Origin of the sequence: Paraburkholderia sp. BR13444, from assembly GCF_040948755.1 — a bacterium.
Classification (GTDB): domain Bacteria; phylum Pseudomonadota; class Gammaproteobacteria; order Burkholderiales; family Burkholderiaceae; genus Paraburkholderia; species Paraburkholderia youngii.
On the sequence record NZ_JBFPKM010000005.1, the window covers coordinates 339119 to 394674 of the forward strand.

Genomic DNA, 55556 nt, shown 5'->3' on the forward strand with positions numbered 1-55556 from the left:
CGAGCGCGGCCGCGATCGGCACCGTCATCGCCAGCACGGAATTCTGCAGACCGGGCGTGAACAGAAAGCTTTGCAGCAGCAGCCACTCCGCCACGAAGCCGCTCATCGGAGGCAAGCCAGCGCTGGCCGCGACGCCCGTGAGCACGGCCCAGGCGGTCCACGGCATAACACGGATCAGGCCGCCGAGCTTGCCGAGATTGCGCTCCCCGGTGGCATGCAGGACGGCCCCGGTGCCGAGGAACAGCAGGCTCTTGAAGGCTGCATGCGCGACGATCTGGTAGAGCATCGCGGTCAGCGCAAGCGCGGACAGCTCCGTCATCCCGTACGCGCGAAACAGCACCGCGAGCCCGAGCGCGACGATCATCAGGCCGACGTTGTCGATCGACGAATACGCGAGCAGACGCTTCATGTCGACCTGGATCGTACTGAACACCACGCCGAGCAGCGCGGTGCCGATGCCCAGCACGAGCAGCAGCGCGCCCCACCAGGCGATCTGCACGTGCAGCAGGTCGAACACGGTGCGGATCAGGCCATACAGACCGACCTTCAGCACGAACCCGCTGAGCAGCGCCGATACAGGGGATGGCGCCGCGGGATGGGCGTCCGGCAGCCACACGTGCAACGGGAACACGCCCGCCTTGGCACCGAATCCGACCAGCGCGAACAGGAAGGCGAGCGAGGCCCAGAACGCGTCGGGCGACTGCGCGCGCAGGTTGGCAAACGTGTAGTCGCCGGTGCGCGCCTGCAGGATGCCGAAGCAAAGCAGCAGCGCGAGCGCGCCGACGTGGGAGATCAGGAAATACAGGTAGCCTGCGCGGCGGATTTCGCCGAGCCGATGATTGGTCATCACGAGGAACGTCGCGGACAGCGTCAGCGTTTCCCAGGCGACCATGAACACATAGGCGTCGTCGGCGATCAGCACGAGCGCGATGCTCGCGATAGAAACGTGGTACTCGAAGCAGATGAGTCCTGGCGCCGACCCTTCGCCCTTGCGGAAATAACCGGCGGAAAACGCGCCGATCCCCGCGCTGACGACACCCAGCACGAACAGGAAATAGCCCGATAGCGCATCGACGCGCAGATGGAACGGCAACCCGGGCAGGCCGATAGGCAGCACCGCGGTGGTCGGTTCGGTGAAGATGGCGGCGAATCCCGCCGCACCCAGCAGCAGCCCTCCCAGCGCGCCGAGCGGAAACAGTCCGTGAGCGACGAATCGCGTGCGATGCAGAACTCCGAGACCCAGCGTGCCGATCGCGAGCCAGGCGGCTGCGACCAGCAGGACGAAATGGACGACCGGGAAAGGTGCCATCCGGAATGTCTCCAGTACGCTCGGTTTGGACGAGGAGCATGGAATGAGCTCCGGCTTGCCGGCCTCACTCGAATCGCATTATGACATCAGAAACCAATCTGGATAACAGGATATGATAATGCCATTATCATGTGAACCACATGTTCGCCACGTCTTTGCCACGTCTTTGCCGTTGCTCCAAGCGATTGAGTGATCCTATGCCTGCGCAGTACTTTCGAAGCCTGACGGGAAAACACCGCAGCACGAGCGCGAACCGTCAGCTCGGGTTTTCTCTTGCCTTCGTCGCCGGCGCCACCAATGCGGGCGGCTTTCTCGCGGTCAGGCAATACACGTCGCACATGAGCGGCATCGTGTCGGCGATCGCGGATCAGGCGGCGCTCGGCGACCTCCGGCTCGTGCTGGCTGGCATTGGTTCGCTGGCGTCGTTTCTGGTCGGAGCGGGGTGCTCGGCGGTGCTCGTCAACTGGGGACGCCGCCGCAGCCTGCAAAGCCAGTACGTGCTGCCGTTGGTGGTCGAGGCCGCGCTGCTGTTGCTGTTCGGTCTGCTCGGCAGCCACCTCGCGCTACGCGAAGCGTTCTTCGTCCCCCTGACCGTGATCCTGCTGTGCTTCATCATGGGGCTGCAGAATGCGATGATCACCAAGCTGTCGGGTGCGGAGATCCGGACCACACACATGACCGGCATCGTCACGGACCTCGGTATCGAGTTGGGTAAGCTTTTTTACTGGAATCGGTCGGCGCTCGTCGACGACGAGCACGCGGTCATCGCAAATCGCGCGAAGCTGAGGATCCACGGCACGATGCTCGCGTCGTTTTTCGTGGGCGGCCTGATCGGCGCAATCGGTTTCAAGCATGTGGGCTACGTGTCGACCGTGCCGCTCGCTGGCGCACTGGTCACGCTGGCGATCGTGCCCGTCGTCGATGATCTGTTGACCTGTCTCTGCCGGTTGCAGCGCAGGCACTGAGCTCACGCGAGGACGGGAGAATGCTGGCGTGAAATGCCGGTTCTGGTCGTGCCGCCGAAAGCAAATGCATTATAATTTGGTTAGCATATTTGCCGACTCGTCCTCGCAATGGAAACGAAAACCGCACGCCTGACCGTCCTGATCGACCCCGCCAAGAAAGAGGCATTCGAAATGCTCTGCTCGGCGCAGGATCTGACGCCGTCACAAGTCGTCCGCCAACTGATCCGCGAGTATCTCGAGCGTCACGGCGTGACCTACAAGACCAAGAGCCCGCTTGCCAAGCGCGGAAAGTAACGCCCCGGGTTGACGCCTCGCGCCGGTCAACCGCCGATTTCCCAGTGCCCCTGTCCTTGCTCACGCCAGATCAACCGCTTGGGATCGAGGCGCTCTCCCTCTTTCAGGCGGCGCGCAGTGACGGATAGTTTGAGTTCGTCTGCAAACGCGAACGAGAGGGCACGCTCGAATAGCACTTGTCTGGGCGGCAAACGATGCCCGCTTTTCCAGGCGAACGCGACGAAGTTGCTGTCGTCGCCGCACCGAACGAGCGCATAGCAAACGCCAAATGCGGATCTCAGCCACTCGAGGTGCTGCGGTATGGCCGGATCATCGTCCGTGAAGTTGATGACGAGGACGCCCGTCTCGGTCAGTCGTTCGCGACACGCGGCGAAGAATGCGAGGTTTGCACAGCGGCTCGCGATCCCTTCTGCGACGAACGCATCGAGCAGGATCACGTCCGTGCGGATGTCATCCTGCATCAGGTAGTCCGCGCCATCGGCGCAAACCACCTTGAACCGCGCGTCGTCCGCCGGAATCCTGAACACGTCGCGCAGCGCGATCACCTCGGGGCTGATCTCGACCGCTTCGATCGCGACCTCGGGCAGATGCCGATAGCAATATTTCGCCAGCGAACCCCCACCTAGTCCGATCATGCAGATGTGCGTGGGGGCGGGCTGCAGCAACAGAAATCCCATCATCGCGCGGGTATAGCCGAGCGTGAGCTTCTCCGGGTTGCTGAGCGACATGAAGCTCTGAGTGGAGAAGTGATCGAAGTGTAGCGACACCGCGTGCTGCGTCTCCAGCACGAACGGTTGCCCATCACTGATTGGCGTGGACAGGAATTTGACGAACGCGTCGTACGAGGTTCGATCCTCAGCCATTCTCGGTATGCTCGGGTAGCCAACCAGTCGATTGAATCATGCAGTGCGAACCGCGCTCGAGCGGGGCCGCCAACGGCGAACGGCCCGTCAGACCTTCTTCAGAAAGCAGGCCTTGAGCATGAAGCTGCCGGCGTCGGTCTTGCAGTCGATTTCGTGATCGCCGCCGACGATCCGGATGCTCTTCACCTTGGTGCCCATCTTCAGCGTGATCGACGAACCCTTGACGCGCAAATCCTTGATCAGCACGACCGAATCCCCGTCGGCCAGTACGTTGCCGTTCGCATCCTTGACGACGCTACCGGCGGGTTCATCGTTCGCATCGGCGCCAGCGTTTGCCGACCATTCGTGACCGCAGTCCGCGCACACGTACAGCGTGCCGTCAGGGTAGGTGTTTTCCATCGCGCATTGCGGGCAGGCGGGGGCAGCGTTCATTGCAGCTTCCATTGAAACGACTTGAAGACAGTCAGTAAAAAACAGGCGGGCAACCCGCCTCGCCAGAGTCGGCATCGTGCCGGCGGATCATGGGCGCACAAAATTATAATGCAATACACATCCTCTTACCTTCCAATTAGCATATGCTTTCGGCGCCATTCATCAGACTTGCGGGTAGCTTCGCTGCGGATGTCGACAGCTTCGAGCTGGATGGAAAGTTGCGGGTGATAAATTTGGAACGGGCCAACCGGGCCAAAATGGGGTCGGTGCTCGCGGTGCCACAGGCGACGGAGGGACGATCATGGCGAAGCTGCGCATTGCGACGTTCAACATCAATGGAATCCGCTCGCGCCAGGCGGCGCTTTTTCAATGGCTCGAGCGCGAGGCGCCGGACGTCGTGTGTCTGCAGGAACTGAAGGCGGTGGATAGCGCGTTTCCCGTCGACGCCTTGCGCGAAGCCGGTTATGGCGCCGTCTGGCAAGGCCAGAGCGCATGGAATGGGGTGGCGATTCTGGCCAAAGGCGAAGCGCCGCTCGAACGGCGGCGCGGTCTGCCCGGTTTCGAAGACGACACGCATAGCCGCTACATCGAGGCCGCGGTCGGCGGCGTGCTGATCGTGTGTCTGTACCTGCCGAACGGCAATCCGCAGCCGGGCCCCAAGTTCGACTACAAGCTCGCGTGGTTCGATCATCTGATCGCGCATGCGGCGCAGCTCTACAAGAGCGGCCACCCGGTCGTGATCGCCGGCGACTTCAACGTCGTGCCGACCGACGAAGACATCTACAACCCCCGCTCGTGGCTAAAGGATGCGCTGTTGCAGCCGGAGAGCCGCGAGCGCTATCGAAAGCTGCTCGCGCAAGGCTGGACCGATGCGCTGCGCACGCATTTCGGCGACGAACGTGTGTACACGTTCTGGGATTATTTCCGCCGTCATTGGGACACGAATTCGGGGTTGCGCATCGATCATCTGCTGCTGAGCGCCGATCTCGCGCCGCGTCTGCGAGACGCGGGCGTCGACCGCTGGGTGCGCGGCGAACCGCATGCGAGCGATCATGCGCCCGCATGGATCGAACTGGAGATGGGCGCCGGCCGCAAGAAGAAGAGCGGCTAGTAAAGCAGAGCGGCTAGTAAAGCAGCGGGCGAACCGCTTGCCGCGGATCGCCCGCTTTGGTGCGACTGCTTCGCACTGTCGTTCGGCGCCGACGATTCGGCGCCGCGCCTGCATCAGTCGTAGTCGCGACCGCCGCGCGACCACAGCGCGCCCATCACGAACCCGGCGAGTGCGACGACGGCCAGCGTCGTGAACGGGTTTTCGGCCGTCGTGTCGCGCAAGAGGCTCGTCGTGTTCGCGCATAACTGCTGCGCCTTGCCGCTCAATTCGCGCGCCTTGCCCGCCACCTGCGCGCTGGTGTCGCCGACTGCGTCGCCGACTGCGCTCTGCACCTTGCCGGCGACTTCCTTTACCGCGCCTGCCGCTGAATTCGTGTCCATATGCATCGCTCCTGTTGTCATATTTACGTGCGGGCGCGCTGCAATTGCAACGCGCCCGCACAAGGGCGCCGCGCAAGCCGCGCCGGTGCGGCGTCAGCCTGCGTCAGTGACGAAACGGGTGCAAGAAGTGCGCCCGGCAACGCGGCGCAATGCATCCGGCCAGATGGAATGTGCTGGAACATCATCGTCGGCGCCTGGAATTGATGCCGACGAGCACGGCCAGCAGCATCAGAAAACCGCCGAACAGCAGCGCGGAATTGACCAGCACCTGGCGCAGCCCGAGCGATTCGACGTCGATGAACGGATACGGATAAAAATCCGACAGGCTGCCGCGCCAGAACGTGATGGCGAGATAGGCGAGCGGATAGACGAGCCATAGCAGGCAGTGACGCAAGCGCAGATGAAAGCGCGGCACGAACAGCACCCAGTAGAGCGCGGCGAGCAATGGCAGCGCGCTGTGCAGCGACTCATTGAGCATGCGCCGGTAGGGCGACAGCGGCCAAAGTCCGCGCAACAGCACGTTGTACGCGATGCCGACAAACACCATGTACGCGACCACCGCGGTCACGACGGTCGGCTGCCGGAAAAAGCGCACGAGTGGCGAGCGGTGCTTCCACAGCGCGACGCAGGTGAAGCAGAAGGCGCTGGCGAGCACCGTCAGATTGGTGAGGTAGCTGCTCATGCGCGCGAGCGCGTCGAACACGGTGAGACCGCGAGCGAGCGTGCGATCGATCGTCAGGTCGGCTTGCGCGAGGATCGCCATCCACGCGATCAGCGCAATCACCGCCGCCAACGTCAGCGACGACACACTGGGCGTATGCAGCGGCAACTCGGACTCGCGCTGCGGAACGAGGGTAGGGCGCATGCGCTCGATTCTACGCGCGGTGCGCGCTCGCTCGCATGTGCTTTCGCGCCCATGCGAGCCGGCGGTTGCGAAAATGCTACGGGGTACTACGGAGGTCGGATTGCTGACGACGAACGCGCTTAACCGTGTTGTGTTCCGACCCGTTATGATCGCGACTGCAGCCCTCGCTATTAACGGCGCCACGCGCGGCAAGCAGTCTCAATCGTCGCCGGTTGAAGAATCGCAAAGAAGCGGAGAGAAAGCATGAGAGCCAGCACCATTGCCGAACGGGAAGCGCGCGGCCGCGCCGCACGCGAGCATTCGAAACGCTCGAGCCATCGGGCGGTCGGCGAGTTGCGCCGCGATCCGATCGAGCTGCTGAAACGAAGCAGCGCGGAGCGCGTCGAGAATCTGGTGCCGCTGCGCTATGGGCGCATGGCAGCCTCGCCGCTTGCGTTTCATCGCGGCAGTGCGATTCTGCAAGCGCACGATCTGAGCAAGGTGCACGACAGCGGTCTTAGCCTGCCGATCTGCGGCGACGGCCATCTGATGAATTTCGGCGGCTTCGCGACACCCGAGCGGCAACTGGTCTTCGACCTGAACGATTTCGATGAAGTGTCGATCGGCCCGTTCGAATGGGACCTGAAACGCCTGTGCGCGAGCCTCGTCGTGGCCGCGCGGCAGATGCGCCTGAGCCGCGGCACCGCCGAGAGTCTCGTGATGACCGCGGTCGGCTCGTATCGCGATCGCGTCGCGCAATACGCGCAGTTCGGCGCGCTCGATCTGTGGTACGACCGCATCACGTTCGACCGCATGGCCGAGATCGCACTGACGCCCGAGCGCCGGCGCGCGGTGCGGCGTGCCATGGAAAAGGCCGCGAGCCGCACGCATGAAAGCCTGCTGCAAAAAATGGCGTCGTTCGACGGCACTCGTTGGACCCTCCACGACGCGCCGCCCGCGCTGTTTCATGTGCTCGGTGCGAACACGCTGTTTACGGCCGAGGAAACCGAAACCTACCGGACCGGCAACATCGAAAAGATGATCGAGCTGGTGTGGGAGGAGTACCGCAAGTCGATGTCGCACGATAGGCGCGATCTGCTCGACCAGTTCACGAGGCACGACGTCGTGTTCAAGGTGGCTGGCGTCGGCAGCGTCGGCACGCGTTGTCTGGTCGTGCTGCTCGTCGATCACATGGGCGAGCCGTTGTTCCTCCAGCTGAAGGAGGCGCGGCCATCGGTGATCGCGCAGTTCTACAAGTCGCCGACGGTCAAGCATCAGGGCGAGCGCGTCGTGCAAGGTCAGCGGCTGCTGCAAACCGCGAGCGACGTGTTCCTCGGCTGGGGGACGGGGCCGCACGGGCGGCAGTTCTATTTCCGCCAACTGCGCGACATGAAGCTGTCCGCGAATATCGAGCTGTTCGACAGCGATCTGCTCGACGGCTACGCGAGGCTATGCGGCTGGATCATGGCGCGCGCGCATGCGAAGGCGAGCGGGCAGGCGATCGAAATCAGCGCGTACATCGGCCGCGGCGATCAGTTCGCCGAAGCGCTGAGCGGCTACGCGAGTGCCTACGCGGATCAGGTCGAGCGCGACTACGAGGTGTTCATCAAAGCGTGTCGCGCCGGCAAGCTCGAAGCGCGTACCGATGAGGAGATGGCGGCGGATTTTCGCGTGTAGCGCTGTTCGCACCGAGTGTCACTTCACGCGTGTCGTCACGCATCGACGCGCGCTTCGCGCAGCGTGACGAACCGCAGATGCCGCTCGCGCGCTGCTTCGATCACGCTCGGCAGCACCGCGAGAATCAGCGGCTGGCCTTCGATGGTCAGCGCGGCGTTGCCATCGTGCAGCAACAGGATGTCGCGCGCGGCGAGGCCATCGAGCAGCCGCCGCGCGACCACGTGCGGGTTGCGCTCGCGCGTATCGTAGCCGCGCCGTGTCCACGCGGCGAGACGCAGATCGAGCTTGCGCAGCACCGGCTCCAGAAAGAGATTGCGCAGTCCGGCGGGCGCGCGGAAGAACATCGGCCGCGCGCCGCTGACGGATTCGAGCGTGCGTTGCGCCGCGGCGATCTCGCGCGTCAACCCGTGCGGAAACGTGACCGAAAACGTATGCACGTGCACCTGCGAATGATTTTCGAGCGCATGTCCACGCGCGACGATCTCACGCGCGAGTTGCGGATAGCGCTCGACCTTCGAGCCGATGCAGAAGAACGTCGCCCGCACGTCGAACGCGTCGAGCAGATCGAGCACTTTCGGCGTGACGACGGGATCGGGGCCGTCGTCGATGGTCAGCGCGATCGCATCCGCGTTGCGCGGGCTAGCGGGCAGTCGGGTCCAGTTCGGTCCGAGCAGCTTCGTGCGCGGCAACAGTCCGGTGATCGTAAACAGCGCGTGATTCGCGATGATCGAGGCGAGCCACCATGGCCACGCGGCTGGTGCAACAGCCACGCCGATCAGCACGATCACGTGCCAGCCGATCGTGCCGTTCAGCAGTGCGGAGTTGCGGCTACGCGGCCAGCGGCGCGGCGGGTTCGGGCATTCATTCATCGAAACGTGCTTCCAGTACGCCTTCGTCCGTCCAGGGAAGGCTGTGAATCTTGCGCGCGATGCGCAACCGCGAACGATACCACTGTTGCACGCGTCGACGTGCCGCGCTCGGTGGTCACGTACCAGGTGAAAGCGCGCTGAAAGACTCCCGCGGTTTGCGATCGCCGATTCGCTGTTGTATGGTTCGGAGCGAAAAGCGGCGCGCGTGTCGATGGCGATCGGACCGGTTGCCGGAAAAAGCGCGCGTCGCGACCCAATACGACAGGAGATGCGCGATGTGGCAAACAGGAAACGGCAAAGTGGCGCTGGTGACAGGCGCGGGCAGCGGCATCGGCCGCGCGTGCGCGCTGACGCTTGCGAAGCACGGCTATAGCGTGGTGCTCGCCGGACGCCGCCAGGCCCGGCTCGATGCGGTCGCGCAGGAAGCGCAAGCGCAGCACGGCGAAGCGCTCGCGGTGTCGTGCGACGTGACCGACGCCGACAGCGTCGCCGCGCTATTCGACACGATCCGCGCGCGCTTCGGCCGGCTCGACGTGCTGTTCAACAACGCGGGACGCAACGGCTCGCCCGTCGATCTCGACGAAGTGAGCATCGACGAATGGCGCTCGATCGTCGACACCAACCTGAATGGCGTATTCCTGTGCACGCGCGCGGCGTTCGGGCTGATGAAGACGCAAAACCCGCGCGGTGGCCGCATCATCAACAACGGCTCGATTTCCGCGCACGCGCCGCGTCCGAACAGCGCCGCCTACACGGCGACCAAACACGCGATCACCGGGCTCACGAAAGCGGTGTCGCTCGACGGCCGCAAATACGACATCGTGTGCGGGCAGATCGACATCGGCAACGCGGGAACCGAGATGGCCGCGCGGATGGCGCGCGGCGTGCCGCAAGCGAACGGCGAGATCGCGGTCGAGCCGCTGATGGACGTGCAGCATGTCGCCGACGCGGTGCTGCATATGGCGAGCCTGCCGCTGTCGGCGAACGTGCAGTTCATGACGATCATGGCGAGCAAAATGCCGTTCGTCGGGCGCGGCTGAGCGGCGCGCAGCACCGTCTCGCAAGCGGGAGCGGGGCGCGCGGGTTCAACTTATACTGGGCGCTCCGCTGTCTCTCTAAGCAAACCAAGCGCCGTGCCACGCGCCAAACCCAGCGACGACCCGCCGCCGCAGCCGCCCGTGCGGCCCGATCTCGACGACTGCTGTCACAGCGGCTGCACGCAGTGCGTGTTCGATCTCTACGACGAAGCACTGGAGCGCTACGAGATCGCGCTGGCTGCGTGGCAGAAGCGGCAGGCGCAGAAAGCGCGGCCAGCGCGGCGGCTGGACACGCAAGGCGCGAAGTCGAAGCCGCAGGCGGACGCGCGCCGCTCGACAGCCCGGCGCGGCAAACCGAACCCACACCGCTGATGCGCGCAAGCAACTCCACGTCCCCGTCATGACCGACCTTCAGCTCACGCCGACCGAATCCCTCGCCGACCCGCACACGCTCGACGATCTGCATCGCTTCGTGCAGCGTCATCCGCGCCTGTTCGTGCTGACCGGCGCGGGCATCAGCACCGACTCCGGCATTCCCGGCTATCGCGACGACAACGGCGCATGGAAGCGCTCGCCGCCGATCACGCTGCAGGAGTTCCTCGGCACGCTGGCGATGCGTCAGCGCTACTGGGCGCGCAGCATGGTCGGCTGGCCGCTGGTCGCGCGCGCGCAACCGAATGCCGCGCATGTCGCGCTCGCGCGGCTCGAAGCGGCCGGTCACGTGCCGACGCTGGTCACGCAGAACGTCGACGGCTTGCATCAGCGCGCGGGCAGCCGCGACGTGATCGAGCTGCATGGCGGCATCGACGGCGTCAGTTGTCTCGACTGCGGCATGCAGCATTCGCGCGCGGCGATCCAGCAGACGCTCGAAGCCGATAACCCCGCACTGCTCGACGTCACGGCCGAAGCCGCCGCCGATGGCGACGCGCATCTCGAGTGGCACGATCTCGGCGGTTTTCGCGTGCCGGCATGCTCGAACTGCGGCGGGCTGCTGAAGCCGTCGGTGGTGTTCTTCGGCGAGAACGTGCCGAAGGCGCGGGTCGTTGCGGCGTCGCATGCGCTGGATGCGGCCGACGCGGTGCTGGTGGCGGGCTCGTCGCTGATGGTGTATTCCGGCTACCGCTTCTGCGTGTGGGCGCAGCGCCAGGGCAAGCCGATCGCGGCGATCAATCTGGGCCGCACGCGCGCCGATCCGCTGTTGTCGCTGAAGATGGCCGCGCCGTGCGGCGATACCTTGAGCGCGCTCGCCGGGTTGCTGGCGGGCGCTTGAAAACGAGTACCTTCCGCGAATCACAATTAAAACCCGAGGAAACCGCATGCTGACGACGATCGAACAACTCGAAGCCCTCTACGCACAGCCAGCCGAGCGCTCGCTGCGCAAAGAGATCCCCTGTGTCAACGACGACTATCGCGCGTTCATCGGGGCCGCGCCGTTCGCGGTACTCGCGACGAGCGGCCCCGCCGGTCTCGACTGCTCGCCGCGCGGCGATGCGCCGGGCTTCGTGCGCGTCGTCGACGCACGCACGCTCGCGCTGCCGGACCGTCCCGGCAACAACCGGCTCGACAGCTTGCGCAACGTCATCGCCGATCCGCGCGTCGCGCTGCTGTTCGTGATCCCCGGTGTCGGCGAGACCTTGCGCGTGAACGGCCGCGGCCGAATCTCGAACGACGCGGCGCTGCTGGACAGTTTCGCCGTCGACGGTAAACTGCCGCGCACCGTGTTGCTGATCGACGTCGAGGCCGTGTACTTTCATTGCTCGAAGGCGATCGTGCGCTCGCGGCTGTGGGACCCGGCGCGGCATATCGAGCGCTCGCAACTGCCGAGCACGGGCGAGATCCTGCAACACATCTTCGCCGCGAACGATGGCGAAAAATTCGACGCGGCCGCCTACGATCGCGAGCTTCCCGAACGCGTGCGCGCCACGCTGTACTAACGCAAATCGCAAAACCGAAACGCAAGGCCGACCATGACCGATGCCCGGCAACATTCGCCATCCGCCGAACGCAATCGCGAACCGATCCTCGCCGTGCTGCGCGATGCGCTGCCGGCGCGCGGCCGCGTGCTAGAAATCGCGAGCGGCACCGGTGAGCACGCGATCTGGTTCGCCGGCGCGCTGCCCGGTCTCGACTGGCAGCCGAGCGACGCAGACGAAGAAGCACGCGAGTCGATTGCCGCGTGGACCGCGCACGCGGGGCTCGCGAACGTGCGCGCGCCGCTCGCGCTCGACGTGCATCAGCCGGACTGGGGCGTCGATGCGCTCGACGCGGTGGTCTGCATCAACATGATCCACATCTCGCCGTGGAGCGCGGCGCAGGCACTCATCGACGGCGCGGGGCGGCGGCTCGTCGACGGCGGCGTGCTCTATCTATATGGTCCTTACCGGCGCGGCGGCGCGCATACGGCACCGAGCAACGAAGCGTTCGAGCAGTGGCTGAAGAGTCGCAATCCCGATTGGGGCGTGCGCGATATGGAAGCGGTCGTTGCGCTCGGCGACGCGGCGGGGCTCACGTGCGAACGGGTGGTCGCGATGCCCGCGAACAACTTCAGTCTGGTGTTCAGGAAGCGGGCAGGGTAGCGGGAAGATCGACCGGTCGTGCATTCGTTCGTGTCGTCCGCCAATCCTCAGTCCGATCCCAAGCCGAACCCTCCGCGCAAGCGCCGACGCGCGCACAATACCTGTCTACCCGGCGTTACGCGCAAGTTGGAGCACGGCAGGAGCACCGCAGCAGCACGAGCAACCGGCGTGCTTGCCCGCCATCAAGCGGCAGGCGCGCATTTCTTTTATCCTTTCACCCTCGACGCCGCGCCGGTGTTTTTGCAGCGCGGCGCCACGACATTTATTGGACTCTGGAGAATTCAAATGAGCAAACAGGCAATCGGCGTGGTGGGGCTGGCGGTGATGGGCCGCAATCTGGCGCTCAACATCGAGAGCCGCGGCCACGCGGTGTCGGTCTACAACCGTAGCCGCGCGAAAACCGACGAACTCATCGCCGAATTTCCGGACCGCAAACTGGTGCCGGCTTTCACGCTGGAAGAGTTCGTCGACTCGCTCGAAAAGCCGCGCCGCATTCTGATGATGGTCAAGGCCGGCGAGCCGACCGACGCAACCATTGCCTCGCTCAAGCCGCTGCTCGAAAAAGGCGACATCCTGATCGATGGCGGCAACACGCCTTTCACCGACACGATCCGCCGCAACCAGGAACTCGCGAAGGCCGGTCTGCATTTCATCGGCACCGGCGTGTCGGGCGGCGAGGAAGGCGCGCTGAAAGGCCCATCGATCATGCCGGGCGGCCAGCGCGACGCGTACGACCTCGTCGCGCCGATCCTCACCGAGATCGCCGCGAAGGCGCCGGACGGCGAGCCCTGCGTCGCGTACATGGGACCGGACGGCGCGGGCCACTTCGTGAAGATGGTGCACAACGGCATCGAGTACGGCGACATGCAGCTGATCGCCGAGAGTTATGCGGTGTTGAAGCAGGTCGTCGGCTTGTCGAACGAGGAACTCGGCAAGGTCTATACCGAGTGGAACCAGGGCGAGCTCGACAGCTATCTGATCGAAATCACCTCGAAGATCTTCAGCAAGAAGGACGACGAAACCGGCAAGGACCTCGTCGACGTGATCCTCGACCGTGCCGCGCAGAAGGGTACTGGCAAGTGGACCAGCCAGAACGCGCTCGACCTCGGCGCACCGCTGCCGCTGATCACCGAGGCGGTGTTCGCGCGCGTGCTGTCGTCGCTGAAGACGCAGCGCGTGGCCGCGAGCAAGGTGCTCGAAGGGCCGCGGGCCAAGCCGCTCGAAGGCGCGAAAGAGGCGTTCATCGAATCGGTGCGCCGCGCGCTGTACTTCAGCAAGGTGATCTCGTACGCGCAGGGCTTCGCGCAGTTGCGCGCAGCGTCGGAAGAGTACAAGTGGGATCTCGACTACGGCACGATCGCGAAGATCTTTCGCGCGGGCTGCATCATCCGCGCGCGCTTCCTGCAGAAAATCACCGACGCCTACACGAAGGACAAGGCGCTCGCGAACCTGCTGCTCGATCCGTACTTCCGCGACATCGCGAAGAACTACCAGGCGGCGCTGCGCGAAGTCGTGGTGGCCGCGGTCAATGCGGGCGTGCCGGTACCGGCGTTCGCGTCGGCGATCGCGTATTTCGACGCTTACCGCTCGGAGCGTCTGCCCGCGAACCTCGTGCAGGCGCAGCGCGACTTCTTCGGCGCGCATACGTTCGAACGCATCGATAAGCCAGGCAGCTTCCACGCACAGTGGAGCTAAGCGGTTGAAAAAACGGCCCGGCGCGCGATGGTGACAGCGCGCCGGGCCATTGTTCCGTTTGGATCGGCAAGCAGGCGCCGCATTATTGCCAAATATATCGAGGGTTAGCTGTAAGCCTAGGCAAATGCGAAATGATTATTGCGCTGGTAGGAATAGAGTTTCGCCGATTTAAGGGTTTACCCTAGATCGTGACGCCTCTAAACTTGTTTTCAATCGCTGAGGGAAAAGCAGAAACCCCGAAGCGCACCACAACAAGTCCTTTGGAGGTTAATCATGAAGACCCTGATTTCCGCAGTTGCAATCGCCGCCGCCCTCGTTGTTCCGGTCGCTTCGTTCGCTCAAGCCAGCCAGCCGGTGACGCGCGCTCAGGTTCGCGCTCAACTGATCCAACTCGAACAGGCCGGCTACAACCCGTCCGCCAACGACGTCAACTACCCGGCCGACATCCAGGCAGCGCAAGCACGCGTCGATGCGCAGCGCGGCACGGCCGTCGCAGCCAACCGCGCGGACACCAGCGGCTACGGCGCTCCGGCTGCCGGCACGTCGCAAGCAGGCCACGCCGTCGTTCCGGCGAAGGCCAACCGTAACTCGGTGTACTTCGGCAGCTGATCGCAGTAGAAGTGTGCAGGTGTAGTGGGTAGTCGTAGTCCGTTGTAGACGCCGCTTCGTGGAATAGCGCGAGCGCGGCGGGCAAGAAAAAACGCCATCCAGTTCGATCGGATGGCGTTTTGTCGTTTACGGCGCCGTGCTGCGGCGGTTTCGCGTCAATGCAGGGTTCGCTGCCGCCGGCCGATGTCATCGAACAGCGCGCGGCTCGGCTCCAGCGCGAGAAGCCACGATTCGTCGTAGCCGCTCAAATTGTCGAGCGCCTCGCGCAGACGCTCGATCGCCACCGCGGGCAGCTCGACGCTCGCCTCGACCCCGCTCGACAGCCTCGCGACGCTCGCCAGTTGCACGAGCGCATCGGCGGCCTCGGCGACGTCGGCGGCGAAAATCAGGTGGGTGTTCAGCAGCTCGACGAGGCCGGCAGACGCCGCCACATCGTCGACGTTGAGTTGCACGGCCAGAAAGGTGGCTTTGTTCATCCTCGATTCCTCCCAGAATCCCAACGTTGTCGTGAACTGCTCCGCGCGGCTTGACTGAGTATAGGCGATGACCGATCGCCCGCAACAGTCGGACGAATCGGCCGTCGCGGTTTGCTCGCCGAGACGCGCGGGCCATGCGACCTATAATAGGGCCAGCCGCGCAAGCGCCGTCGCCGTGGGCGGACGGCGCCGCCCGCGGGGTTTGCGCGCTTGCCAATTGCTCATCGACCATGAAGATCATCCGCAGCAAAAGCTTTACCGCGCCGCGTGCCTGGGGTGCGCTCGACATCGCGAACATGAACGGCATCACCACGCGTCTGCTTTGGACCGACCAGCCGTACAAGTGGCACGTGAACGACGGCGAGGAAGTGTTCGCCGTGCTCGACGGGCGCGTCGAGATGCGCTATCGCGAAGACGGCGTCGAACGTTCGACGGTGCTCGAAACCGGCGACGTGTTCTACGCGACGGTCGGCACCGAGCATGTTGCGCATCCGCTCGGCGCGGCACGGGTGCTGGTCGTCGAAACGCAAGGAAGCGTCTGAAGAACACGGCAGTTTGACGGCGCGCGCCAGCGCGGCGCGCGTGTGGGGCTCGCGCATAATATCCAGGCGGCAACAGACAGCCGCGACCTTACGCAAGCGTGGCGGCACGGCAATTGCAGCGGCGTCGATTGAATCGGAACGAGACACACGTCGAGGAAAATCAGATGACACAACAATGGCAACCGACGGCCATCCGCCTGCTGATCGTGGCGGCGCTCGGCGTGGCGATCGCCGGCTGCACGACGATGCCGTGGGAAAGCACGCCGTTCTACAACAACGCGCCGTCGAGCGCGACCAGTCTCGCGACCGTCCCGGTGCCCGCCGGCTTCTACCGCGTCAATCCGGGCGACACGCTGGCCGGCATCGCCTCGGCATATGGACGCAAGCCGCAGGAAATCGCGGCCTGGAACGGCTTGCCGGTCAACGCGGCGGTCGCGCCCGGTCAGGTGCTGCGCGTTTCTCCGCCGATGGCCTCGGGCAGCGTGGTCACGCCGCCCGTTGCAGTGACGCCGGGTGCGCCGGCCGCGCCGGCCGCGCCGGCTGCGCCGGGCGCGACGGCGAACGTGCCGCCGGGCGCCGTCCCCGGTACGGCGGCCCCCGCGGCCGGGCCCCAGCAGGGCGTGCTGCAATGGCCGTTGCGCGGGCCGATCCTGCGCGCGTTCGCGCCGGGCAAATACAACGGCATCGTGATCGGCGGGCAACCCGGCGATCCGGTCAAGGCCGCGGCGACCGGCCGCGTGGTCTATGCGGGCACCGGCATCGAAGCCTACGGCCCGCTCATCATCATCAAGCACAACGACTCGCTGATCACCGCGTACGGCCAGAACAGCCAATTGCTCGTCAAGGAAGGCGACGCGGTCGCGCAAGGGCAGACGATCGGCGAGGTCGGGGTCGATAGCCGCGGTGCCGCGTCGATCCAGTTCGAAGTGCGCCAGAACGGCCAGCCGGTCGATCCGCTGCAGTGGCTGCCCAAGCCAGGCGGCTGAGCGGCCGCGTCGCGTCTTTTGAATCAGTGTCTATCGACTCCTCGCAGTCGGATCGGCGCGCGTTGCGGGGACGCGCCGATTTTCAGCGTCGCCTGAATTGAATACACTGTATGGCTCGTTTGCCGGCGCGTACGCGTTCCTCCCGGAGTGCACGCGCGGCCGGCTGCCGTAGGTTGTCATCCATGGACGCACAGGGACACACAATGATCGATTTGCGCAGCGATACCGTTACCCGCCCGACTCCGCCGATGCTCGCGGCGATGTCGGCGGCCGAAGTCGGCGACGACGTCTGGGGCGACGACCCCACCGTACTGCGTCTGCAGGCCACGCTGGCCGAGCGCACCGGCAAGGAAGCGGGGCTGTTCTTCCCGAGCGGCACGCAAAGCAACCTCGCCGCGTTGATGGCGCACTGCGCGCGCGGTGACGAATACATCGTCGGCCAGCTTGCGCACACCTACAAATACGAGGGCGGTGGCGCGGCCGTGCTCGGCAGCATCCAGCCCCAGCCGCTCGAAAACGCCGCCGACGGCTCGATCCCGCTCGACAAGATCGCCGCCGCGATCAAGCCGATCGACGATCACTTCGCGCGCACGCGGCTCGTCGCGCTGGAAAACACGATCGGCGGCAAGGTGCTGCCGGCTCAGTACGTCGCCGACGCGACGCAGCTCGCGCGCGAGCGCGGCCTCGCGACCCACCTCGACGGCGCGCGCGTGTTCAACGCGGCGGTCGCGTCGGGCAAGCCGGTCGCGGCGCTCGCCGAGCCGTTCGATTCGGTGTCGATCTGCTTTTCGAAGGGACTGGGCGCGCCGGTCGGCTCGGTGCTGGTCGGCAGCCGCGCGCTGATCGACGTCGCGCATCGCTGGCGCAAGGTGCTCGGCGGCGGCATGCGCCAGGTTGGGGTGCTCGCGGCCGCCTGCCTGTATGCGCTCGATCACAACGTCGAGCGTCTTGCCGACGATCACGCGAACGCCGCGCATCTGGCGGCGGGGCTTGAGACCATCGAGCAGGTGAAGGTGCAGTCGGTCGCAACGAACATGGTGTTCGCGCAGTTTCCGCAGCAGCATTGCGCGCCGCTCGAGGCATGGCTCAAGGAGCGCGGCATCCTCACGCAGATGCTGTATGCATCGCGCTTCGTCACGCACATGGATGTGTCGCGCGACGATATCGACACGTTCATTGACGCGGTGAAGGGGTATTTCGCGGCACGTTGATCGCGCTGCATTGGTCGGAAGCGAGGCGGCTCGCGTGGTTGCCGCCTCGTCATCCCGCACCGGCTTCAACTCATGCGCGGTTCGTTCGAGCCGCGCTTGATGCAAGCTTTATCCTCGTCTCACGCGCAGTCCGGCGCACATCTCACTTGGCCGCCGCCTTAGCCTGCACGCCCGCGCGATGCGATGGCGCGAAGAGCCGCAAGCCGCTCGCGAGGCTCGCCGCGCCGGCAAAGAATGCGCCGAGGCCGAGCGCGAGCGTCGGCCCATGCTGGCGTCCGGCGATGCCGAAGCACAGCGCGACCAGCGCGGCACCGGTCGCCTGGCCGATTAGCCGCGCGGTCGCGACGATGCCGCTGGCGCCGCCGCTGCGCTCCGGCGGCGCGCTCGCCATCAGCGCCTTCAGGTTCGGCGACTGGAAAAAGCCGAAGCCCGCGCCGCAGATCGCCATGCGGATGCCGATGTCGAGCACGTGCGGATGGGCGGGCAGCATCGCCAGCGAGGCCATCCCCGCCGACAGCACCGCGAGCCCGACCGCGCCGAGCAGCCCCGGCGGATAGCGGTCCGACAGGCCGCCCGCGAGCGGCGCGGCAAGCGCGACCACGACGGGCCACGGCGTCATCAGGAAGCCGGTTTCGACCTGGCTGCGCAGCAGCACGTCCTCGAAATAGAACGGCAGCGACACGAATGCGAGGCTCTGCGCGGCGAACGAGCAGACGGCCGTCACCGCCGACAGCGCGAACACCGGCCGCTTGAACAGATCGACGGGCAGCATCGGCGCGGAGTGACCCGCCTCGCGGCGAATCAGCAGCAGCCCGAACACGACGGCGACCGCCGCGGCGCTGAGCACGATCTGCATCGACGCGCGTTGCGCCGCCTCGCCGAGCGCGAAGATCAGCGCGGCGAACGTGACCACGTTGAGCAGCGCCGCCAGCGGATCGAACTGATGCCGGCCCTGCGCGGTATGCGGCAGCGCCGGCATCGCAAAGCTCAGCGCGAGGACGCCGAGCGGCACGTTGACCGCGAATAGCCACGGCCACGTTGCGACCGACAGAATCAGCGACGCCACCGTCGGCCCGACCGCGAACGACACGCCGACGATCAGCGCATTGGTGCCGAGCCCGCGACCGAGCCGATGCGGCGGGTACAGATAACGGATCAGCGCGGTGTTGACGCTCATGATCGCGCTGGCGCCCAGGCCCTGCACGATGCGCGCGGCGGCGAGCAGCGGCAGCGTCGGCGCCAGAGCGCAGCCGAGCGAACTCAGCGTGAAAAGCGCAATGCCGCCGATATAGATACGCCGATGCCCGACGATATCGCCGAGCGCGGCGAGCGGCAGCAGCGTCGCGACCATCGCGAGCTGATACGCGTTGATGATCCAGACCGACGCGGCCGGCGCCGCGTGCAGGTCGCCGGCGATCGCGGGCAGCGCGGTGTTGGCGATCGCGGTATCGAGCGTGGCGAGCGCGACGGCGAGCATGATCGCGGCCATCGCGCGGCGATTGGCGGCCGACATCGGGCCGTCGGCGGGGAGAGCCGGCGTGGAGACGCCGACGGTAGGGCTGAGCTTATCGGACAAGGCGTGGCTCGTCGGGTTGGGCATGCCGCTGTCGGCCGCTTCCGGAGAGGCGACGCGCGCACGGCGGTTTTGTTGTGGGCGAGGTGGCGCGCTGTCCGGACCACGGCGGATGAGCGTGGCGGCTGGGGCGGCGCAACGTCGCGATTGTTGCAGAGACGGCACGATCGTGCAGGGAGGCGGGCAGGCGGGCGAAGAAGAGGCGCTTGGATCTGACGGCAACGCAACTAACCGTCAACCCCGCCCGACATCTCCAAATCGGCCAAGGCCCCACATCGAATCCCCCACGCGTACGCTCGAACCGTCTGGCAGAACGGGGGGCCCGATGCGATCACACAGTTAGGGAATTCGCGGCTTCATTCGCCCGTCATGCATCGAAAAAATAATCGATGTGCGGTTTTGCACTGCATCCGTGCATCGGCCGCGTGCGATTGCGCGACAACTGGCGGGTTCAGCGGGCACGGCATATGCGTCATCGTCCGCTCGCGCAGCGATGTGCGAGATCCCCAAAATGTCCTACTCTGTTTTTTTAACCGTTCCGACAGGCACGCGCTTCCCGTCCGTCTTCCGTGCGGTTCGCGTCTGCCGTGTCGAACTTCCCGGAGGCTTCGATGACGACCGTCGATCTGGAATTCGACCAGCTCCACAGTACCGTCGACGCGCTACGGCGCTCAATTTCGAATCGCATGATGTATGGCGTCGGCAAGGACGCCATCACCGCTCACCCGCACGATTGGCTGCATGCGGCCGCGCTGGCCGTGCGCGACCGGCTCGTCGCGCGCTGGATGAAGACCACGCGCCTGCAATACGAGCAGGACGTGAAGCGGGTCTACTACCTGTCGATGGAGTTTCTGATCGGCAGGACCTTTACCAACGCGCTGCTCGCGCTCGGCATTCACGATCAGATGAAGGAGGCGCTCGCGAGCCTCGGCGTCGACATGGACGCGCTGATCGATATCGAACCCGACGCCGCGCTCGGCAACGGCGGCCTCGGCCGGCTCGCCGCGTGCTTTCTCGACTCGATGGCGACGCTCGGCATTCCGGGCTTCGGCTACGGCATCCGTTACCAGTACGGCATGTTCCGTCAGGAAATCGTCAACGGCGAGCAGGTCGAGGCGCCCGACTACTGGCTGCGCGCCGGTAACCCCTGGGAATTTCCGCGGCCCGAAATCAAGTACATGGTGCACTTCGGCGGCCGTACCGTGCAGCGCGGCGAGAAGACCGAATGGATCGACACCGAGCACGTGAACGCGACCGCGTACGACACCGTGATCCCCGGCTACGCGACCGACGCGACCAACACGCTGCGCCTGTGGTCCGCGCGCGCGACCGAGGAGCTCGACCTCGGCGCATTCAATCGCGGCGACTACCGCAACGCGGTCGACACCAAGAACATGTCGGAGAACGTCTCGCGGCTGCTCTATCCGGACGACTCGACGCCTGCCGGCCGCGAGTTGCGGCTGCGCCAGGAGTACTTCTTCGTCTCGGCGACGATGCAGGATCTGATCCGCCGCTATCAGCGCACGCACAGCACGTTCGGACGCTTCTCGGAGAAGGTCGCGGTGCATCTGAACGACACGCACCCGGTGCTCGCGATTCCCGAGCTGATGCGCCTGCTCGTCGACGTGCATAACCTGCCGTGGGACAAGGCGTGGAAACACGTGACGCAGATCTTCTCGTACACGAATCACACGCTGATGCCCGAGGCGCTCGAAACATGGGATGTCGAAATGCTGTCGCGCCTGCTGCCGCGCCATCTCGAGATCATCTTCGAAATCAATGCGCAGTTTCTGAAGCATGTCAGCGAACAGTCGGGTCACGACGTCGATATGATCCGCCGCATTTCGCTCGTCGACGAATACGGGCAGCGGCGCGTGCGCATGGCGTATCTGGCGATCGTCGCGAGCCACAAGGTCAACGGCGTGTCGAAGCTGCATTCGCAGCTGATGACGCGCGACATCTTCTCCGACTTCGCGCGCCTCTATCCCGACCGCTTCACCAATGTGACCAACGGCATCACGCCGCGCCGCTGGCTCGCGCAGGCGAGTCCGTCGCTGTCGTCGCTGATCGACGCGCGCATCGGTACGCATTGGCGCAGCAATCTGTTCGAGCTCGAGCAGCTGCGCAATCTGCGCAAGGACGACGAGTTCGTCGACGCGTTCCGTGAGGCCAAACGACAGGCCAAGCTGCGGCTCGTGCACCGGCTCGCGCAGCACACCAAGCTGCACTTCGATCCGAACGCGCTGTTCGATCTGCAGGTCAAGCGCATTCACGAATACAAGCGCCAGTTGCTCAACGTGCTGCACGTGATCGTGCGCTACAACGAGATTCGCGCGAATCCGGAGCGCGACTGGGTGCCGCGCGTCGTGCTCTTCGCGGGCAAGGCCGCGTCCGCGTACCGGATGGCCAAGACGATCATCAAGCTGATCGGCGACGTCAGCGAGAAGGTCAATCACGATCCGCTGATCGGCAACAGGCTGAAGGTCGTGTTCGTGCCGAACTACGGCGTGAGCGTGGCCGAGCTGATCATTCCGGCGGCCGATCTGTCGGAGCAGATTTCGATGGCCGGCACCGAGGCGTCGGGCACCGGCAATATGAAGCTGGCGCTCAATGGCGCATTGACGATCGGCACGATGGACGGCGCGAACATCGAAATCTGCGACGCGGTGGGGCGCGAGAACATCTTCATCTTTGGCCACAGCGCCGACGAGGTGGACGATCTGCGCGCAAGCGGCTATCGGCCGCGGCGGATTTACGAGGAAAACGAAGCATTACGCACCGCGCTCGATCAGATTCGCACGGGCTTCTTCTCGCCGGACGATCCGCTGCGCTTCTCGGATATCTTTCACACGCTGGTCGATTGGGGCGATCACTATATGGTGCTCGCCGATTTCGATGCGTTCGCGAAGGCGCAGAACGCAGTGGATGCGCGTTTCGTCAACAAGCACGCGTGGGCCGAAAGCGCGATCGAGAACGTCGCGGGGATGGGGCTGTTCTCGTCGGATCGCACGATCGGCGAGTATGCGCGCAATATCTGGCGCGTGAATCCGCTCAGTCTGGACTGAGCCGGAGAAGTCGTGCGGGGCTGGCGTCGATCAGTCGCGCACGGCTCTCTCATGTTCGATCGACGCGCCGCGTCATGTCTTCGGCGCGGCGGCCGCGGCCTTCGCCCGATGCACGGCCTCGCCGACGCGTTCGACGAACTCGCGATCCGTGCTCATCAGCGCCTCGCGCTCACCGTCGGCCGTCTTGACCATCAACCGATGCGTGACGTCCTGAGTCACCCAGGTCAGCCAGCCGACCACGACCAGCATCGCCCCGGATACGAGTCCCGAAGCCGAATGCAGCACACCGCCGACGATCGCGCCGATCAGCCCCGCCGCCGAGATCACGAGCGGCACGACCTTGTTCTTCTGCACGGTCACGACCCGCACGTCGACGATATCGCGCAGCGGGAAGACCTGACCCGCGGCCGAGAGGGCGTTGCGCGTGACCGACACGCCGCGATCGTTGAATGGGATTTCCATCGTTTCAATGCAAGGGTGGTGAAGCGCGCAGCGTAACAGACTTCGTTCAAATTCCTAAAGTTAGGGAGTTTTTCGTTCTCTCTCAGAATTCCATCTGAGCGTCTTGATTTGAGGGGCTCCGGCCTGAAGGCGTTAGTCGGGAATCGCGAGCGGGAATGCTCCACGCTAGCGATTAGCAATCCGGAGTCGCGAGTACTGCAGGAGAGGAAGGTCAAATGATTGCGGTCATGTCGTTCATCGCTGGGTTGCTCGCCGTCTTTATTGTCTGCTATGTGCATTATGAGAACCCCCCGGATTTACAAAGGCGCGTCAACCGTGTCCTAGCCAATCTTGCGGTGTTTGGCGTGGGCTGCAGTTTCGGCTTCATTTGCGCGCGGTTTTTTAGCAGCCCGGCGCGCCACGTTCGAGTTCGTCACGTCTTGCGATCATTTCGTTGAGCAACAGGATCTTTGCCGAGCTCTCAAGTCTCGTACTTGAACGACACGGATACCCGGGTCCGATATTCAACCACCTTGCCGTTGTCGATCTTCATGTCGAGCTTACAGACTTCGGCGATTCGCAAATCACGAAGCGAGTTAGCAGCAGTTTCTACAGCATTTTTCGCAGCCTCCTCCCAGGAAGTCGGACTCGTGCCGACAATCTCTGTAACCTTGTAGACGCTGGACTGTGTGCTTGCGGCCATGATCTCTCTCCAGGATGGAATGGGCGATTTTTACGTGGCGCATCCCGCGTGCCTGTCTCGCTAATCAGCGCTAGCTGCTTCGCAGCATGTAAGCTAAACGACGCGTACAAACCTGCTGCGGCCCGCGAAGTGGGGTCGGCCACGCCAGGCGTCGAGGCGGTTTCGCGGAGTCGAACGACGCTCAATTGACAGACAGCTCTTGAGGCCCTTGCTCTCTGTTTTCAGTGTCAGTGTGCAGGTGTCCGACGTGGACACCTTGCATCTGACTGATATCCGTTGAGTAGCGCCGGTGACGCGATTACGGTTTTCCGAGGACTCTAAGCGCCTCGGTGTGCAACCCGGGAGTCGCAGCCGCGACGACCGTACCATCGAAACGTTCAGTGATTGGATGACCCGACCAGGTAGTAACGATGCCACCCGCGCCCCGAACGACAGGCACTAGCGCCATCACATCGTAAATTTCCAGGTCTGCTTCCACAACGAGGTCAATGTAACCAGAGGCTAGCAAGGCGTAACCGTAACAGTCGGTTCCGAACCGGGAGATTGCGACAGAACCCGACAGCGTTGAAAAGGCCCGTGACGCTTCACCGATAAATATCTGTGGGTCCGTTGTGCAGAGTCGGGCATCGCGCAATCGCGTGCATGAACTGACTTTGCACGGAGTGCCATTGAGAACGGTGCTATTGCCGTAGCCTATCCAGCGCTCACGCAGTGCTGGGACTTCAATCAGGCCGTAGGCAGGAAGTCGACTTTCGAGTACCGCGACGAGCGTCCCGAACAGCGGAAGACCCGATACGAAGCTCTTCGTGCCGTCGATGGGGTCAATCACCCAGGTTGTTCCGTCTCCAGTCTCGCCGCCTTCCTCTTCGCCCAAAAGGTGGTGCGATGGATGCCGCGACAAGATGAGTTCACGAAGCCGTCGTTCTATCTCGCGGTCCGCGATTGTGACGGGAGTCGCGTCGGACTTCGTTGTAACGTCGAACCTCGTTCTGAAGTGCTTCAACGCGAGGATTCGCGCTTCGTCGCCGAGCGAGTCCAGAAACCTGCAGGTATCCGTCGGTGTCATGTTGCTACCTCCTGATGCCGTCAGTGCTTCCGCACCGTTGCAACCCGCTGTACCGGTCCGGCGGGCAAGTCCTGAGTGTCCTCTCGTGGCGCCGACCCTGCCACGGGAAACCGGAACGTTGGCTGTCGCACAAACTAGCTTGCGGAATATCTGCAACGTCACCTGACTGAGCTACAAGATCGCGAACGCGAAACCGAACCATGTTCCTCTGGCTAGGCCGGCAAACGCAATCTCCATGGGCAAAATCAGGCAACCGTCACTGCTTCATCTCGCCGGTCGCGTTAGAGCCGGACGCGCCTTGGGGCGACATGCCACTTTCGCGTTTTTGCATCAATGTGCCACTCGCCGGTTTGCTGGTACCGGCGTCCGCAGCACGGCTCATGCTCTGCCCAGCGGTCCCCGGCTGCGCGCTGTGAGCATCCTGCTTCGGCTGCACGCTGCCGGTATTGGTTTGCGCAAACGCGTAAGCGCTGGCAATCAATGAAATTACGCTCACTCCTGCCACTATCAGCTTCATGACGATCTCCAGTTTGGGAAGCGCTCCGGGAACTACATACCCATCCGCGTAGCACGGCTCGTGCCGTCAAGTAGCATCGTTGGCGGGGCCTGGATCATGTCGGCTCGGGTCGTGATGCGCCGCGCGTGGCCGAGATCAGCCGTCGCGGCCTGTCATCTCGGGTGCGATCGACGCATGGTTCAGCAGCCCGACGAGCGCGACGCCACCGACCACGTTACCTGGCAGCGTCGGCGCGAAAAATCGCAGTAGATAGTCCTGCACGGCGGCATGGCTGCGCAGCACCGCGTACGCCGCTTCCACTGAGCCAGCAATCACGTGCGCCAGATCACACTCTGCAACAACATACGTGAGGACCGCGACCATCAGCACGGCGGCGGATCTCGCGCTCCGCAGCAGCCAGACCATCAGCGCGATTAGCCAGCCCGCGAGAACCGCCTTCATGGTCGTGGAAGCAAAGGTCGAGCCGCGGGGCTTGCGACAACTGATCGAGAACCGGCGCAAGCTTCTGCCCGAACGACGTCGGCATCGTAAGGATTCCGGCGAAGATCCATGTTCCGGCCAGATTCGCGGCCAGTACGATCACCCATAGCCGCAGCGCGATAGCGGCAACCGGCAGACTGCGCCTCGTCAGGACCGGCAGCAGCACGGTCAACGTGCTTTCGGTGAATAGTTGCTGGCGCCCGAGCACGACGATGATGAAGCCGACGCAATAGCCTGCGGCGCCAGTCAGCGAGATGCCGCCGTGACCGGAAGACGACGTCTTGCTTTCGAGCACCGCCAGGGCTTGCCCAAAGCAGGCGGGAAGCGTTGTAACAGGCTAGAGGTCTGCAGACCAACGTTGCGCATGTGCGAGCAGGCGCCTGCAGGAGGCGGTTCGCGAAGAGGATCATCTCATTGCGGGATTGCCGACCGCGTCTGTGCGTAGGGGGTTTACTCGTAGTGCCGATCGGCACTTATGCCATGCACGCAGCCGGCGGAGCCCTGCATGCGGGTGTTCTGGAGGTTTTGCCACGCTCGGTTCCCGGTGCCAAAACCCACTCTCAGACCTCGCCGGATCCGGGAGCGTAGACAGCGCGGATAGAGGTTCGGTTCATTTCTCCGTTGTGGCGCGACGTCATCGGCCGATTGCATTGCGTCAAGGAAAATCATACTTAGCCTGGACGGATTGGCTAAGATGTCGCAGGTTCGCGCTCGGAGGCCATTCATGACTGTCGGCGTATATGCCACGCTGGTCGCGACGTCGCTCGTGCTGCTCCTCGGCGAAAAGCTCGTGCAATGGATCGGCGTGCTCCGAACCTATTCGATTCCGGCGCCGGTGGCAGGCGGGCTCATCGTCGCGATCTGCGTGCTGATCACACGCATCACCACGCAAGCGCAGGTCAGGTTCGATTCGACGCTGCAGGCGCCGCTGATGCTCGCGTTCTTCTCGACGATCGGCCTGAATGCGCATCTGTCGAATCTGAAGGCGGGCGGGCCGGTGTTGATCCGCTTTCTCGCGCTGGTCAGCGGGCTGCTGATCCTGCAGAACGTGATCGGCATCCTGCTCGCGTTCGCGCTCGGCGTCGATCCGCTGCTCGGCATTCTCGGCGGCTCCGTCACGATGTCGGGCGGGCACGGCACCGGCGCCGCGTGGAGCCAGGTCTTCACCGAACGTCACGGGCTGGAGTCGGCGACAGAAATCGCGATCGGCTGTGCGACCTTTGGCCTCGTGATGGGCGGCGTGCTCGGCGGTCCGGTCGCGCGTCTGCTGATGCGGCGGATCAGCGCCGACGAATTGCTGCGCGTCCAGCAGCTAGCGGACGAAACGCTGGTCTTCGAAGAACCGAAGGCGGAGCAGGCGACCACGCCCGCCGCGATCATCACGACGCTCGCGCTGATCTCGATCTGCCTCGCGGGTGGCGAAGTGTTTGCCGACTGGATCGCAGACACCGTGTTCGAATTGCCGACGTTCGTCTGCACGCTGTTCATCGGCGTGATCCTGAACAACGTGCTCGCGCTCATGCGTGTGCGGATCGACCAGCACGCGGTCGCGCTGGTCGGCAACGTCGCGCTCGCGCTCTTTCTCGCGATGGCGCTAATGCGCCTCGACCTATGGGAGCTTGCCGCGCTCGCGTTGCCGATCATCTCGATCCTCGCTGCGCAGACGCTGCTGATGGCGCTCTATGCGATCTTCATCACGTTTCCCGCGATGGGCCGCAACTACGACGCGGTCGTGTTGTGCGCGGCGCAATGCGGGCTCGGACTTGGCGCGACGCCGACCGCGATCGCGAACATGCAGGCGATCACGAACCGCTTCGGCCATTCCCATATCGCGTTCCTGATCGTGCCGATGACGGGCGCGTTTTTCATGGACATCGTCAACGCGATCGTGATCAAACTGTTTCTCACGCTGCCGTTTTTCCATTGAGCCCAGGCGAATACCATGAGCAACCAACCACACATCGCACCCGACAGCACCGCCGCGCGCGTCGCGCTATGGCGTGCGCTGCACGTGCAGGCCGACGCGCCGCCGCACGTGCTCGAAGACGAAGTCGGCTTGCAATTGCTGGCTCCCGCCGAGGATTGGCGCAGCCGCGGCGACATGGACCCGCGGTTCACGCGGCCGTTTCGTGCGTCGATCGTCGCGCGCGCACGCTTTATCGAGGATCTGGTCGTCGAGCAGGCCGGCCGCGGTGTGGATCAATACGTGATCCTCGGCGCCGGTCTCGACAGCTTCGCGCAACGCCGGCCCGACATCGCGTCGCGGCTCACCGTGTTCGAAGTCGATCCGCCGGGACCGCAAACGTGGAAGCGTGAGCGGCTCAGCGAATTGGGTTACGGCCTGCCGGACTGGCTGCGTTTCGTGCCGGTCGACTTCGAAGCGGGCGATAGCTGGCGGCAGCGTCTCGTCGCCGAAGGCTTCGACGAAAGCAGGCCGGCCGTCGTGGTGTCGACCGGTGTCAGCATGTATCTGACCACAGAAGCGAATGCGGCGACGCTGCGCGAAGCGGCCGGGCTCGCGCGCGGCTCGACGTTCGCGATGACGTTCCTGTTGCCGCTGGAGATGGCGGACCCGGATGTGCGCCCCGGACTCGAAATGGCGGAGAAGGGCGCGCGTGCGAGCGGTACACCGTTCATCAGCTTCTTCATGCCGCAGCAGATGATCGCCATGGCGCGTGAAGCGGGCTTTGACGACGCGCGGCATGTGTCCGCGGCCGATCTGACGCAGCGCTACTTCGCGGTTCGCACGGATGGACTGCGCCCGCCGGCCAATGCGGAGGAACTGCTGGTGGCGAATACTTAGCGGCCGTTGCGGTGGGTTGAATGCGCGATCGCGGTCCTCACGCGGCTATAATCGCGCTCGAACATGGCCTTCGAAGTCTACTCATGAAAAAGATCGCAGCCTTCGCACTCGTCGCATGCGCACTCGCCGCCTGCTCGTCGTCCCCGGAAAAGCAGGCGCAGCGCGCCCAGCAGGAAATCCTTCATAGCGAGCCGAACCTCCGCGCCGCGCAACGCGACGCGGTGATCGACTGCACGCCGGCGAACTGCGATGCCGCGTGGGCGGCGACGAAACGCTATATCGAGCAGCATTCCGACACGCACGTGATCCGCGCGGACGCGGTCGCGATCGATACCGACGTGCCCGACGATTCGGGCAAGGCCGCTTTCTCAGCGACCCGCGCGAACAAGAGCACGGGCGGCGCGACGCTGTCGCTGTTTGCGCAGTGCCGCGGCATGTATGGGCCCGACAGCGCGAAGGGCGACGACTATGACGAGTGCGCCGAGAAGATCCTGAAGACTCAGAACGGCTACGTGCCGTATCTGCGCTCGCACGCATCGGCGCAATAGCCGACCAGCTATCGGAACCGCGGGGCCCCGAACGCGGCACTCGCGTAGCAGCGATTCGCCGAACCCTCGCCACGATGCGGCGGTAGGCGCTATGCTGATGCGTCTTCGCCTCGCGGAACCCCGTCATGCAAGCTCCTGGCGCCACCGTACCGATCTCGCTCGTCAATGGGTTCCTCGGCAGCGTCGGTACGCGGCCGGATATCGTCGACCGGCACCTGTCCGGCGCGAACATCCCGCGCGCGCTGCTGGACCAGCCTGGCGCGCGCGTCACCGAGGAACAGTTCTCGACGCTCTACCGCTCGCTCGCAATCGAACTCGACGATGAGATGCCCGGCATTTTCTCGCGCCCGCTGCGCAGCGGCGCGCTCAAGTTTCTGTGTCTGAGCCTGCTGGATGCGCCGAATCTCGAAACCGCGATGCATCGGTTTGGCCAGTTCTTCCATCTGGTGCTCGACGACTTCCGTTTCGAGTCGCGCCGCGGCGACCTCGTTGCGACGCTGGCCTTGCATCCGGGAAGCACGGGAGCGCAACCGAGCACGCTGGGCCAGGAGCTGATGCTGAAGCTCGCGCATGGGATCGCGTCCTGGCTGATCGGCCAGCGCATTGCGTTGCTCCAGGTGCAGTTCGCCTTTCCCCGTCCTGCTCACGCGCTCGAGTATCTCTATCTGTTTCCCGGACCGGCGAAGTTCGACTGCAATCAGACCTCGATGCAGTTCAGCAGTAGCTATTTCGACCTGCCCGTGCGCCAGCGCAAGGCGAACCTGCGCAGGTTTCTCGCTCGTGCGCCGGAAGACTGGATCTTCGTGTCGTTCAACGAGCAGCTGTTCAGTCATCGCGTGCGGGAACATCTCGCGTCCCGGTTGCCCGACGTCCCATCCATCGAAGAGGCGGCGGAAGGCCTGCACTGTTCGGTCAGAACGCTGTGCCGTCATCTTGCCGCCGAGGGCACGGCGTTCCAGGTGCTCAAGGACGAACTGCGCCGCGACATCGCGATCCAGCGCCTGACCGGCACGCACGAGCCCATCGCCATCATCGCCGGCGACGTCGGCTTCGGCGACCCCACCGCATTCCACAGGGCCTTCCGTCACTGGACCGGCAGCACCCCGGCGGCCTATCGCCGGGGTGGCTGATCTCGTCATATCATTGCGTCGATAGCACCCGCCGACGCACTTCCCACGGGGCGCTTACTTCCTCCGACGTGGCCAGAGATGTCAATAGATCGTCCAGTTTGGACAACCGGGCAGGGCCTCTCCGACGCTACGATTCAGCCACACGTTACCCCGGCCGCATTGGTGCCAGACGGGTGACTTTCCCTACGGACTATCTGATCGGAAGAATGGTAATGAGCTACGTCGCGCCTCTCAAAGACATGCTGTTTGCAATCACGGAACTGGCCGGAATCGACCAACTGGCGGGCTTGCCCGGCTGCGAGGACGCGAGCGCCGATACCGCTCGCGCGGTGCTCGAAGAGGCCGCGCGCCTGCACGAAGGCGTGCTCGCGCCGCTGAACGTGGACGGCGACCGCAACCCGAGCACCTGGAAGGACGGTGCGGTGACCGCCACGGCCGGTTTCAAGGACGCGTTTCGTCAATTCACCGAAGGCGGCTGGCAGGGTTTGCAACATCCGTCTGAATACGGCGGCCAGGATCTGCCGAAGCTGCTGTCGACGCCCTGCATCGAAATGCTCAACGCCGCCAACCTGTCGCTGGGGCTGTGCCCGCTCTTGACCGACGGCGCCATCGAAGCGCTGCTGACGGCGGGTAGCGAAGAACTGAAGCAGCGCTACGTGCCGAAGATGATTTCCGGCGAGTGGACCGGCACGATGAACCTGACCGAGCCGCAGGCGGGCTCCGACCTGTCGCTGGTGCGCACCCGCGCCGAGCCGCAGGGCGACGGCTCGTACCGGATCTTCGGCACGAAGATTTTCATCACATGGGGCGAGCACGATATGACGGAAAACATCGTGCATCTGGTGCTCGCACGTACGCCGAACGCACCGGAAGGTGTGAAAGGCATTTCGCTGTTCGTCGTGCCGAAGTTCCTCGTCAACGAAGACGGCTCGCTCGGCGAGCGCAACGACGTGCATTGCGTGTCGATCGAACACAAGCTCGGCATCAAGGCGAGCCCGACGGCAGTGCTGCAGTTCGGCGATCACGGCGGCGCGATCGGGCAGCTCGTCGGCGAGGAGAACCGCGGTCTGGAGTACATGTTCATCATGATGAATGCCGCGCGCTTCGCGGTGGGCGTGCAGGGCGTGGCGATCTCGGATCGCGCGTACCAGCAGGCCGTCGCGTATGCGAAGGAGCGCGTGCAGAGCCGTCCGGTGGATGGCTCCGCGAAGCAGTCGGTCGCGATCATCCAGCACCCGGACGTGCGTCGCATGCTGTCGACGATGCGCGCACTGACCGAAGGCGCACGCGCGCTGGCCTATGTGTCGGCGTCGCATTGCGATCTCGCGCATTGTCATCCGGACGGCGCGACGCGTGCGAATCATCAGGCGATCTATGAATACCTGGTGCCGATCGTGAAGGGCTGGAGCACGGAGATGTCGCTCGAGGTGACGAGCCTCGGCGTGCAGGTGCATGGCGGCATGGGCTTCATCGAGGAAACCGGCGCCGCGCAGTACTACCGCGACGCGCGCATTCTGCCGATCTACGAAGGCACGACGGCGATCCAGGCGAACGACCTCGTCGGCCGCAAGACGATGCGCGACAACGGCGAGGTGGCCGGGATGCTGCTCGCGCAGATCGACGCGACGCTGGACGCGGTGCAAGAGCACCCCTCGTATGGTTCGAACGCGGCTTTCCAGGCGATGCACCGTCATCTGTCCGCCGGCCGCGACGCGTTGCACAGCGCGGTGCGTTACGTGGTGGAGAACGTCAAGAGCGATCCGAATGCGGTGTTCGCGGGCAGTGTCTCTTATCTGATGCTTGCGGGCGTCGTGCTCGCGGGTTGGCAAGTCGCCCGCTCGCTGGTGCTCGCTGCCGACAAGCGCGATGAAGACCCGGGCTTCTACGACGCGAAGATCGCGACCGCGCACACCTACGCGACGCAGATATTGCCCCGTGCGATCGCGCTCGAAGCGACGATCCGCGGTGCTCGCGATGGCGAAGGCGCGCTGGCGCTGCGCGAAGACCAGTTCTGATCGATCAACGGACGTAATGTCATTCAAAACGATAGGGCCCGGCCCTATCGGTGTGGGAAGGAGGGAGTTGTGAGAGTTCTTGTAGCAGTCAAGCGAGTGGTCGACTACAACGTGAAGGTCCGCGCGAAGTCGGACGGCACGGGCGTCGATATCGCGAACGTGAAAATGTCGATGAATCCATTCGACGAAATCGCGGTTGAAGAAGCCGTGCGGCTGAAGGAAGCGGGCGTCGCGACCGAAGTGATCGCCGTGTCGGCCGGTGTGACGCAGTCGCAGGAAACGCTGCGCACCGCGCTTGCAATCGGCGCGGACCGCGCGATCCTGATCGAATCGAACGAAGACCTGCAGCCGCTGGCCGTTGCCAAGCTGCTCAAGGCGCTGGTCGACAAGGAGCAGCCTTCGCTCGTCATTCTGGGCAAGCAGGCGATCGACGACGACTCCAACCAGACCGGCCAGATGCTCGCCGCGCTGGCGAACCTGCCGCAGGCGACGTTCGCGTCGAAGGTGGTCGTGGCGGATGGCAAGGCAACGGTATCGCGTGAAGTGGATGGCGGCGCGGAAACGCTGTCGCTGACGCTGCCGGCCGTGGTCACGACCGATCTGCGCCTGAACGAGCCGCGCTACGTGACGCTGCCGAACATCATGAAGGCCAAGAAAAAGCCGCTGGAAACGGTGAAGCCCGAAGACCTCGGCGTCGATGTCACGCCGCGTCTGAAGACGCTGAAAGTCGCCGAGCCTCCGAAGCGCTCCGCCGGTGTGAAGGTGCCGGACGTGAAGACGCTGGTCGAGAAGCTGAAGACCGAAGCCAAGGTGCTGTGAGGAGACGCAAGAAATGACGAATCTGGTTAACCTGGTAGTAGCAGAACACGACAATGCATCGATCAAGGCCGCGACGCTGAATACGATCGCAGCGGCACAGAAGATCGGCGGTGAGATTCACGTGCTGGTCGCGGGGCATAACGCGCAGGCTGCGGCCGATGCGGCAGCGAAGATTGCGGGCGTGAGCAGGGTGCTGCTCGCCGACGCGCCGCAGCTGGCCGAAGGGCTCGCGGAAAACGTCGAAGCGACGGTGTTGAAGCTGGTACAAGATGCGGCGAAGAACTACTCGCACATCCTCGCGCCGGCGACCGCTTACGGCAAGAACATCGCCCCGCGAATCGCCGCGAAGCTCGACGTCGCGCAGATCAGCGACATCACCGCGGTGGACAGCGCCGACACGTTCGAGCGTCCTATTTATGCGGGCAACGCGATCGCAACGGTTCAGTCTCAGGACCCGATCAAGGTCATCACCGTGCGCTCGACCGGTTTCGACGCCGTCGCAGCCGAAGGCGGCAGCGCAGCGGTCGAAAAGATCGAAGCCGCAGCCGACGCAGGCATCTCGCAGTTCGTGAGCCGCGAAGTGACGAAGCTCGATCGCCCGGAACTGACGAGCGCGAAGATCATCGTGTCGGGTGGCCGGGGTCTGGGCAATGGCGAGAACTACACGAAGGTGCTCGAGCCGCTGGCCGACAAGCTCGGCGCGGCGCTGGGCGCATCGCGCGCAGCCGTCGACGCGGGCTTCGTGCCGAACGACTATCAGGTCGGCCAGACCGGCAAGATCGTCGCGCCGCAACTGTACGTCGCGGTCGGCATCTCGGGCGCGATCCAGCATCTGGCCGGCATGAAGGACTCGAAGGTCATCGTCGCGATCAACAAGGACGAAGAAGCGCCGATCTTCAGCGTGGCCGACTACGGCCTCGTCGGCGATCTGTTCACCATCGTGCCGGAACTCGAGCAGGCGCTCGGCTAAGCGCCCCCAGCAAGCGGAATAACTATGAACGAGCTTAACGGATACGATTTCGAAGACCTGCAACCGGGTATGAGTGCCCGGTTCGCCAAGACCATCACGGAGGCGGACATTCTGTTCTTCGCGAGCGCGTCGGGAGACATGAACGCGGTTCACATCAACGAGCAGTTTGCGCAAACCACACCCTTCAAGGGGCGCATCGCTCACGGCATGCTGACTGCCAGCATCATCTCCGCGGCGCTCGCGGGGCAACTGCCCGGCCCGGGCACGATCTACCTCGGTCAGAACCTGCGCTTCAAGGCGCCGGTCCGGCCCGGCGACACCGTGCAGGCCGAAGTGACCGTCAAGGAACTGATTCACGACAAGCGCCGCGTGGTGCTGTCCACCGTTTGCACGGTCGGCGGCAAGGTGGTGGTCGAAGGCGACGCCACGGTGATGCCGACAAGCTGCCGCGACCGTGTCGTCGAGGACGCGGCTTGCGCCGTCAGCGAAGCATGACAGCGAGCCCCGCCATGAGAATGCCATTCAGCATGCCACAAGAGTTTTCTACGGGCTGGGTCAAGGCCGGCTTCGATTTCTGGCGGTTTTCGCCGCTCAAGGATGAATTCGATGTGTCGGTGCATGACATCGACGGCTCGGACTTCGATTTCGACGGGCCGTTCGCGCGAGGCTCCGTGACCCACACGAGCGCCCACTACCTGCAACAGCAGGCGCAACTGTGGAGCGATGCCGTCGGCGGATTGATCGGCGGGCGCACGGAGTTGAAGGCGGTCGCCGAGCCCGAGCAGGGAGACCGGCGCTTTCACGCCGACGACTGGTCCAGCAACGGCTGGTACAGCCTTCTGAAACAGAGCTATCTGATCAACGCCAGGGCGCTCGCGGACTTCGTCGAGGCAAGTGCGCTCGACGAAAAGGGCAAGCACAAGCTGCGCTTTTTCATGCGCCAGTTCATCGACTTCGCCAGCCCCGCGAATTTCCTCGCGACGAATCCCGAGGTCCTCCGGGAGGCAGTGGAATCGGGCGGCTCGAGCCTGCTGTCGGGCGTCACGCATCTGCTCGACGATCTGGGCAGCGGCTCGATTTCGATCACCGACCGAAGCGCGTTCGAAGTGGGCCGTAGCGTCGCCACGTCCAGTGGTGCGGTGGTTTATGAAAACGATCTGTTTCAGCTGATCCAGTACGATCCGCTGACTTCGAAGGTCGCCGCGCGGCCGCTCGTGATCGTTCCGCCGTGCATCAACAAGTTCTACATTCTGGATCTGCAGCCCGAGAATTCGTTTGTGCGCTTCGCCTGCGAGCAGGGCCTGACGGTGTTCGTCGTGTCGTGGCGCAACCCGCAGCAGGACATGGCGCAGACCACGTGGGACGCCTACCTCGAGGACGGCGTGATGCAGGCGCTCAAGGTGGCGCGTGAGATTAGCCGAGCCGACCAGGTCAATGCATTGGGCTGGTGCGTGGGCGGCACGATGCTGTCGTCGGCGCTGGCGGTCACGCGTGCGAACGGCGACGACCCGGTGGCGAGCCTGACACTGTTGACGGCACTGCTCGACTTCACCGATCCGGGCGATCTCGGCGTGTTCATCGACGAGCAGGGCGTGGCGATGCGCGAGCATACGATCGGCCGCGGCGGCCTTTATCCGGGCCGCGAACTCGGCTTCGTATTTCAGGCGCTGCGTGCCAACGATCTGATCTGGCCGTACGTCGTGAACAACTACCTGAAAGGCAAAACCCCAGCCGCGTTCGATCTGCTGTACTGGAACGCGGACACGACCAATCTGCCCGGTCCGATGTACAGCTTCTATCTGCGCAACATGTACCTCGAAAACAGTCTGCGCGTGCCGAACAAACTGACGTTCTGCAACACGCCGGTGGATCTTGGCAACGTCGATATCCCAAGCTATCTGATGGCGGCCGAGGAAGATCACATCGTGCCGTGGCGATCCGCCTATCAGTCGACGCAGCTACTGGGTGGTCAAACCGAGTTCGTGCTCGGGGCGAGCGGCCATATCGCGGGTGTGATCAATCCGGCGTCGAAGAACAAGCGCAGCTACCGGACCAACGATACCTGCAACGAGAACGCCGACGAGTGGCTCGCGACGTCGGTTCAGCAGCGCGGCAGCTGGTGGAATCACTGGATCGAATGGGTCAAGCAGCATTCCGGAGAGCAGGTCGAAGCGCGCACCAAGCTCGGCAATAGGAAGTACAAGGCTATCGAGAGCGCACCGGGCCGCTACGTGAAGCTTCGCGCCGCATGAGCCGGATCGCGATAGCGTGTGCGGCAACGACGGAGTGTGATGTTCAGTGCATCGCACTCCGTTTTTTTTCGTCGTCACTTCGCATGGCTCGCGCGCCAGTCGCGCGGCGTCATGTGGAAGCGCGACACGAACCAGTTCGTGAACGATCCCTGTTGCGCGTAGCCGAGCAGCGCCGAGACGCGTCCGATGGGGTAGGTGGGATTGCTCATGTAGCGCACCGCGAGTTCGCCGCGGACTTCCTCGACCTGATCCGAAAAGCTGGTGCCGGCCGAACTAAGCTGCCGTTGCATGGTGCGCACGCTCAGATGCAAATAACGTGCAACCAGCTCGGCGTTCGCCTGCTCGAGCGGCAGCAGCAGGTAGATCGCCTTGCGCACTTCCAGCGCGGCCGATTCCGCTGCGCTCGCGTTCTTGGGCGAGGCGAGGCTTTCCGCATAGCGCACGAGTTCAGGATCGGCCAGCGGATTCGGGTAGTCGAGATCGGCGCTCGCGCAGACGAAGCCGTTGAAGTCGCTGCCGAACTGCAGCGGACAACCGAAGAAGCGCCGATGAAACGTCAGGTCCGCGGGTGCGGCGTGTGTGAAATGGAGCTCTCGCGGTTTCCAGAACTTGCCGAGCAGAGCGCTGGAGTGCCGCGCGAGGACGCCGAGTGCCAGTTCGATCGCCTGCTTCGTTGGGGTACCCGGTGCGACGACGAGTTCCTCCCGAATGGTGACCGTTTTGTCCGCGTCCTCGACGTACACCGCCAGCGCTTCGTTGAGCAGATGACGGTATTCGGCCGCGGCCAGCAAGACTTCGCGCAGCGTGCGCTTGTGTGCGAGCAGGACATTGATCACGCCGCTGCCGAAGGTCTGCCGCGTTTCCGCCATTTGCAGCGCGAGGGTCGGGCACGACGCCTTTTCGGCCGTCATTTCGAGCAGCCGGCAACAGGCGGTGGCCGATACGCGATCGTCCGGATTCGCGAGCGCGCCGGCATCGATGCCGGCCTGTTTCGCGAGCTCGACCGGGTTCAGTCCGAGCCGTCGCGCCACCTCGAAATAACCGCTCATGGCTACCGACGTCACCATCGTTTCCATCGTAGTTTCTCCGGACGATTCAAACGCTGAGTCTTTTTCTAGTCATTAAACGCTTGCTTCGCGCAATTATTGGTGTTAACGCGCAGTGGCACGAATCGCTAAAAGGATGGCGTCCAATCATAAAAGTGTAGCGCTTGATTCCCGTATCGTGTGCACATGTCGTTCGATGTGTTCCAGCAGATTTTCATGCGACCTCGCGATAGCGGAACACAGTCACTTCACAACTGGATGGAGGCAATCAAATGCAATTTCTCGACGATTCGCTGCACCCTGAGAATCAGGACAAGGTAGTCATCACCACCGCCCCTTACGGCCCGGAATGGATGCCCGCGGACTTCCCGGAAGACATCCCCGTGACGATGGACCAGCAGATCCAGAAGGCCGTCGATTGCTACAACGCCGGCGCCACGGTACTGCACCTGCACGTGCGCGAACTGGACGGCAAGGGCTCGAAGCGCCTGTCGAAGTTCAATGAGCTGATCGCGGGTGTGCGCGCCGCTGTGCCCGACATGATCATTCAGGTCGGCGGCTCGATCTCGTTCGCGCCGGAAGACGACGGACAGGCCGCGAAGTGGCTGTCCGACGATACGCGCCATATGCTGGCCGAGCTCGATCCGAAGCCCGATCAGGTGACGGTCGCGATCAATACCACGCAGATGAACATCATGGAGTTGCTCTATCCCGAGTATCTGGCGGGCACCTCGCTTTCCAACCCCGCGTTCATGGCCGCCTACAGCGAAATGACGGTTCCGGCCGGTCCCGCATGGGTCGAGGAGCATCTGCGCCGCCTGCAGGCTTCGGGCATCCAGCCGCACTTTCAGCTCACCGGCATTCACGCGCTCGAAACGCTCGAGCGCCTCGTGCGCAAGGGCGTCTACAAGGGCCCGCTGAACCTGACGTGGATCGGCATCGGTGGCGGCTTCGACGGCCCGAATCCGTTCAACTTCTTCAACTTCGTGCATCGCGCGCCGGATGGCTGCACGGTCACCGCCGAGTCGCTGCTGAAGAACGTGCTGCCGTTCAACATGATGGCGATGTCGATGGGCCTGCATCCGCGCTGCGGCATCGAGGACACGATCATCGATCAGCACGGTAAGCGCTTCACGTCGGTGCAGCAGATCGAGCAGTGCGTGCGCGTCGCGCGCGAACTGGGCCGCGAAATCGCCACTGGTAAAGAAGCGCGCGAGATCTATCGTATTGGTGTGCAGTACGAGACGGTCGAAGAAACGCTCAGCGCCAACGGGATGGCGCCGAACCGCCAGGCCGGCGTCAGGAACCTGCCGCTTCGCGCGGCGTGAATGCCGGAAGTCCGGGCCGACGCGTTGGCCGAGGCCGGGCTTCATGGGTAACGCTCCCGCTGCATCGCGGGAGCAGATAGCTGAATCCATAACAGGTCGTCGGCCCAGGCGGGCAAGGCGGCCGCCACGGAGTCAGCGTGGAAGGAGACTAAACATGCTTGTTCAGCATGCAGCGCCCACGGCGGGCGAAGTTTCGGCAGCAAAGACGGATGTGCGCGCTTATGCGTGGGTGGTGTTTGCGTTGACGGTCGGATTGCTGCTTTCCGACTATATGTCGCGGCAGGTGTTGAATGCCGTGTTTCCGCCGCTCAAAGCGGCATGGAATTTGTCCGATGCGCAGCTGGGTTCGCTCAGCAGCGTGGTCGCGCTGATGGTCGGTGTGCTCACGTTCCCGCTGTCGGTGCTGGCCGACCGCTGGGGCCGCGTGAAGAGCATCGTGCTGATGGCGGCGATGTGGAGTCTCGCGACGGTGGGCTGCGCGATCTCGGCCAACTATGGGCAGTTGCTGCTGGCGCGGGCCTTCGTCGGGATCGGCGAAGCGGCTTATGGCAGTGTCGGTATCGCAGTTGTCCTGAGCATCTTCCCGGTGCGGCTGCGCTCCACGCTGACCGGCACCTTCATGGCGGGCGGCGCGTTCGGCTCGGTGCTGGGCATGGCGCTCGGCGGCGCGGTGGCGGCTCACCTCGGCTGGCGCTCCGCATTCGGCGCGATGGCCGCGATGGGGATTGTGCTGGTCGTGATCTACCGCCTCGTCGTCACCGAAAAGCGTCTTACGCCGCTGCAGCCGGCGAGCGTGACGAAGCAGACGCAAACGCGCGGCATGCGCATGAGCCTGCGCGAGCTGATGAAGGGCTTGTTTTCGACGAAGTCCGTGGTGTGCGCCTATGTGGGCAGCGGTCTGCATCTGATGGTTCCCGCCGCCGTGTGGGCGTGGATGCCGAGCTTCCTGAATCGCTACTACGGCATGGCCACCGGCAAGGCTGCGATGTGCGCGGCGGTGTTCGTGCTGGTGACCGGGGTGGGCATGGTGGTGTGCGGAAACCTCGCCGACCGGCTCAGCAAGAACGTGCGGGAACGCAAGTGGAGCGCTGCGATCGCCTTCTGCCTCGCCTGTTTCGTCCTGCTCGCGATCGGCTTCCAGATGCCGGCGGGGCCGTGGCAACTGGTCGTGATCGGCGTCGGCATGTTCTTCTGCGCCGGTGCGAGCGGCCCGTCGGGTGCGATGGTGGCGAACCTGACGCCGCCGACCATTCACGCCTCGGCGTTTGCGACGCTGACGCTCGCGAACAACCTGCTGGGCCTCGCGCCGGCGGCTGTTTTGACGGGAATCATCGCCGACCGGATCGGTCTGCTGGGCGCGTTGCAACTGGTGCCGTTCGCACCGCTCGTCGCAGCCGCCGCATTCATGATCGGCAAACGGAACTACTCCGGCGATCTCGATCGGCTCAACACGCTGCGCGAGCAAGCCGCACGCTGACATCGGATGGTGCCGCGCGGACGGCGCGGACAACAGAACCTGTAAGGCGCCTCGGGCGCAACGGACTCTGCGAAGTGCAGATCAAGTAAAGAATTGGAGAGTCAACATGGCAAAGGCAGTGCGCTTTCATGAAACCGGTGGTCCCGAGGTCCTGCGCTACGAGGACGTCGAAGTGGGCAACCCGGGTCCCGGTCAGGTTCGCCTGCGCCATCAGGCCGTGGGACTCAATTTCGCCGACACCTACTTCCGCAGTGGCCTGTATCCGGTGCCGCTGCCCGCCGGGATGGGCGTGGAGGCCGCGGGCGTGGTCGAGGCCGTTGGCCCCGATGTCACGAACGTCGCGGTGGGTGACCGTGTGACCTATACGGGCTTCATCAACACGCTCGGCGCGTACAGCACGGAACGCCTGATTCCGGCCGCGCCGCTGATCCGGCTGCCCGATGCGATCGACTGCGAAACGGCTGCCGGCATGACCATGCGCGGCCTGACCGCCGCGTACCTGATGCGCCGCATTCACGACTTCAAGGTCGGCGACACGATCCTTCTGCATGCCGCCGCCGGCGGTGTCGGCCTGATCGTTTCGCAGTGGGCGAAGCTGCTGGGTCTCACCGTGATCGGCACGGTGTCGAGCGAGGCCAAGGGCGAGGTGGCCCGTGCGCACGGCTGCGATCACATCATCAACTACAGCCGCGAAGATGTCGCGAAGCGCGTACGCGAACTGACCGATGGCGTCGGCGTGAATGTCGTGTTCGACAGCGTCGGCAAGGACACCTTCGAGGCTTCGCTCGACTCGCTGAAGCGTCGCGGTCTGCTGGTTTGCGTCGGCACGGCCTCCGGCCCGATCCCGCCGTTCAATCCGCAGTTGCTGGCAATGAAAGGCTCGCTGTATCTGACTCGCCCGGCGCTGGCTGACTACATCGCCGATCCGGCCGAGAAGGACGAGCTGGCCTGCGAAATCTTCGGGCTCATCGCGTCGGGACGCATCAAGATCGAGTTGAATCAGCGCTATGCGCTCGAGGACGCGGCGCAAGCGCATCGTGATCTGGAATCGCGCAAGACGACGGGTTCGTCGGTCTTCGTTATCTAAGGAGCTAGCCATGCGAGTCGAACAACTTACGTACTCGATCGGCGCCGAGCTGACCGGGGTGAATCTTGCCCACGCCATCTACGACGATGGCCTGTTTGCCCAGATCCGCTCCGCGCTGCTGAAGCATCGGGTGCTGTTCCTGCGCGACCAGGACATCACGCGCGCCGAACACGTGGCGTTCGCGCGCCGCTTCGGCGAACTGGAAGACCATCCGGTCGCGGGCAGCGATCCGGAAAATCCGGGCCTCGTGCGTATCTACAAGACCCCGGACCAGCCCAACGACCGTTACGAAAACGCTTGGCATGCCGATGCCACGTGGCGCGAAAAGCCGCAGTTCGGTGCGGTGCTGCGTTGCGTGGAATGTCCGCCCGTCGGCGGCGACACGATGTGGGCGAACATGGTCCTCGCCTACGAAAATCTGCCGGCGTACGTGAAGGCGCAGATTGCGGACCTGCGCGCGCGCCACAGCATCGAGGCGAGCTTCGGTGCCGCGATGCCGATCGAAAAGCGTCTGGCGCTGAAGGCGCAGTTTCCGGACGCGGAGCATCCGGTCGTGCGCACGCATCCGGAAACGGAAGAGAAGGTGCTGTTCGTGAGCGCTTTCACGAGCCATTTCACGAACTTTCATACGCCGGAGCGGGTGCGCTTCGGTCAGGACGCGAATCCCGGCGCGGGCGATCTGCTGCGCTATCTGATCAGCCAGGCGTACATCCCCGAGTACCAGGTGCGCTGGCGCTGGCAGAAGAACAGCATCGCGATCTGGGACAACCGCAGCACGCAGCACTATGCGGTGATGGATTACCCGCCGTGTCATCGCAAGATGGAACGCGCCGGCATCATCGGCGACAAGCCGTACTGAACCAGCAAGTAGCTTCCCATGAATTACGAATTGAAACCGACCATTCTGATGGTCCCGGGTTTGCGCGACCACGTCGCCGAGCATTGGCAAACCCTGTTGCAGCAACGGCTGCCGAAAGCGCTGTCGGTGCCGCCGCTCGAGCACGACAGGCTCAGTTGCGAGGCACGGGTCGCGGCGCTCGATGCCGCGCTCGCGAGAATCGACGGCCCGGTCATTCTGGTCGCGCATAGCGCGGGCGTGATGATCACCGTGCAGTGGGCGGCGCGGCACAAGCGCGAGATTCACGGCGCGCTGCTCGCGGCGCCCGCGGACCTCGAGACGCCGATGCCGGCGGGCTATCCGGAGCTGGATACGCTCCAGCAGAACGGCTGGCTGCCGATTCCGCGCAAGCGTCTGCCGTTTCCGAGCATCGTCGGCGCGAGCCGCAACGATCCGCTCGCACGGTTCGAGCGGGTGCAGGACATGGCGCAGGACTGGGGCAGCCGCTTCGTCGATCTCGGCGAAGTCGGGCACCTCAATCCCGCTTCGGGCTTTGGCGAATGGCCGATGGCGGAGACATTGATTCGCCGCCTGGTGCTGATGTGACGCGGCCCGCGCCGGATCAGCAGGAGCCTGAAATGTCGCGTCGGATCGTGGTGGGGGTCGCCGGCGAACTCGCACCGGGCCAGCGCAAGCTGGCCTTCATCGATGGCCGCAGCATCGTGCTGTTCAACATCGCAGGCACGCTTCACGCCATCGACAACACCTGTCCGCACAACGGGGCCGCGCTTTCGAGCGGCCAGCTGGAGGGTTGCATGTTGCGCTGTCCGGCGCACGGTCTGCGCTTCGACGTGCGCACGGGCTGCATGGCGGGAGCAGGCGGATTGAGTGTGACGACCTTCCCGGTCGAAATAATGAATTCAAAGGTGGTGGTGAGTCTCGACGAGCCGAACGCGACGCCCTCGCATGAGCGAGACGCCACAACCAATCAGGAGACGGAAAGATGCAAGGCTTGATGATGCAGCAGTCGCTGCTGGTGTCCGCGCTGCTCACGCACGCGGAGCGCCATCACGGCGAACAGGAAATCGTGTCGCGACGCGTGGAAGGAGACGTCCATCGTTATTCGTATCGGCACCTCGCCCAGCGCGCGCGCCGCATGGCCAACGCACTGGCAACGCTCGGCGTCGGCCAGGGCGAGCGCGTCGCGACGCTCGCGTGGAACGGCTATCGCCACATGGAGCTGTACTTCGCGGTGTCGGGCTCCGGGTCGGTGCTGCATACGCTGAACCCGCGACTGCACGTCGATCAGCTCGAATACATCATCGAGCATGCGCAAGATCGTGTGGTGTTCTTCGACCTGACGTTTCTGCCGCTGATCGAGAGCGTCGCGCCCCGGGTGAAGAGCCCGAAGGTATTCGTGGCGTTGACCGATCGCGCGCACATGCCGAAAGCGAACGAGCTGGACGGCATGCTGATGTGCTACGAAGATCTGCTGGAGCTGCACGACGACGTCTTCGAATGGCCGCTGCTCGACGAAAACAGCGCGTCGTCGCTGTGCTACACGTCGGGCACCACCGGCAATCCGAAGGGCGTGCTGTACAGCCATCGCTCTACCGTGCTGCACACCTACGCGGCAGCGCTGCCCGATGCGCTGAACTGTTCCGCGCGCGACGTGATTCTGCCGGTCGTACCGATGTTCCATGTGAACGCGTGGGGACTGCCCTACATCGCCTGCATGGTCGGCGCGAAGCTGGTGTTTCCGGGGCCCGCGCTCGACGGCAAGTCGCTCTATGAACTGATCGAGACGGAACACGTGACGCTGTCGGCCGGTGTGCCGACCGTGTGGCAGGGACTGCTCACGCATGTCGATGCGATGGGCGGCACCTTCTCGTCGATGCGGCGCACGGTGATCGGCGGCGCGCCGTGTCCAACCGCGATGACCGAGGCGTTCCAGAAGCGCCATCGGGTCGAGGTGCTGCACGCGTGGGGCATGACCGAATTGAGCCCGATCGGCACGGTCTGCAGCTTCAAGGCGCATCAGCAGTCGCTGCCGATGGACGAGCAATACCGGGTGCAGGCGAAGCAGGGACGTGCGCTGTTCGGCATCGACATGCGGATCGTCGGCTCGCACGGCAATGAATTGCCGTGGGACGGCGAGAGCGCTGGCGATCTGCAGGTACGCGGCCACTGGGTCACGCAACAGTACTTCGGCGCCGACGTCGAGTCGCCGCTGTGCGACGGCTGGTTTCCGACTGGCGACATCGCGACGATCGATCGGCACGGCTTCATGCAGATCACCGATCGCAGCAAGGACGTGATCAAGTCGGGCGGCGAATGGATCAGTTCGGCGGCCATCGAAAACGTCGCGTATCTGCATCCAGAAGTCTCGACTGCAGTGTGTATCGCCGCGCGGCATCCGAAGTGGGACGAACGGCCGCTGCTGCTGGTCGTGAAAAAGCCGGGCAGCGAGCTGGCCGGCGACGAACTGCTGTCCTTCTTCAACGGCCGGGTCGCGCGCTGGTGGACCCCCGATGCCGTGGTGTTCGTCGACACGGTGCCTATCGGCGCAACCGGCAAGGTGCTGAAGAACCAGTTACGCGATCAGTACGGGAACTACTACCTGCCCTGACGGACGGCTTGCGCAGCGACGCAGTTCGATTCACGCAACAACGCGGCCGGGCACGCCCGGCGCACACAAAATCACCAATCGATTGAAGCGACCGCAGCATGGGCTTTGGCGCCACCGCCGGTACGCGAAGGAGACACAATGAAGTTAAAGACAAGCAGCGCTATCGTGTTGGCCATTTTCGCCACCGCAGCTCATGCGCAGTCGTCAGTGACGCTCTATGGCGTGATCGATACGGGTTTCCTGTATCAGAGCACTTCGGCGGCCACCTTCCTGCCGCACGCGCCGAACACGGGCAAGATTTATCAGCTGAAGGACGGCGGTATCTATGCGAGCTTCTGGGGTTTGAAAGGCAGCGAAGACATCGGCGGCGGCTACAAGGTCAATTTCAAGCTGCAGGGCGTATTCAACTCCACGAACGGCAAGTTCGGCCTGTCCGATACGCCGGGCACCACCGCGATCTTCAACCAGTTCGCGACGATCGGCGTGTCCGGACCCTTCGGTACCTTCGACGCCGGCCGGCAGATCATTCCGATGATCTACGCGATGGCGGAAACCGACGTGCGCGGCGCGCAGTATTTCGGCAGTATTCTGACCGCGTGGCTGGGCATCAATCAGGCGGCCGGCTGGCCGGGTACGAGCACGAACGCGCCGATCGGCGCGCTGTACGACAGCAACGCGCTCGTCTATAACTCGCCGAAATTCCACGGCGCGTCACTTGCGCTCGAGTACGCACCGGGCGGCGTCGCCGGTCATTTCCAGGGCGGCACGCGCGAGTCGGCCGTGGCCAGGTATTCGAACTATGGTTTGAATCTGTCCGCGGTGTATTACAACGGCCACGATACCAACCCGTTCCCGATCACGTACCCGGCGGCACCCGCCATCCCTGCGACCGGGCTGGCGAACAACCGTTTCTACTATTTCGGTGCGATGTACACGATCGCCGGATTTTCGGTGTCGGCCTCGTATGGCGCCGGCAAGAACCCGGCGCACAGCAACACCGCGGACTTCGAAATGATTTCGGGGGGACTTGGCTACCAGTTCAATCCGCGTTTCAAGGTCACGTCCGGGTACTACTACCTGAAAGACAAGAACAACTCGGCGAACCATTCGAGCGAATTCGCGGTGGGCGCGGAATACAACCTGTCCCAGCGCACCAAGGCTTACGCGCAGGTGGGTTATGTGGCCAACAAGGGGACCATGAACCAGACCATCATCTATGGCGCCCCGGTTGCGCCCGGCGTGTCCACCACGGCGGCCATGGTCGGCATCCGCCATAACTTCTGATTACGTCACCTATAACAACTGGAGTATTCGATGAAAAGCATTCAGGCACGCGCGCTGGCGATTGCCGCATTGATTCTTGCCCTGTCGGGCAGCGCATGGTCGCAGTCGGGTCAGACGTCCAGCGCAGCTTCGGGCGCGCCCGCGATGTCAGGTAGCGCGGCCGCTCCCGCCAGCCCGAGGCAAGCGAATCGCGCGCTGCGTCGGCAGGTGTATGCCGCGATCGGCAAGCACAAGGAGATCAGCGCCGGCAATATCAGCGTCATCGCAAAAGGCGGCGCGGTGACGCTGAGCGGCACGGTCACCGACGCTTCCCAGATCAATCAGGTCGCGGAGATCGCGAAGGGCGTTCCGGGCGTGACTTCGGTGACCAACAAGCTTACCGTGCAAAAGCCGTTCGGCGGGCAGTAAAAAGAGCTCACGCATCGGGGGAATCAAAGCGCGAGGAGCTCACTACAATAACCCACTAGTTGTCGAACAGCGCCGTGTAACGGCGCTGCATCTCTTCAGGCGTGAGCGCTTCGATCTGCGCGCCGAGCTGCCATTCGTGGCCGAACGGATCGCGCACGGTCGCCGAGCGCTCGCCATAAAAATGATCGGTTAGCGGGAGGACCACGGTTGCGCCCGCTTTGACCGCTTGTGCGAATAGCTGGTCGACGTCGTCGCAGTGGATATGTAGCAGCACACCCGGCCGGCTGTCGCCGCTCGGGCCGAGCATGTCGTGCTCGGGATATTCGTCGGACAGCATCACGATCGCGGGACCGATCTTCACTTCGGCGTGACCGATGCGGCCGCCTGGCTCGGTCAGGCGAAACTGTTCGACGCCGCCGAATGCCTGTGCGTAGAACTCAATCGCCTGCGCGGCATTGCGCACGCGCAGATAGGGGTAGACCTCATGGATCGCGCTCATCGTCACCTCCAGGTGGTGGGCGAATGATTCCAGGGACGTCATGGTCGTTGCGGCAGATTACATTAGAAATCGACAGCCGGGTTTGGCCGACCATGAATCCGGAATCGCGTCACATTTGTCACTCCCATCACTCGATGACCGGCGGCGTAAACTGAACCTTCATCAACAGCGAGCGATGCAAGGCGAGCGAATCGCCTTCCGACCCGAACGCACAGGACATCGCTCTAACCCGGAGGTTGCGATGACGACGAACAAGTCACCTGAGAAGAGTGGGAAAGATGGACAGCCTGCGATGAAGACACCGCCGGTCGTGTCGCGGCATGAGTGGGAGGCCGCGCGCGAGCAGTTGCTCGTCAAGGAGAAAGCCTTGACACGTGCCCGCGACGCGCTCGCCGCCGAGCGGCGTCGGATGCCATGGCTTGCCGTGGAAAAAGCGTATGCGTTCGACGGGCCGCAAGGCAGAGTGAGCCTGCTCGATCTCTTCGAAGGCCGCCGTCAGCTGGTCATCTATCGCGCCTTTTTCGAGCCCGGCGTGCACGGATGGCCAGAGCACGCGTGCATTGGCTGTTCCCTGGGGGCCGATCAGGTCTCCCACCTTGCGCATTTGCACGCTCGCGACACGACCCTCGTGTACGCGTCCCGCGCACCGCAAGCCGATATCGCGCGGCTGAAGGCCCGGATGGGCTGGGAGATGATTCCCTGGTACACGATCACCGACAGCTTCGACGCCGACTTCGGCGTGGACGAATGGCACGGCCACAACGCGTTCATCCGGGACGGCGAGCGAGTGTTCCGAACGTACTTCATTAACGGGCGTGGCGACGAGGCGATGGGCACGGTCTGGAGCTACCTCGACATGACGGCGCTCGGGCGGCAGGAGACGTGGGAGGATTCGCCGGAGGGTTACCCACAGAGCCGGCCGTACAAGTGGTGGAACTGGCACGACACTTACGTCCCCGGCGCGGCTCCCGATCCGAAGTGGGTCGAGGTGTCGGATGCCGGCGAGGCCGCATTTCGGAAGCACGACGAGTAGCGCCTGACGAATCGTCACTCGGAGAAACGGCGTTCGCCAACGTACGGGACGGCCGTTCTCGCGGTCCAGCGGTACTTGAATGCTAGAGTCACGCTCGCACGCAAAGACAGCAATCACTGCAAGCCTGACTTCGAACCTCTCTATGTTCGCACTACCGTGGATCGCGATTTTCCTCGCCGCGCCGGCGACGTGGGCCAGCACGTTTCGCTGGCTGGGCATCGGCCTGCTCGTGATCGGATACGGCACGGCGTTGGCGACCGGGCAGCTCGGCCCTTTCGCGAGCGTCGCCATTGCGCTGCTCGGCGTGGCCGCGTACGCGGTGTCGCCGGCTCGCCAGCGTTACGTTCGATACGCTGGTCATCTGCTGTTCGTCGCGCTCGCGATCGGGCTCAGCCTGCATTGGCTACCCGGCTTTCATAACCCACGCGTGATCGGCCCCGTGCATCTCACGCCGGATGCCGTGCCCTTCACGATGTACCTCAATTTCGACAAGCCGCTGATCGGCTTCTGGCTGCTGCTCGCCTTGCCGTGGATTCGGCCGCCGCACGCGCTGCGCACGTGGTTAGTCGCCGGCGTCGCCGGTTGGCTGATCACGGTCGCGGCCTGCATGGCCGTTGCGTTGTCGCTGGGGATCGTCGGATGGGCGCCGAAGCGGCCCGCCGACAGCGTGCTGTGGTTGGTGAACAATCTCTTTCTCGTCACGCTGACCGAAGAGGCGTTGTTTCGCGGCTATCTGCAAGGTGGTCTGACGCGACTGTTCGCGCGCTGGAAAAGGGCGGACCTGCTCGCGCTATGCGTGGCGGCCGCGCTGTTCGGCCTCGCACATGGCGCGGGCGGATGGCAGTGGATCGTGCTCGGAAGTGTGGCGGGCATCGGCTATGGGCTGGCGTATCGCTTCGGCGGCTTATCTGCGGCGCTGCTCGCACATTTCGGGCTGAACGTGGTCCACTTTTTCTTCTTCACGTATCCGATGCTGCAGCCCGCGGGCAAGCTGTGAAACGACGTGGATCGGCCGTGCGCTGGCCTTGAATCCAGGCGAAGATTACCAATGACTGGATCGTTGCGGCATCCCGACGGTTCAACCACTACGTTTCTCCGCTTACGAGGGCCACACGCCGATGAACGCATCCGAACGTATCGACGAACTGATCGCAGGGCTCACCGACTGGCGCGGCGCGACCTTCGCTCGCATCCGTCAATGCGTGCTGGCGGCGGACCCGGCGATCGTCGAGGAATTCAAGTGGATGGGTAGTCCGGTCTGGTCGCGCGACGGCATGATCGCGGTCGCCAACGCGCACAAGGGCAAGGTCAAGCTGACCTTCGCGCATGGGGCGGGCCTGGCCGACCCGCACGGTTTGTTCAACGCGGGCCTCGAAGGCAACGCGCGGCGCGCGATCGACTTCTTCGAGCGCGACGAGGTCGACGAGCGCGCACTTAAAGCGCTGATCCGCGCCGCGATCGACTATAACCAGAGTCATCTGAAGAAGAATGCGCGCGGCGCAGTACCGAAAGCAAGCCGTAAGCCGACGCCCGGCGACGCCTGAAGCCGGCACGGTCTGCTCGCCGGCCCCGCCGCGCCGCCAAAGGCGGCGGATCGATACCAGAATTGATATCGATATCACCCAAAATATAATTGGAAAGATATCAACCCGCTCCGTACACTTCACCATCCCTGGACATTGAGCGGCAAGCCTTGCGCCGTGGCGCCGCGTGGGCCGCTTCAGTCAAATATGCCGGTGAGGGTCCCGGCGCATGCATCAAGGACCTAGCATGTCGGAAAAAAAGCGGAAATTGCGCTCGGCCGAATGGTTCGGCACGGCTGACAAGAACGGCTTCATGTATCGAAGCTGGATGAAGAATCAGGGCATCCCGGACCACGAGTTCGACGGGCGCCCTGTGATCGGCATTTGCAACACGTGGTCCGAGCTGACACCGTGCAACGCGCACTTTCGCAAGCTCGCCGAGCATGTGAAGCGCGGCATCTACGAAGCGGGCGGCTTCCCGGTCGAGTTCCCGGTGTTTTCGAACGGCGAATCGAATCTGCGTCCGACCGCGATGCTCACGCGCAATCTCGCGGCGATGGACGTCGAGGAAGCGATCCGCGGCAATCCGATCGACGCGGTGGTGCTGCTGACCGGCTGCGACAAGACGACCCCCGCGCTCCTGATGGGCGCGGCGAGCTGCGACGTGCCGGCGATCGTCGTGACCGGCGGCCCGATGCTGAACGGCAAGCTCGACGGCAAGAACATCGGCTCGGGCACCGCGGTGTGGCAGCTGCACGAATCGCTGAAAGCCGGCGAGATCGATCTGCATCAGTTTCTGTCGGCCGAGGCGGGCATGTCGCGCTCGGCGGGCACCTGCAACACGATGGGCACCGCGTCGACGATGGCCTGCATGGCCGAGGCGCTCGGCACTTCGCTGCCGCACAACGCGGCGATTCCCGCGGTCGACTCGCGCCGCTACGTGCTCGCGCATATGTCGGGCATCCGCATCGTCGAGATGGCGCTCGAAGACCTGAAGCTGTCGAAGATCCTCACGCGCGAGGCGTTCACCAACGCGATTCGCGTCAATGCGGCAATCGGCGGCTCGACCAATGCGGTGATTCATCTGAAGGCGATCGCGGGGCGCATCGGTGTCGATCTCGAACTCGACGACTGGGTGCGCATCGGCCGCGACACGCCGACGATCGTCGACCTGATGCCGTCGGGCCGTTTCCTGATGGAAGAGTTTTATTACGCGGGCGGTCTGCCGGCCGTGCTGCGCCGGCTCGGCGAAGCGAACCTGCTGCCGCATCCGGAGGCGTTGACGGTCAACGGCAAGTCGCTGTGGGACAACGTGAAGGATGCGCCCAACACCAACGACGAAGTAATCCGTCCGCTCGACAAGCCGCTCGTCGCCGATGGCGGCATTCGCGTGCTGCGCGGCAATCTCGCGCCGCGCGGCGCGGTGCTGAAGCCGTCGGCGGCGACGCCCGAGTTGCTCAAGCATCGCGGACGCGCGGTCGTGTTCGAGAACTTCGAGCACTACAAGTCGCGCATCGTCGACGAAACGCTCGAGGTCGATGCGAACTCGGTGCTGGTGATGAAGAACTGCGGGCCGAAGGGTTATCCGGGCATGGCCGAAGTCGGCAACATGGGCCTGCCGCCGAAGCTGCTGAAGCAGGGCGTGAAGGACATGGTGCGGATTTCCGATGCGCGCATGAGCGGCACCGCGTACGGTACCGTGGTGCTGCACGTGACGCCGGAAGCGGCGGCCGGCGGCCCGCTCGCCGCGGTGCAGGAGGGCGACTGGATCGAGCTCGACTGTGACGCGGGCACGCTGCACCTCGATATCAGCGACGCGGAGCTCGAGCGCCGTCTCGAGAAGCATGTGCCGCCCGAGCCGCCGGAAGGTGGCGGCTACCGGCGCCTGTATATCGATCACGTGTTGCAGGCCGATGAGGGCTGCGACCTCGACTTCCTCGTTGGGTGTCGAGGCTCCGCGGTGCCGCGGCATTCGCACTGACGCGCCGTTGCAACGATAACGGCTCAACCCATGACCATGCGGGCGATGCATTCGTGCATCGCCCGCATTTTTTTTGATTGGCGGCTATCGGCCGAGGTTATCGACCGCGTCGAGCACAAGCCCGAAGAGCTCGTTGGCCGCGGCCGGACTCAGCCAGCGCACGACCACCGTCATGCGCCGCTCCGGTTCGACCCACGTGAACGAACTTCCCGCGCCGATGCCGAAGTAGCTCGACTCCGGCACGTTCGGGAACACCTTGCGCCCGGTGTTGAGCCACACGAGGTAGCCATAAAACGGCGCGATCGCGCACGGCGTACGCATGCGCGCGATCCATTCTGACGACAACACGCGCTGGCCGTTCGCGACGCCGTCATCGAGCAGCATCTGCGCGACCTTCAACTGATCGTTCGCGCTCACCGACATGCCGCCGCCCCAGTGCGTGCCGCCCGGCACCGGCTGCATGCGTCGCCCGTCGATTTCGACCCACGCGTCGTCGTAGCCGACCCATTGCCAGTTTTCGCTCGCACCAGTTGGCCGCATGATCGCTTCGCGAAACACCTCGGGCAGTGGCTGACGGAACAGATGCAGCAGTGCGAGCGAGAACTGGTTGATGCGGACGTCGTTGTATTCCCAGTAGCTGCCCGGCCGTTGCAGCGGACGCGGGTCGCCTTTCTTGCCATCGGGCGGCGCGGCGAAATTGACCGCGCGGTAGTGATCCGCCTGATCCGACAAACCGAAGTACGTGCCGCGCCATTCGCTGGTTTGCTGCAGCAGATGCGCCCAGCTGATCGGCGCGTTGTGTTCGTCGTCGAAGCCGGTGTTGGGCACGCGCACGCGCACCGGCTCATCGACGTCGGGCAACAGGCCGCGATCGTGCGCGACGCCGGCGAGCAGCGCGAGGTACATCTTTGCGACGCTGAAGGTCAAATCCGCGCGATCCGGCTCGCCCCAGCTCGTCAGCACGCGTCCGTCGACGGCGATCGCACCCGATACCGGCCCGCGATCATGCACGGGACCGAGCAGCTTGTTCCACGGCGGCGGGTCGTTCACGTGCACACCCCACGCGCCACCCACGTGGCGGTCCCAAAGCGATTCATGATCCACCGCGAACTGCACGGCTTGTTGCAAACGGTCTTGCATGGAAAAGGTCCTGTCGGTTCGACGAAGCTCGCTAGGCAAGACTCAGCGTGCGTGCAGTCGCACGCGTGCCCACATCACGGTGAAAAGGCTGAGCACGGCCGCGAGCATCAGATAGAGGCCGGGTGCGAGGTTATTGCCGGTTGCCGCGATCAGCGCGGCGACCGCGAGCGGCGTGAAGCCGCCGAACACGGTGGTGCCGATGTTGTAGCCGAACGCCATGCCGGTCGTTCGCGTGCGGGTCGGGAACAGCTCGGACATCATGGCCGGAATCGGCGCGAAGTAGGTCGCCTTCAGCATCGCGACCCACGTGACCGCGGCCAGCAACGAGCCGAGCGACGGATGCGCGTTCATCAGCATGAAGGCCGGATAGACGGTCGCGAAGAACAGCGCACCGGCGCAGAGCATGATGCGCACGCGGCCCACCTTGTCGGACAGATGACCGACGATCGGCGTGAGCACCATCATGATCAGACCGGCCGCGAGCGTCGCGATGAAGCCCGACGACGGCGCGAGCCCGAGTTGCCGCGCCGCATAGGTCGGCATGTAGAGCAGCATGTAGTTGGCCGTGGTGGTCAGCACGAGTGCGCCGATCGACACGAGCACCTGTTCCTTTTGCGTCGCGAGCAGTTCTCGCACCGGCGCGGCGGATTTCTCCGCGCGCTCGAATTCCGGCGTTTCGTCGATGCGGCGGCGAATATACAGCCCGACCGGACCGATCAGCAGGCCGAACAGGAATGGAATGCGCCAGCCCCAGCCTTCGAGTTGCTCGGTGCTCAGCGTGCTTGTCAACACCGCGCCGAACAGCGACGCGAGCAGCGTGCTCGCGCCCTGGCTCGAGAACTGCCAGCTCGCCATGAAGCCCTTGCGCTCGGGCGCATGTTCGATCAGAAACGCGGTCGAGCTGCCGAACTCGCCGCCCGCCGAGAAGCCCTGCAACAGCCGCGACGCGAATACGCCGATCGGCGCGAGCACGCCGATCGCCGCATACGACGGCATCAGCGCGATCATGCCGGTGCCGAGCGTCATCATTGCAATCGATAGCGTCAGCGATGCCTTGCGGCCTTTGCGGTCGCTGAACGAGCCGAGTGCGAGCGCGCCGATCGGTCGCGCGAGATACGACAGCGCGAAGGTGCCGAGCGTAAGCAGCAGTGACACAGTGCGGTCGTGCACCGGAAAAAACGTACGCGACAGCACGGCCGCGAAGTAGCCGTACACGACCAGATCGTAGAACTCCAGCGCGTTGCCGATCGAGGTCGCGAGAATCAGCCGCGATACGCTCGAGCGCGAGGTGTGCCGCGCGAGCGCGTCGGCGGTGGTGGCGGAGTCCATGCTCATGTCGAAGTCCTCGGGCGGCATTGGGAGGTGCGCCGGCAAGGTCGCGTGAGCGGCGCGGGCGCGGGATCGAAGCGTGTGACCCGATGTTGGGGTGGCCGATATTTATAGACAATTACAATATTTGGCAGATATCGTTGCCGAAACGGCAAAGCGGAATCGTGATGACCTGGATGGACAACACCGCGCTGCAAAAGAAAAAGCGCCCCGTAGGGCGCTTTCCAATCGATTCAGCCTTGCAGGGAACAGGTGTTCCCCACCGCGAACCGTCTGCTTAGAACTTGTGACGCATACCGACGCGGAACGCGAGCTGGTTGTCGGCGCCGACGCCCGACGTGTTGAAGTAGCTCGTGCTCGAACCGATCTGTGCCTGCAGGTCGCCACTTGCGACGTTGTGGCCCGATGCGATCTGATAGATGCCCAGCACGTAGACGTCCGTGCGCTTCGACAGCGCGTAGTCGCCGCTCAGGTTAACCTGGTTCCAGTGACCGACGTTCGCGCCGCTCAGGTGCATGTACGTGTAGCCCGCGCCTGCCGTGATAGCCGGCGTGACCGCGTACTTCGCGCCCGCTTCGTAGGCTGCGAACGTGGTCGAGCCACCCGAGATCGGGGCGAGGCGCGTGTTCGTGTACAGGGCCCACAGCGTCGCCGGACCGAATGCGTAGCGGCCGCCAACGCCGAACGAGCGCAGATCCTGGATCTGGCCGGTGCCGAGCGTCGGGAAACTCACGTTAGCCAGCGAAGTCGAGAAGGCCGGCGATGCCTGGCCCGGGTAACGGATATCCGTGTACGCTGCGCCGATACCGAACGGGCCGTTCGCATAGTTCGCGCCGAAGCTGTAAGCGCGCGACGAACCCGCAACCGGTGCAGCCGACGTGCCCGTACCCGGCGTGCCGGCAAAGCCGCCTGCCGTGTTCGAGAAGCCGTACATCGCGCCGAAGGTCAGGCCCGAGAAGTTCGCGCTGCTGAACTTGACCGAGTTGTTGATACGGCTCGAGGTGAGCTGGTCGACGTCGTTGATGTGGTAAGCGTAGTTGCCCGCGACGGTCAGGCCCCCGGTCGAGTAGTTAGAGCCGAGGTAGTCGGTCGAGAACGAGTACTGGCGGCCGAACGTCAGCGAGCCGATGTTGTTCTGCGACACACCGACATAGGCCTGGCGACCGAACATCGCGCCGCCCTGGCCGGCGGTGCCGTTACCGCTGTTGAAACCGTTTTCCAACACGAACAGCGCTTTCAGGCCGTTGCCGAGATCTTCCGTGCCACGCAGACCCCAACGGCTGCCTTGCGCGACGCCGTCGTCGTACTTGGTCAGGCTACTATGGCCGGTGGACGTTTTCGAGTTGTTCACGTAGCTGATACCCGCATCGATCAGGCCGTACAGCGTGACGCTGCTTTGTGCGTGAGCGGCGGAGGCGAAGACGGCAAGCGTAGCGGCGGTCAGGATTTTCTTGTTCAACATACTTCTCCGAGTTAGCGAATTTTGGCGATCGCGACGCGCTGCTCTGCGGCAACGTCGCGCGACGGCCGGCAATTTAAGGGAACGCTGAGTAAGGTATGTGACAGGAAAAAATTTTTTCCACGGTGTCGTGTCGGCGCGACACTTTGCGTGGGCACCGGGGGCGGGTGTGTCGGTGGCGGGGCGGGTCGATCGACCCTGGAGCGAAGCGGGGCGTGTGACAGCGGATCGCCCGCC

At 64.1% G+C, this 55556-nt stretch carries 57 protein-coding genes (1 of these 57 cut by a window edge); 38 read left to right on the forward strand and 19 right to left on the reverse strand.

The window, feature by feature from the left end:
• Positions 1–1309, reverse strand: the 5' portion of a protein-coding gene (gene hyfB, locus AB3X95_RS17380) for a hydrogenase 4 subunit B (RefSeq protein ID WP_368622016.1). 698 nt of this gene lie to the left of the window's left edge; only the first 1309 of its 2007 coding nucleotides appear in the window; its start codon is at positions 1307–1309; its stop codon lies beyond the left edge, outside the window.
• 197 nt (positions 1310–1506) lie between these two features.
• Between hyfB and AB3X95_RS17385 the strand changes: the two genes are divergently transcribed.
• Positions 1507–2274 carry a YoaK family protein gene (locus AB3X95_RS17385; RefSeq protein ID WP_368622017.1) on the forward strand — a complete coding sequence of 256 codons (768 nt, stop codon included), beginning with the start codon at positions 1507–1509 and terminating at the stop codon, positions 2272–2274.
• Positions 2275–2382: 108 nt separating this feature from the next.
• On the forward strand, positions 2383–2568 hold the full coding sequence (locus tag AB3X95_RS17390; RefSeq protein ID WP_090809355.1) for a CopG family transcriptional regulator: 186 nt from the start codon (positions 2383–2385) through the stop codon (positions 2566–2568).
• Positions 2569–2594: 26 nt separating this feature from the next.
• On the opposite strand, the gene AB3X95_RS17395 is transcribed toward AB3X95_RS17390, so the two are convergent.
• Together AB3X95_RS17395 and AB3X95_RS17400 are read right to left on the reverse strand one after the other, a co-directional pair.
• A complete protein-coding gene (locus tag AB3X95_RS17395) occupies positions 2595–3431 on the reverse strand; it encodes a spermidine synthase (protein WP_176120731.1) in 837 nt (278 codons plus the stop codon).
• A gap of 87 nt (positions 3432–3518) precedes the next feature.
• Positions 3519–3863 (reverse strand): zinc ribbon domain-containing protein YjdM, encoded by a 345-nt coding sequence (locus tag AB3X95_RS17400; protein WP_368622018.1) that lies wholly within the window; start codon positions 3861–3863, stop codon positions 3519–3521.
• 301 nt (positions 3864–4164) lie between these two features.
• On the opposite strand from AB3X95_RS17400, the gene xth reads away from it, so the two are divergent.
• Entirely contained in the window at positions 4165–4974 is an 810-nt protein-coding gene (gene xth / locus AB3X95_RS17405) for an exodeoxyribonuclease III (RefSeq protein ID WP_176120733.1), read from the forward strand.
• Positions 4975–5087: 113 nt separating this feature from the next.
• Here xth and AB3X95_RS17410 read toward each other — a convergent pair whose 3' ends face one another.
• Both AB3X95_RS17410 and AB3X95_RS17415 read right to left on the reverse strand, forming a co-directional pair.
• A complete protein-coding gene (locus AB3X95_RS17410) occupies positions 5088–5354 on the reverse strand; it encodes a CsbD family protein (RefSeq protein ID WP_176120734.1) in 267 nt (88 codons plus the stop codon).
• Between the two features lie 181 nt (positions 5355–5535).
• Positions 5536–6219 carry a Pr6Pr family membrane protein gene (locus AB3X95_RS17415; protein WP_184228532.1) on the reverse strand — a complete coding sequence of 228 codons (684 nt, stop codon included), beginning with the start codon at positions 6217–6219 and terminating at the stop codon, positions 5536–5538.
• Between the two features lie 243 nt (positions 6220–6462).
• Between AB3X95_RS17415 and AB3X95_RS17420 the strand changes: the two genes are divergently transcribed.
• Entirely contained in the window at positions 6463–7875 is a 1413-nt protein-coding gene (locus AB3X95_RS17420; RefSeq protein ID WP_368622019.1) for a DUF2252 domain-containing protein, read from the forward strand.
• Positions 7876–7910: 35 nt separating this feature from the next.
• Here the strand turns inward: AB3X95_RS17420 and AB3X95_RS17425 are convergent, their stop codons facing one another.
• Positions 7911–8744 carry a polysaccharide deacetylase family protein gene (locus AB3X95_RS17425; protein ID WP_176120737.1) on the reverse strand — a complete coding sequence of 278 codons (834 nt, stop codon included), beginning with the start codon at positions 8742–8744 and terminating at the stop codon, positions 7911–7913.
• 275 nt (positions 8745–9019) lie between these two features.
• Between AB3X95_RS17425 and AB3X95_RS17430 the strand changes: the two genes are divergently transcribed.
• The 7 genes from AB3X95_RS17430 (at position 9020) to AB3X95_RS17460 (ending at position 14661) form a co-directional block, all read left to right on the forward strand.
• Positions 9020–9784, forward strand: coding sequence for an SDR family oxidoreductase (locus AB3X95_RS17430; RefSeq protein ID WP_176120738.1), 765 nt, complete (start codon positions 9020–9022; stop codon positions 9782–9784).
• Between the two features lie 93 nt (positions 9785–9877).
• A complete protein-coding gene (locus AB3X95_RS17435; protein ID WP_176120739.1) occupies positions 9878–10153 on the forward strand; it encodes an oxidoreductase-like domain-containing protein in 276 nt (91 codons plus the stop codon).
• A 28-nt stretch (positions 10154–10181) separates the two neighbouring features.
• Positions 10182–11051, forward strand: a complete 870-nt coding sequence (locus AB3X95_RS17440; protein ID WP_368622020.1) for an NAD-dependent protein deacetylase — start codon at positions 10182–10184, stop codon at positions 11049–11051.
• A 46-nt stretch (positions 11052–11097) separates the two neighbouring features.
• Positions 11098–11715 (forward strand): pyridoxamine 5'-phosphate oxidase family protein, encoded by a 618-nt coding sequence (locus tag AB3X95_RS17445; RefSeq protein ID WP_368622021.1) that lies wholly within the window; start codon positions 11098–11100, stop codon positions 11713–11715.
• 33 nt (positions 11716–11748) lie between these two features.
• The gene (locus tag AB3X95_RS17450; protein WP_176120742.1) at positions 11749–12357 is read left to right on the forward strand and encodes a DUF938 domain-containing protein; all 609 of its coding nucleotides are present in this window, start codon (positions 11749–11751) and stop codon (positions 12355–12357) included.
• Positions 12358–12642: 285 nt separating this feature from the next.
• Complete coding sequence (gene gndA / locus AB3X95_RS17455) at positions 12643–14052, forward strand: NADP-dependent phosphogluconate dehydrogenase (RefSeq protein ID WP_176368393.1); 1410 nt, start codon at positions 12643–12645, stop codon at positions 14050–14052.
• Positions 14053–14325: 273 nt separating this feature from the next.
• On the forward strand, positions 14326–14661 hold the full coding sequence (locus AB3X95_RS17460; protein WP_176368394.1) for a DUF4148 domain-containing protein: 336 nt from the start codon (positions 14326–14328) through the stop codon (positions 14659–14661).
• Positions 14662–14816: 155 nt separating this feature from the next.
• On the opposite strand, the gene AB3X95_RS17465 is transcribed toward AB3X95_RS17460, so the two are convergent.
• Entirely contained in the window at positions 14817–15137 is a 321-nt protein-coding gene (locus AB3X95_RS17465; protein ID WP_013091261.1) for a hypothetical protein, read from the reverse strand.
• A 230-nt stretch (positions 15138–15367) separates the two neighbouring features.
• On the opposite strand from AB3X95_RS17465, the gene AB3X95_RS17470 reads away from it, so the two are divergent.
• The 3 genes from AB3X95_RS17470 (at position 15368) to ltaE (ending at position 17876) form a co-directional block, all read left to right on the forward strand.
• Complete coding sequence (locus tag AB3X95_RS17470; RefSeq protein WP_176368395.1) at positions 15368–15679, forward strand: cupin domain-containing protein; 312 nt, start codon at positions 15368–15370, stop codon at positions 15677–15679.
• Between the two features lie 164 nt (positions 15680–15843).
• Complete coding sequence (locus AB3X95_RS17475) at positions 15844–16665, forward strand: peptidoglycan DD-metalloendopeptidase family protein (RefSeq protein WP_368622022.1); 822 nt, start codon at positions 15844–15846, stop codon at positions 16663–16665.
• A 203-nt stretch (positions 16666–16868) separates the two neighbouring features.
• Positions 16869–17876, forward strand: a complete 1008-nt coding sequence (gene ltaE, locus AB3X95_RS17480) for a low-specificity L-threonine aldolase (RefSeq protein ID WP_368622023.1) — start codon at positions 16869–16871, stop codon at positions 17874–17876.
• A gap of 142 nt (positions 17877–18018) precedes the next feature.
• Here the strand turns inward: ltaE and AB3X95_RS17485 are convergent, their stop codons facing one another.
• On the reverse strand, positions 18019–19389 hold the full coding sequence (locus AB3X95_RS17485; RefSeq protein WP_368622114.1) for an MFS transporter: 1371 nt from the start codon (positions 19387–19389) through the stop codon (positions 18019–18021).
• Positions 19390–20060: 671 nt separating this feature from the next.
• Between AB3X95_RS17485 and AB3X95_RS17490 the strand changes: the two genes are divergently transcribed.
• Positions 20061–22514: a glycogen/starch/alpha-glucan phosphorylase gene (locus AB3X95_RS17490; RefSeq protein ID WP_176107703.1), complete on the forward strand. Its 2454-nt coding sequence runs from the start codon at positions 20061–20063 to the stop codon at positions 22512–22514.
• Between the two features lie 72 nt (positions 22515–22586).
• Here AB3X95_RS17490 and AB3X95_RS17495 read toward each other — a convergent pair whose 3' ends face one another.
• Positions 22587–22976, reverse strand: a complete 390-nt coding sequence (locus AB3X95_RS17495) for a DUF6232 family protein (protein ID WP_176120750.1) — start codon at positions 22974–22976, stop codon at positions 22587–22589.
• Between the two features lie 215 nt (positions 22977–23191).
• Between AB3X95_RS17495 and AB3X95_RS17500 the strand changes: the two genes are divergently transcribed.
• Positions 23192–23413, forward strand: coding sequence for a hypothetical protein (locus AB3X95_RS17500; RefSeq protein ID WP_184229006.1), 222 nt, complete (start codon positions 23192–23194; stop codon positions 23411–23413).
• Between the two features lie 23 nt (positions 23414–23436).
• On the opposite strand, the gene AB3X95_RS17505 is transcribed toward AB3X95_RS17500, so the two are convergent.
• From AB3X95_RS17505 to AB3X95_RS17525, 5 genes are all read right to left on the reverse strand, one after another.
• Complete coding sequence (locus AB3X95_RS17505) at positions 23437–23658, reverse strand: dodecin family protein (protein ID WP_176120751.1); 222 nt, start codon at positions 23656–23658, stop codon at positions 23437–23439.
• Between the two features lie 298 nt (positions 23659–23956).
• Positions 23957–24724, reverse strand: a complete 768-nt coding sequence (locus tag AB3X95_RS17510) for an inositol monophosphatase family protein (protein ID WP_176120752.1) — start codon at positions 24722–24724, stop codon at positions 23957–23959.
• Positions 24725–24980: 256 nt separating this feature from the next.
• Complete coding sequence (locus AB3X95_RS17515) at positions 24981–25241, reverse strand: hypothetical protein (protein ID WP_176120753.1); 261 nt, start codon at positions 25239–25241, stop codon at positions 24981–24983.
• 135 nt (positions 25242–25376) lie between these two features.
• The gene (locus AB3X95_RS17520; protein WP_368622024.1) at positions 25377–25682 is read right to left on the reverse strand and encodes a formate/nitrite transporter family protein; all 306 of its coding nucleotides are present in this window, start codon (positions 25680–25682) and stop codon (positions 25377–25379) included.
• A complete protein-coding gene (locus AB3X95_RS17525; RefSeq protein WP_309235102.1) occupies positions 25567–26016 on the reverse strand; it encodes a formate/nitrite transporter family protein in 450 nt (149 codons plus the stop codon). The genes AB3X95_RS17520 and AB3X95_RS17525 overlap by 116 nt, the downstream gene beginning before the upstream one ends.
• Positions 26017–26445: 429 nt before the next feature.
• Between AB3X95_RS17525 and gltS the strand changes: the two genes are divergently transcribed.
• The 9 genes from gltS (at position 26446) to phaC (ending at position 36258) form a co-directional block, all read left to right on the forward strand.
• Complete coding sequence (gltS, locus tag AB3X95_RS17530; RefSeq protein WP_368622025.1) at positions 26446–27648, forward strand: sodium/glutamate symporter; 1203 nt, start codon at positions 26446–26448, stop codon at positions 27646–27648.
• A 15-nt stretch (positions 27649–27663) separates the two neighbouring features.
• A complete protein-coding gene (locus tag AB3X95_RS17535) occupies positions 27664–28524 on the forward strand; it encodes a class I SAM-dependent methyltransferase (protein WP_184229008.1) in 861 nt (286 codons plus the stop codon).
• Positions 28525–28607: 83 nt separating this feature from the next.
• Positions 28608–29072: a hypothetical protein gene (locus AB3X95_RS17540; protein ID WP_176107707.1), complete on the forward strand. Its 465-nt coding sequence runs from the start codon at positions 28608–28610 to the stop codon at positions 29070–29072.
• A 125-nt stretch (positions 29073–29197) separates the two neighbouring features.
• A complete protein-coding gene (locus tag AB3X95_RS17545) occupies positions 29198–30202 on the forward strand; it encodes an AraC family transcriptional regulator (RefSeq protein ID WP_176120756.1) in 1005 nt (334 codons plus the stop codon).
• 212 nt (positions 30203–30414) lie between these two features.
• Positions 30415–32217 (forward strand): acyl-CoA dehydrogenase, encoded by a 1803-nt coding sequence (locus tag AB3X95_RS17550; RefSeq protein WP_368622026.1) that lies wholly within the window; start codon positions 30415–30417, stop codon positions 32215–32217.
• A 69-nt stretch (positions 32218–32286) separates the two neighbouring features.
• Positions 32287–33036: an electron transfer flavoprotein subunit beta/FixA family protein gene (locus tag AB3X95_RS17555; protein WP_176120758.1), complete on the forward strand. Its 750-nt coding sequence runs from the start codon at positions 32287–32289 to the stop codon at positions 33034–33036.
• Positions 33037–33058: 22 nt separating this feature from the next.
• Positions 33059–34006 (forward strand): electron transfer flavoprotein subunit alpha/FixB family protein, encoded by a 948-nt coding sequence (locus AB3X95_RS17560; protein WP_368622115.1) that lies wholly within the window; start codon positions 33059–33061, stop codon positions 34004–34006.
• A 24-nt stretch (positions 34007–34030) separates the two neighbouring features.
• Complete coding sequence (locus AB3X95_RS17565) at positions 34031–34501, forward strand: MaoC family dehydratase (protein WP_368622027.1); 471 nt, start codon at positions 34031–34033, stop codon at positions 34499–34501.
• A 14-nt stretch (positions 34502–34515) separates the two neighbouring features.
• Positions 34516–36258, forward strand: a complete 1743-nt coding sequence (gene phaC / locus AB3X95_RS17570; protein ID WP_368622028.1) for a class I poly(R)-hydroxyalkanoic acid synthase — start codon at positions 34516–34518, stop codon at positions 36256–36258.
• 74 nt (positions 36259–36332) lie between these two features.
• Here the strand turns inward: phaC and AB3X95_RS17575 are convergent, their stop codons facing one another.
• The gene (locus AB3X95_RS17575) at positions 36333–37334 is read right to left on the reverse strand and encodes an AraC family transcriptional regulator (RefSeq protein WP_176107713.1); all 1002 of its coding nucleotides are present in this window, start codon (positions 37332–37334) and stop codon (positions 36333–36335) included.
• 242 nt (positions 37335–37576) lie between these two features.
• Between AB3X95_RS17575 and AB3X95_RS17580 the strand changes: the two genes are divergently transcribed.
• The 9 genes from AB3X95_RS17580 to AB3X95_RS17620 all read left to right on the forward strand — a co-directional run bounded on the left by AB3X95_RS17580 (position 37577) and on the right by AB3X95_RS17620 (position 46355).
• Positions 37577–38632: a 3-keto-5-aminohexanoate cleavage protein gene (locus AB3X95_RS17580; RefSeq protein ID WP_368622029.1), complete on the forward strand. Its 1056-nt coding sequence runs from the start codon at positions 37577–37579 to the stop codon at positions 38630–38632.
• A gap of 154 nt (positions 38633–38786) precedes the next feature.
• Positions 38787–40109 (forward strand): MFS transporter, encoded by a 1323-nt coding sequence (locus AB3X95_RS17585; RefSeq protein ID WP_368622030.1) that lies wholly within the window; start codon positions 38787–38789, stop codon positions 40107–40109.
• Between the two features lie 106 nt (positions 40110–40215).
• On the forward strand, positions 40216–41196 hold the full coding sequence (locus AB3X95_RS17590; protein ID WP_368622031.1) for a quinone oxidoreductase: 981 nt from the start codon (positions 40216–40218) through the stop codon (positions 41194–41196).
• A gap of 10 nt (positions 41197–41206) precedes the next feature.
• Positions 41207–42055: a TauD/TfdA family dioxygenase gene (locus tag AB3X95_RS17595; RefSeq protein WP_176366635.1), complete on the forward strand. Its 849-nt coding sequence runs from the start codon at positions 41207–41209 to the stop codon at positions 42053–42055.
• A gap of 18 nt (positions 42056–42073) precedes the next feature.
• Complete coding sequence (locus AB3X95_RS17600; RefSeq protein ID WP_368622032.1) at positions 42074–42640, forward strand: RBBP9/YdeN family alpha/beta hydrolase; 567 nt, start codon at positions 42074–42076, stop codon at positions 42638–42640.
• Positions 42641–42672: 32 nt separating this feature from the next.
• Positions 42673–43050, forward strand: coding sequence for a Rieske (2Fe-2S) protein (locus AB3X95_RS17605; RefSeq protein WP_368622116.1), 378 nt, complete (start codon positions 42673–42675; stop codon positions 43048–43050).
• Positions 43038–44663, forward strand: coding sequence for a 3-(methylthio)propionyl-CoA ligase (locus tag AB3X95_RS17610; protein WP_368622033.1), 1626 nt, complete (start codon positions 43038–43040; stop codon positions 44661–44663). Before AB3X95_RS17605 ends, AB3X95_RS17610 begins: the two co-directional genes overlap by 13 nt.
• Before the next feature lie 138 nt (positions 44664–44801).
• Positions 44802–45947: a porin gene (locus AB3X95_RS17615; protein ID WP_176120767.1), complete on the forward strand. Its 1146-nt coding sequence runs from the start codon at positions 44802–44804 to the stop codon at positions 45945–45947.
• Positions 45948–45977: 30 nt separating this feature from the next.
• A complete protein-coding gene (locus tag AB3X95_RS17620) occupies positions 45978–46355 on the forward strand; it encodes a BON domain-containing protein (protein ID WP_176120768.1) in 378 nt (125 codons plus the stop codon).
• Between the two features lie 55 nt (positions 46356–46410).
• Here AB3X95_RS17620 and AB3X95_RS17625 read toward each other — a convergent pair whose 3' ends face one another.
• Positions 46411–46854: a glyoxalase/bleomycin resistance/extradiol dioxygenase family protein gene (locus AB3X95_RS17625; protein ID WP_176120769.1), complete on the reverse strand. Its 444-nt coding sequence runs from the start codon at positions 46852–46854 to the stop codon at positions 46411–46413.
• 241 nt (positions 46855–47095) lie between these two features.
• Between AB3X95_RS17625 and AB3X95_RS17630 the strand changes: the two genes are divergently transcribed.
• The 4 genes from AB3X95_RS17630 (at position 47096) to AB3X95_RS17645 (ending at position 51391) form a co-directional block, all read left to right on the forward strand.
• On the forward strand, positions 47096–47887 hold the full coding sequence (locus AB3X95_RS17630; protein WP_176366639.1) for a DUF899 domain-containing protein: 792 nt from the start codon (positions 47096–47098) through the stop codon (positions 47885–47887).
• 142 nt (positions 47888–48029) lie between these two features.
• Positions 48030–48884: a lysostaphin resistance A-like protein gene (locus AB3X95_RS17635; protein ID WP_368622034.1), complete on the forward strand. Its 855-nt coding sequence runs from the start codon at positions 48030–48032 to the stop codon at positions 48882–48884.
• Positions 48885–49005: 121 nt separating this feature from the next.
• Entirely contained in the window at positions 49006–49431 is a 426-nt protein-coding gene (locus AB3X95_RS17640; RefSeq protein WP_176120772.1) for a DUF1801 domain-containing protein, read from the forward strand.
• A 226-nt stretch (positions 49432–49657) separates the two neighbouring features.
• The gene (locus AB3X95_RS17645) at positions 49658–51391 is read left to right on the forward strand and encodes an IlvD/Edd family dehydratase (RefSeq protein WP_368622035.1); all 1734 of its coding nucleotides are present in this window, start codon (positions 49658–49660) and stop codon (positions 51389–51391) included.
• 84 nt (positions 51392–51475) lie between these two features.
• On the opposite strand, the gene AB3X95_RS17650 is transcribed toward AB3X95_RS17645, so the two are convergent.
• From AB3X95_RS17650 to AB3X95_RS17660, 3 genes are all read right to left on the reverse strand, one after another.
• Positions 51476–52531, reverse strand: a complete 1056-nt coding sequence (locus tag AB3X95_RS17650) for a serine hydrolase domain-containing protein (protein ID WP_368622036.1) — start codon at positions 52529–52531, stop codon at positions 51476–51478.
• Positions 52532–52573: 42 nt separating this feature from the next.
• Entirely contained in the window at positions 52574–53866 is a 1293-nt protein-coding gene (locus AB3X95_RS17655; RefSeq protein ID WP_176120775.1) for an MFS transporter, read from the reverse strand.
• A 271-nt stretch (positions 53867–54137) separates the two neighbouring features.
• Positions 54138–55319, reverse strand: a complete 1182-nt coding sequence (locus AB3X95_RS17660; RefSeq protein WP_368622117.1) for a porin — start codon at positions 55317–55319, stop codon at positions 54138–54140.
• Positions 55320–55556 lie beyond the last annotated feature (237 nt).

What these genes read in the sequence shown, in the direction of transcription:
- AB3X95_RS17510 (WP_176120752.1), bottom strand. Translation starts at nt 24,724, where the DNA reads ATGACACCGACGGATACCTGCAGGTTTCTGGACTCGCTCGGCGACGAA.
- AB3X95_RS17500 (WP_184229006.1), top strand. Translation starts at nt 23,192, where the DNA reads ATGATTGCGGTCATGTCGTTCATCGCTGGGTTGCTCGCCGTCTTTATT.
- AB3X95_RS17650 (WP_368622036.1), bottom strand. Translation starts at nt 52,531, where the DNA reads ATGCAAGACCGTTTGCAACAAGCCGTGCAGTTCGCGGTGGATCATGAA.
- AB3X95_RS17580 (WP_368622029.1), top strand. Translation starts at nt 37,577, where the DNA reads ATGCAATTTCTCGACGATTCGCTGCACCCTGAGAATCAGGACAAGGTA.
- AB3X95_RS17615 (WP_176120767.1), top strand. Translation starts at nt 44,802, where the DNA reads ATGAAGTTAAAGACAAGCAGCGCTATCGTGTTGGCCATTTTCGCCACC.
- AB3X95_RS17520 (WP_368622024.1), bottom strand. Translation starts at nt 25,682, where the DNA reads ATGAAGGCGGTTCTCGCGGGCTGGCTAATCGCGCTGATGGTCTGGCTG.
- AB3X95_RS17635 (WP_368622034.1), top strand. Translation starts at nt 48,030, where the DNA reads ATGTTCGCACTACCGTGGATCGCGATTTTCCTCGCCGCGCCGGCGACG.
- AB3X95_RS17620 (WP_176120768.1), top strand. Translation starts at nt 45,978, where the DNA reads ATGAAAAGCATTCAGGCACGCGCGCTGGCGATTGCCGCATTGATTCTT.
- AB3X95_RS17625 (WP_176120769.1), bottom strand. Translation starts at nt 46,854, where the DNA reads ATGAGCGCGATCCATGAGGTCTACCCCTATCTGCGCGTGCGCAATGCC.
- AB3X95_RS17425 (WP_176120737.1), bottom strand. Translation starts at nt 8,744, where the DNA reads ATGAATGAATGCCCGAACCCGCCGCGCCGCTGGCCGCGTAGCCGCAAC.
- AB3X95_RS17415 (WP_184228532.1), bottom strand. Translation starts at nt 6,219, where the DNA reads ATGCGCCCTACCCTCGTTCCGCAGCGCGAGTCCGAGTTGCCGCTGCAT.
- gltS (WP_368622025.1), top strand. Translation starts at nt 26,446, where the DNA reads ATGACTGTCGGCGTATATGCCACGCTGGTCGCGACGTCGCTCGTGCTG.
- AB3X95_RS17535 (WP_184229008.1), top strand. Translation starts at nt 27,664, where the DNA reads ATGAGCAACCAACCACACATCGCACCCGACAGCACCGCCGCGCGCGTC.
- AB3X95_RS17400 (WP_368622018.1), bottom strand. Translation starts at nt 3,863, where the DNA reads ATGAACGCTGCCCCCGCCTGCCCGCAATGCGCGATGGAAAACACCTAC.
- AB3X95_RS17645 (WP_368622035.1), top strand. Translation starts at nt 49,658, where the DNA reads ATGTCGGAAAAAAAGCGGAAATTGCGCTCGGCCGAATGGTTCGGCACG.
- AB3X95_RS17655 (WP_176120775.1), bottom strand. Translation starts at nt 53,866, where the DNA reads ATGAGCATGGACTCCGCCACCACCGCCGACGCGCTCGCGCGGCACACC.
- AB3X95_RS17550 (WP_368622026.1), top strand. Translation starts at nt 30,415, where the DNA reads ATGAGCTACGTCGCGCCTCTCAAAGACATGCTGTTTGCAATCACGGAA.
- ltaE (WP_368622023.1), top strand. Translation starts at nt 16,869, where the DNA reads ATGATCGATTTGCGCAGCGATACCGTTACCCGCCCGACTCCGCCGATG.
- AB3X95_RS17420 (WP_368622019.1), top strand. Translation starts at nt 6,463, where the DNA reads ATGAGAGCCAGCACCATTGCCGAACGGGAAGCGCGCGGCCGCGCCGCA.
- AB3X95_RS17485 (WP_368622114.1), bottom strand. Translation starts at nt 19,389, where the DNA reads ATGTCGGCCGCCAATCGCCGCGCGATGGCCGCGATCATGCTCGCCGTC.
- AB3X95_RS17385 (WP_368622017.1), top strand. Translation starts at nt 1,507, where the DNA reads ATGCCTGCGCAGTACTTTCGAAGCCTGACGGGAAAACACCGCAGCACG.
- AB3X95_RS17515 (WP_176120753.1), bottom strand. Translation starts at nt 25,241, where the DNA reads ATGAAGCTGATAGTGGCAGGAGTGAGCGTAATTTCATTGATTGCCAGC.
- AB3X95_RS17440 (WP_368622020.1), top strand. Translation starts at nt 10,182, where the DNA reads ATGACCGACCTTCAGCTCACGCCGACCGAATCCCTCGCCGACCCGCAC.
- AB3X95_RS17410 (WP_176120734.1), bottom strand. Translation starts at nt 5,354, where the DNA reads ATGGACACGAATTCAGCGGCAGGCGCGGTAAAGGAAGTCGCCGGCAAG.
- phaC (WP_368622028.1), top strand. Translation starts at nt 34,516, where the DNA reads ATGAGAATGCCATTCAGCATGCCACAAGAGTTTTCTACGGGCTGGGTC.
- AB3X95_RS17575 (WP_176107713.1), bottom strand. Translation starts at nt 37,334, where the DNA reads ATGGAAACGATGGTGACGTCGGTAGCCATGAGCGGTTATTTCGAGGTG.
- AB3X95_RS17395 (WP_176120731.1), bottom strand. Translation starts at nt 3,431, where the DNA reads ATGGCTGAGGATCGAACCTCGTACGACGCGTTCGTCAAATTCCTGTCC.
- AB3X95_RS17390 (WP_090809355.1), top strand. Translation starts at nt 2,383, where the DNA reads ATGGAAACGAAAACCGCACGCCTGACCGTCCTGATCGACCCCGCCAAG.
- AB3X95_RS17585 (WP_368622030.1), top strand. Translation starts at nt 38,787, where the DNA reads ATGCTTGTTCAGCATGCAGCGCCCACGGCGGGCGAAGTTTCGGCAGCA.
- AB3X95_RS17540 (WP_176107707.1), top strand. Translation starts at nt 28,608, where the DNA reads ATGAAAAAGATCGCAGCCTTCGCACTCGTCGCATGCGCACTCGCCGCC.
- AB3X95_RS17460 (WP_176368394.1), top strand. Translation starts at nt 14,326, where the DNA reads ATGAAGACCCTGATTTCCGCAGTTGCAATCGCCGCCGCCCTCGTTGTT.
- AB3X95_RS17505 (WP_176120751.1), bottom strand. Translation starts at nt 23,658, where the DNA reads ATGGCCGCAAGCACACAGTCCAGCGTCTACAAGGTTACAGAGATTGTC.
- AB3X95_RS17640 (WP_176120772.1), top strand. Translation starts at nt 49,006, where the DNA reads ATGAACGCATCCGAACGTATCGACGAACTGATCGCAGGGCTCACCGAC.
- xth (WP_176120733.1), top strand. Translation starts at nt 4,165, where the DNA reads ATGGCGAAGCTGCGCATTGCGACGTTCAACATCAATGGAATCCGCTCG.
- AB3X95_RS17605 (WP_368622116.1), top strand. Translation starts at nt 42,673, where the DNA reads ATGTCGCGTCGGATCGTGGTGGGGGTCGCCGGCGAACTCGCACCGGGC.
- AB3X95_RS17630 (WP_176366639.1), top strand. Translation starts at nt 47,096, where the DNA reads ATGACGACGAACAAGTCACCTGAGAAGAGTGGGAAAGATGGACAGCCT.
- AB3X95_RS17595 (WP_176366635.1), top strand. Translation starts at nt 41,207, where the DNA reads ATGCGAGTCGAACAACTTACGTACTCGATCGGCGCCGAGCTGACCGGG.
- gndA (WP_176368393.1), top strand. Translation starts at nt 12,643, where the DNA reads ATGAGCAAACAGGCAATCGGCGTGGTGGGGCTGGCGGTGATGGGCCGC.
- AB3X95_RS17450 (WP_176120742.1), top strand. Translation starts at nt 11,749, where the DNA reads ATGACCGATGCCCGGCAACATTCGCCATCCGCCGAACGCAATCGCGAA.
- AB3X95_RS17430 (WP_176120738.1), top strand. Translation starts at nt 9,020, where the DNA reads ATGTGGCAAACAGGAAACGGCAAAGTGGCGCTGGTGACAGGCGCGGGC.
- AB3X95_RS17495 (WP_176120750.1), bottom strand. Translation starts at nt 22,976, where the DNA reads ATGGAAATCCCATTCAACGATCGCGGCGTGTCGGTCACGCGCAACGCC.
- AB3X95_RS17475 (WP_368622022.1), top strand. Translation starts at nt 15,844, where the DNA reads ATGACACAACAATGGCAACCGACGGCCATCCGCCTGCTGATCGTGGCG.
- AB3X95_RS17610 (WP_368622033.1), top strand. Translation starts at nt 43,038, where the DNA reads ATGCAAGGCTTGATGATGCAGCAGTCGCTGCTGGTGTCCGCGCTGCTC.
- AB3X95_RS17470 (WP_176368395.1), top strand. Translation starts at nt 15,368, where the DNA reads ATGAAGATCATCCGCAGCAAAAGCTTTACCGCGCCGCGTGCCTGGGGT.
- AB3X95_RS17590 (WP_368622031.1), top strand. Translation starts at nt 40,216, where the DNA reads ATGGCAAAGGCAGTGCGCTTTCATGAAACCGGTGGTCCCGAGGTCCTG.
- AB3X95_RS17565 (WP_368622027.1), top strand. Translation starts at nt 34,031, where the DNA reads ATGAACGAGCTTAACGGATACGATTTCGAAGACCTGCAACCGGGTATG.
- AB3X95_RS17600 (WP_368622032.1), top strand. Translation starts at nt 42,074, where the DNA reads ATGAATTACGAATTGAAACCGACCATTCTGATGGTCCCGGGTTTGCGC.
- AB3X95_RS17490 (WP_176107703.1), top strand. Translation starts at nt 20,061, where the DNA reads ATGACGACCGTCGATCTGGAATTCGACCAGCTCCACAGTACCGTCGAC.
- AB3X95_RS17465 (WP_013091261.1), bottom strand. Translation starts at nt 15,137, where the DNA reads ATGAACAAAGCCACCTTTCTGGCCGTGCAACTCAACGTCGACGATGTG.
- AB3X95_RS17445 (WP_368622021.1), top strand. Translation starts at nt 11,098, where the DNA reads ATGCTGACGACGATCGAACAACTCGAAGCCCTCTACGCACAGCCAGCC.
- AB3X95_RS17545 (WP_176120756.1), top strand. Translation starts at nt 29,198, where the DNA reads ATGCAAGCTCCTGGCGCCACCGTACCGATCTCGCTCGTCAATGGGTTC.